The 57671-nt window shown below is 72.2% G+C and carries 45 protein-coding genes (1 of these 45 running past the window's edge); 14 read left to right on the forward strand and 31 right to left on the reverse strand.

Annotation, left to right across the window (positions count from 1 at the left end; translation table 11 throughout):
* Positions 1-96: 96 nt before the first annotated feature.
* The 6 genes from ACGF5T_RS31400 to ACGF5T_RS31425 all read right to left on the reverse strand — a co-directional run bounded on the left by ACGF5T_RS31400 (position 97) and on the right by ACGF5T_RS31425 (position 10643).
* Entirely contained in the window at positions 97-1629 is a 1533-nt protein-coding gene (locus ACGF5T_RS31400; RefSeq protein WP_366769014.1) for an RNA polymerase sigma factor, read from the reverse strand.
* Between the two features lie 425 nt (positions 1630-2054).
* Complete coding sequence (locus tag ACGF5T_RS31405) at positions 2055-2942, reverse strand: FadR/GntR family transcriptional regulator (RefSeq protein WP_356611207.1); 888 nt, start codon at positions 2940-2942, stop codon at positions 2055-2057.
* Positions 2943-3102: 160 nt separating this feature from the next.
* Positions 3103-5418 (reverse strand): ATP-binding cassette domain-containing protein, encoded by a 2316-nt coding sequence (locus ACGF5T_RS31410; protein WP_366769015.1) that lies wholly within the window; start codon positions 5416-5418, stop codon positions 3103-3105.
* A gap of 118 nt (positions 5419-5536) precedes the next feature.
* Complete coding sequence (locus tag ACGF5T_RS31415) at positions 5537-6295, reverse strand: NUDIX hydrolase (RefSeq protein ID WP_356611211.1); 759 nt, start codon at positions 6293-6295, stop codon at positions 5537-5539.
* 141 nt (positions 6296-6436) lie between these two features.
* A complete protein-coding gene (locus tag ACGF5T_RS31420; protein WP_366769016.1) occupies positions 6437-8356 on the reverse strand; it encodes a glycogen debranching N-terminal domain-containing protein in 1920 nt (639 codons plus the stop codon).
* 739 nt (positions 8357-9095) lie between these two features.
* Positions 9096-10643: a DUF4192 domain-containing protein gene (locus tag ACGF5T_RS31425; protein ID WP_366769017.1), complete on the reverse strand. Its 1548-nt coding sequence runs from the start codon at positions 10641-10643 to the stop codon at positions 9096-9098.
* A gap of 142 nt (positions 10644-10785) precedes the next feature.
* Between ACGF5T_RS31425 and ACGF5T_RS31430 the strand changes: the two genes are divergently transcribed.
* Together ACGF5T_RS31430 and ACGF5T_RS31435 are read left to right on the forward strand one after the other, a co-directional pair.
* Entirely contained in the window at positions 10786-12951 is a 2166-nt protein-coding gene (locus tag ACGF5T_RS31430; RefSeq protein ID WP_366769018.1) for a RecQ family ATP-dependent DNA helicase, read from the forward strand.
* Between the two features lie 282 nt (positions 12952-13233).
* Positions 13234-13848 carry a hypothetical protein gene (locus tag ACGF5T_RS31435; RefSeq protein ID WP_356611218.1) on the forward strand — a complete coding sequence of 205 codons (615 nt, stop codon included), beginning with the start codon at positions 13234-13236 and terminating at the stop codon, positions 13846-13848.
* Positions 13849-14039: 191 nt separating this feature from the next.
* Here the strand turns inward: ACGF5T_RS31435 and ACGF5T_RS31440 are convergent, their stop codons facing one another.
* The 3 genes from ACGF5T_RS31440 to ACGF5T_RS31450 form a co-directional block, all read right to left on the reverse strand.
* Positions 14040-14672: a hypothetical protein gene (locus ACGF5T_RS31440; protein WP_361014780.1), complete on the reverse strand. Its 633-nt coding sequence runs from the start codon at positions 14670-14672 to the stop codon at positions 14040-14042.
* 68 nt (positions 14673-14740) lie between these two features.
* Positions 14741-15442, reverse strand: coding sequence for a ribonuclease HII (locus ACGF5T_RS31445; RefSeq protein ID WP_356611222.1), 702 nt, complete (start codon positions 15440-15442; stop codon positions 14741-14743).
* Between the two features lie 80 nt (positions 15443-15522).
* On the reverse strand, positions 15523-16143 hold the full coding sequence (locus tag ACGF5T_RS31450; RefSeq protein ID WP_366769019.1) for a TetR/AcrR family transcriptional regulator: 621 nt from the start codon (positions 16141-16143) through the stop codon (positions 15523-15525).
* A 181-nt stretch (positions 16144-16324) separates the two neighbouring features.
* On the opposite strand from ACGF5T_RS31450, the gene ACGF5T_RS31455 reads away from it, so the two are divergent.
* Entirely contained in the window at positions 16325-17872 is a 1548-nt protein-coding gene (locus ACGF5T_RS31455; protein WP_361014782.1) for an MFS transporter, read from the forward strand.
* A 381-nt stretch (positions 17873-18253) separates the two neighbouring features.
* On the opposite strand, the gene ACGF5T_RS31460 is transcribed toward ACGF5T_RS31455, so the two are convergent.
* From ACGF5T_RS31460 to ACGF5T_RS31470, 3 genes are all read right to left on the reverse strand, one after another.
* On the reverse strand, positions 18254-19159 hold the full coding sequence (locus tag ACGF5T_RS31460) for an ADP-ribosylglycohydrolase family protein (protein WP_356611227.1): 906 nt from the start codon (positions 19157-19159) through the stop codon (positions 18254-18256).
* 12 nt (positions 19160-19171) lie between these two features.
* The gene (locus tag ACGF5T_RS31465; protein ID WP_366769020.1) at positions 19172-19831 is read right to left on the reverse strand and encodes a histidine phosphatase family protein; all 660 of its coding nucleotides are present in this window, start codon (positions 19829-19831) and stop codon (positions 19172-19174) included.
* 117 nt (positions 19832-19948) lie between these two features.
* Complete coding sequence (locus ACGF5T_RS31470; RefSeq protein ID WP_361014786.1) at positions 19949-20554, reverse strand: YdbC family protein; 606 nt, start codon at positions 20552-20554, stop codon at positions 19949-19951.
* A gap of 157 nt (positions 20555-20711) precedes the next feature.
* On the opposite strand from ACGF5T_RS31470, the gene ACGF5T_RS31475 reads away from it, so the two are divergent.
* Entirely contained in the window at positions 20712-21245 is a 534-nt protein-coding gene (locus ACGF5T_RS31475) for a TerD family protein (RefSeq protein WP_356611233.1), read from the forward strand.
* A gap of 133 nt (positions 21246-21378) precedes the next feature.
* Here the strand turns inward: ACGF5T_RS31475 and ACGF5T_RS31480 are convergent, their stop codons facing one another.
* Complete coding sequence (locus ACGF5T_RS31480) at positions 21379-24282, reverse strand: vitamin B12-dependent ribonucleotide reductase (RefSeq protein ID WP_356611235.1); 2904 nt, start codon at positions 24280-24282, stop codon at positions 21379-21381.
* Between the two features lie 160 nt (positions 24283-24442).
* Entirely contained in the window at positions 24443-24994 is a 552-nt protein-coding gene (gene nrdR, locus ACGF5T_RS31485) for a transcriptional regulator NrdR (RefSeq protein ID WP_366769021.1), read from the reverse strand.
* Between the two features lie 595 nt (positions 24995-25589).
* On the opposite strand from nrdR, the gene lexA reads away from it, so the two are divergent.
* Positions 25590-26369, forward strand: coding sequence for a transcriptional repressor LexA (gene lexA / locus ACGF5T_RS31490; RefSeq protein WP_356611239.1), 780 nt, complete (start codon positions 25590-25592; stop codon positions 26367-26369).
* Positions 26370-26682: 313 nt separating this feature from the next.
* Here lexA and ACGF5T_RS31495 read toward each other — a convergent pair whose 3' ends face one another.
* From ACGF5T_RS31495 to ACGF5T_RS31510, 4 genes are all read right to left on the reverse strand, one after another.
* Positions 26683-28659 carry an ATP-dependent DNA helicase gene (locus ACGF5T_RS31495; protein ID WP_356611241.1) on the reverse strand — a complete coding sequence of 659 codons (1977 nt, stop codon included), beginning with the start codon at positions 28657-28659 and terminating at the stop codon, positions 26683-26685.
* Positions 28660-28898: 239 nt separating this feature from the next.
* Positions 28899-29588 carry a GNAT family N-acetyltransferase gene (locus ACGF5T_RS31500; protein WP_366769022.1) on the reverse strand — a complete coding sequence of 230 codons (690 nt, stop codon included), beginning with the start codon at positions 29586-29588 and terminating at the stop codon, positions 28899-28901.
* A gap of 93 nt (positions 29589-29681) precedes the next feature.
* Positions 29682-31670: an IucA/IucC family protein gene (locus ACGF5T_RS31505; protein WP_392890030.1), complete on the reverse strand. Its 1989-nt coding sequence runs from the start codon at positions 31668-31670 to the stop codon at positions 29682-29684.
* 289 nt (positions 31671-31959) lie between these two features.
* Positions 31960-33153: an aminotransferase class III-fold pyridoxal phosphate-dependent enzyme gene (locus ACGF5T_RS31510; RefSeq protein WP_366768521.1), complete on the reverse strand. Its 1194-nt coding sequence runs from the start codon at positions 33151-33153 to the stop codon at positions 31960-31962.
* A 506-nt stretch (positions 33154-33659) separates the two neighbouring features.
* On the opposite strand from ACGF5T_RS31510, the gene ACGF5T_RS31515 reads away from it, so the two are divergent.
* Together ACGF5T_RS31515 and ACGF5T_RS31520 are read left to right on the forward strand one after the other, a co-directional pair.
* Positions 33660-34895 carry a hypothetical protein gene (locus tag ACGF5T_RS31515; RefSeq protein WP_366768520.1) on the forward strand — a complete coding sequence of 412 codons (1236 nt, stop codon included), beginning with the start codon at positions 33660-33662 and terminating at the stop codon, positions 34893-34895.
* Between the two features lie 159 nt (positions 34896-35054).
* On the forward strand, positions 35055-36266 hold the full coding sequence (locus ACGF5T_RS31520) for a hypothetical protein (RefSeq protein ID WP_366768519.1): 1212 nt from the start codon (positions 35055-35057) through the stop codon (positions 36264-36266).
* 65 nt (positions 36267-36331) lie between these two features.
* On the opposite strand, the gene hflX is transcribed toward ACGF5T_RS31520, so the two are convergent.
* From hflX to miaA, 6 genes are all read right to left on the reverse strand, one after another.
* Positions 36332-37825 (reverse strand): GTPase HflX, encoded by a 1494-nt coding sequence (gene hflX, locus ACGF5T_RS31525; protein WP_366768518.1) that lies wholly within the window; start codon positions 37823-37825, stop codon positions 36332-36334.
* Between the two features lie 146 nt (positions 37826-37971).
* On the reverse strand, positions 37972-39516 hold the full coding sequence (locus tag ACGF5T_RS31530) for a M1 family metallopeptidase (protein ID WP_366768517.1): 1545 nt from the start codon (positions 39514-39516) through the stop codon (positions 37972-37974).
* Positions 39517-39929: 413 nt separating this feature from the next.
* Positions 39930-42122, reverse strand: coding sequence for an HD domain-containing protein (locus ACGF5T_RS31535; protein WP_366768516.1), 2193 nt, complete (start codon positions 42120-42122; stop codon positions 39930-39932).
* Positions 42123-42338: 216 nt separating this feature from the next.
* Complete coding sequence (gene dapF, locus ACGF5T_RS31540; protein ID WP_366768515.1) at positions 42339-43208, reverse strand: diaminopimelate epimerase; 870 nt, start codon at positions 43206-43208, stop codon at positions 42339-42341.
* 219 nt (positions 43209-43427) lie between these two features.
* Positions 43428-43928 (reverse strand): hypothetical protein, encoded by a 501-nt coding sequence (locus tag ACGF5T_RS31545; RefSeq protein ID WP_356611338.1) that lies wholly within the window; start codon positions 43926-43928, stop codon positions 43428-43430.
* Between the two features lie 107 nt (positions 43929-44035).
* Positions 44036-44974 carry a tRNA (adenosine(37)-N6)-dimethylallyltransferase MiaA gene (miaA, locus tag ACGF5T_RS31550; RefSeq protein WP_356611258.1) on the reverse strand — a complete coding sequence of 313 codons (939 nt, stop codon included), beginning with the start codon at positions 44972-44974 and terminating at the stop codon, positions 44036-44038.
* Positions 44975-45156: 182 nt separating this feature from the next.
* Between miaA and ACGF5T_RS31555 the strand changes: the two genes are divergently transcribed.
* Positions 45157-45423 (forward strand): hypothetical protein, encoded by a 267-nt coding sequence (locus ACGF5T_RS31555; RefSeq protein WP_366768514.1) that lies wholly within the window; start codon positions 45157-45159, stop codon positions 45421-45423.
* A 25-nt stretch (positions 45424-45448) separates the two neighbouring features.
* Positions 45449-45742 carry an antitoxin gene (locus tag ACGF5T_RS31560; protein ID WP_356611261.1) on the forward strand — a complete coding sequence of 98 codons (294 nt, stop codon included), beginning with the start codon at positions 45449-45451 and terminating at the stop codon, positions 45740-45742.
* 213 nt (positions 45743-45955) lie between these two features.
* Here ACGF5T_RS31560 and ACGF5T_RS31565 read toward each other — a convergent pair whose 3' ends face one another.
* The 4 genes from ACGF5T_RS31565 to ACGF5T_RS31580 all read right to left on the reverse strand — a co-directional run bounded on the left by ACGF5T_RS31565 (position 45956) and on the right by ACGF5T_RS31580 (position 50112).
* Positions 45956-46678 (reverse strand): class III extradiol dioxygenase subunit B-like domain-containing protein, encoded by a 723-nt coding sequence (locus tag ACGF5T_RS31565; protein ID WP_366768513.1) that lies wholly within the window; start codon positions 46676-46678, stop codon positions 45956-45958.
* A 70-nt stretch (positions 46679-46748) separates the two neighbouring features.
* On the reverse strand, positions 46749-48266 hold the full coding sequence (gene miaB / locus ACGF5T_RS31570; protein ID WP_366768512.1) for a tRNA (N6-isopentenyl adenosine(37)-C2)-methylthiotransferase MiaB: 1518 nt from the start codon (positions 48264-48266) through the stop codon (positions 46749-46751).
* Between the two features lie 134 nt (positions 48267-48400).
* Positions 48401-49060 carry a response regulator transcription factor gene (locus tag ACGF5T_RS31575; protein WP_356611266.1) on the reverse strand — a complete coding sequence of 220 codons (660 nt, stop codon included), beginning with the start codon at positions 49058-49060 and terminating at the stop codon, positions 48401-48403.
* Complete coding sequence (locus tag ACGF5T_RS31580; RefSeq protein ID WP_366768511.1) at positions 49060-50112, reverse strand: HAMP domain-containing sensor histidine kinase; 1053 nt, start codon at positions 50110-50112, stop codon at positions 49060-49062. Before ACGF5T_RS31580 ends, ACGF5T_RS31575 begins: the two co-directional genes overlap by 1 nt.
* 198 nt (positions 50113-50310) lie before the next feature.
* Between ACGF5T_RS31580 and ACGF5T_RS31585 the strand changes: the two genes are divergently transcribed.
* Together ACGF5T_RS31585 and ACGF5T_RS31590 are read left to right on the forward strand one after the other, a co-directional pair.
* Positions 50311-50796 (forward strand): TrkA C-terminal domain-containing protein, encoded by a 486-nt coding sequence (locus ACGF5T_RS31585; protein ID WP_356611270.1) that lies wholly within the window; start codon positions 50311-50313, stop codon positions 50794-50796.
* Positions 50797-50800: 4 nt separating this feature from the next.
* Complete coding sequence (locus ACGF5T_RS31590; RefSeq protein ID WP_356611272.1) at positions 50801-52045, forward strand: cation:proton antiporter; 1245 nt, start codon at positions 50801-50803, stop codon at positions 52043-52045.
* Positions 52046-52163: 118 nt separating this feature from the next.
* Here ACGF5T_RS31590 and ACGF5T_RS31595 read toward each other — a convergent pair whose 3' ends face one another.
* Entirely contained in the window at positions 52164-52583 is a 420-nt protein-coding gene (locus ACGF5T_RS31595; RefSeq protein WP_361014807.1) for a MazG nucleotide pyrophosphohydrolase domain-containing protein, read from the reverse strand.
* Between the two features lie 107 nt (positions 52584-52690).
* On the opposite strand from ACGF5T_RS31595, the gene ACGF5T_RS31600 reads away from it, so the two are divergent.
* Entirely contained in the window at positions 52691-53686 is a 996-nt protein-coding gene (locus tag ACGF5T_RS31600) for a TAXI family TRAP transporter solute-binding subunit (protein WP_366768510.1), read from the forward strand.
* On the opposite strand, the gene ACGF5T_RS31605 is transcribed toward ACGF5T_RS31600, so the two are convergent.
* Both ACGF5T_RS31605 and ACGF5T_RS31610 read right to left on the reverse strand, forming a co-directional pair.
* Positions 53665-55107: a HAMP domain-containing sensor histidine kinase gene (locus ACGF5T_RS31605; RefSeq protein WP_366768509.1), complete on the reverse strand. Its 1443-nt coding sequence runs from the start codon at positions 55105-55107 to the stop codon at positions 53665-53667. The two genes, ACGF5T_RS31600 and ACGF5T_RS31605, sit on opposite strands and share 22 nt — an antisense overlap.
* Before the next feature lie 9 nt (positions 55108-55116).
* Positions 55117-55803: a response regulator transcription factor gene (locus ACGF5T_RS31610; RefSeq protein ID WP_356611279.1), complete on the reverse strand. Its 687-nt coding sequence runs from the start codon at positions 55801-55803 to the stop codon at positions 55117-55119.
* 288 nt (positions 55804-56091) lie between these two features.
* Here ACGF5T_RS31610 and ACGF5T_RS31615 point away from each other — a divergent pair, with 288 nt between their 5' ends.
* Both ACGF5T_RS31615 and ACGF5T_RS31620 read left to right on the forward strand, forming a co-directional pair.
* A complete protein-coding gene (locus ACGF5T_RS31615) occupies positions 56092-56868 on the forward strand; it encodes an amino acid ABC transporter ATP-binding protein (RefSeq protein ID WP_356611281.1) in 777 nt (258 codons plus the stop codon).
* A gap of 104 nt (positions 56869-56972) precedes the next feature.
* Positions 56973-57671 carry the 5' portion of a glutamate ABC transporter substrate-binding protein gene (locus ACGF5T_RS31620; protein WP_356611283.1) on the forward strand. The gene runs 135 nt beyond the window's last position, so 699 of the gene's 834 nt are visible here — the first part of the coding sequence; its start codon is at positions 56973-56975; its stop codon lies beyond the right edge, outside the window.

Below are 57671 nucleotides of genomic sequence, written 5' to 3' on the forward strand. Positions count from 1 at the left end.
GCAGTGGCTGCACACCTACAATCACCACCGCGGACACACCGCGCTGAAAGGCCAACCACCCGCCAGCCGCGTCCCCAACCTCACGGGTCAGTACATCTAGTCGAGGTAGTCGCGCAGCACCTGGGAGCGCGAGGGGTGGCGCAGCTTCGACATGGTCTTCGACTCGATCTGGCGAATGCGCTCGCGCGTGACGCCGTACACCTTGCCGATCTCGTCGAGGGTCTTCGGCTGACCGTCGGTGAGACCGAAGCGCATGGAGACGACGCCCGCCTCGCGCTCGGACAGGGTGTCGAGGACGGAGTGCAGCTGCTCCTGCAGGAGCGTGAAGCTGACCGCGTCGGCCGGGACGACCGCCTCGGAGTCCTCGATGAGGTCACCGAACTCGCTGTCACCGTCCTCGCCCAGCGGGGTGTGCAGCGAGATGGGCTCGCGGCCGTACTTCTGGACCTCGATGACCTTCTCCGGGGTCATGTCGAGTTCCTTGGCCAGCTCCTCCGGGGTGGGCTCGCGGCCCAGGTCCTGGAGCATCTGGCGCTGCACACGCGCGAGCTTGTTGATGACCTCGACCATGTGCACCGGGATACGGATCGTGCGGGCCTGGTCGGCCATCGCGCGGGTGATCGCCTGACGGATCCACCAGGTGGCGTACGTGGAGAACTTGTAGCCCTTGGTGTAGTCGAACTTCTCCACCGCGCGGATCAGACCGAGGTTGCCCTCCTGGATCAGGTCCAGGAAGAGCATGCCGCGGCCGGTGTAGCGCTTGGCCAGGGAGACCACCAGGCGGAGGTTGGCCTCCAGCAGGTGGTTCTTGGCGCGGCGGCCGTCCTCGGCGATGATCTCCAGCTCGCGCTTGAGCTTGGGGGCGAGCTTGTCGGCATTGGCCAGCTTGTCCTCGGCGAACAGACCGGCCTCGATGCGCTTGGCGAGTTCGACCTCCTGCTCGGCGTTGAGCAGGGGGACCTTGCCGATCTGCTTCAGGTAGTCCTTGACCGGGTCCGCTGTGGCACCGGCCGCGGCGACCTGCTGGGCCGGGGCGTCGTCCTCGTCCTCGTCGGACAGCACGAAGCCGGCGTTCTCGGTGCCCTCGGGCTCCTCCGTCGCGGCCTTCGGCTCCTCGATCGACTCGTCCTCGAGAAGCTCGCCGTCCTCCTTCGTGGAGGTGGTCTTCTTGGCGGCCGTCTTCTTGGCGGTCGTCTTCTTCGCAGTCGCCTTCTTGGCGGTCGTCTTCTTGGCCGCCGCCTTCTTGGCGGGCGCCTCTTCCTCGACCGACGGGTCGGTGGCGGGCGCCGCCGGGGTGGCGGGGGCGGTGGCCTTCCTGCTGGTCACCGTCTTGGCCGCGACCGTCTTGGTGGCGGTGCGCTTGGCGGGACTCTTCGCTGCGACGCTCTTACGGGTGCGCTTGGGCTCCGCGGCACTGACCATCAGCGTCACACCCTCTTCCTCGAGGATCTGGTTGAGGCTGCGCAGTACGTTCTTCCACTGAGTGGCCGGAATCTGGTCAGCTTCGAAGGCCCGACGCACGTCGTCGCCGGCGATCTGCCCCTCAGCCTTTCCCCGCTCAATGAGAGCCATGACAGAGACGGACTCGGCGATCTCCGGCGGGAGCGTACGGGATGTGCTGGCCGACACGAACAACCTCTCGGAACGTTGGAAAACGGCTTCCGGCCCCGTCCGTGACGGACGGGAGCCGACCACCGGCTTGGAATGGGCCGACGGCGCGGGCGTACCGGGAGAGGCACAGCGCCGTGTACGGCGTCCGTATTCCCTCCGCGGCTGTCACCTCTTAGGTCATCGCGTTGCTCCCACGAGCGTTACGCCCAATCCGCGTGGCCCGAGTCACACCCCGTAAGCATTCAAAACCGGTCAGAAGCGTATTAATGAGGTCACCGGCGAACGCAACCCGCCCACGTCGGGGGTCTCACCCTCTCATCACACCGCCGGACCCCGTGGAATCACCGCGATTCCACGGGGTCCGGCGGGGACGGCGCACCGGCCGGCCACTGCCGTAGGAGGGGTCCGGCGTGCCCGGCCCGCGCCGTTCCGGTGGGACGCGGTCAGTGCTCGCGGGGGGCGGGCACCACTCGCTCCACCTCGGGGTGGACGGTCAGAAGCTGGCGCATGGCCGCCTCGGCCGCCGCTCCGTCCCCCGTGGCGAGGGCGTCGACGATCCTGCCGTGCTGCGCCAGCGTGACATCGTTCGGCCGGTCACAGGACGTGACCGGGCCGCCGGAGACGTGCAGGGCGGCGGAGACGATTCCGGAGAGGTGGTCCAGCATGCGATTGCCGGCGACCTGGATGAGGAGCCCGTGGAACTCGGCATCGGCGCGGGCGAAGGTGAGCGCGTCACCCTGCCCCATGGCGTGGCCCATGATCCCGATCATGTCGGACAGCCGCTGCTGGACCTCCTCGCGCCCGTGCCCGGCGGCGAGGCGCGCGGCGAGCGGCTCGATCGTCCAGCGCAGCTCGCTGAGCTCGCGGCGCTGATCGTCACGCTGCGGCCCGAAGGCACGCCACTCGATGATGTCCGGGTCGAGGAGGTTCCAGTCGCTGACCGGGCGCACCCGGGTGCCGACGTTCGGTCGGGCGCTGACCAGCCCCTTGGCCTCCAGGACCCGCAGGGACTCGCGGACCACGGTGCGGGACACCTCGAAACGCTGCCCGATCTCCTCGGGCACCAGCGGGCGGTCGGCGCCCAGGTCACCGGAAACGATCATCTGGCCCAGCTGCTGGACGAGTTGTCCGTGCAGCCCCCGGCCCCGGCTGCCCCCGGTGCGCCTGCCCACGCGGCCCAGCTCGGGGTCAGCGCCTTCCCAGGCGGGCATCGCGACGCGGTCGACGGCAGGCGTCTCGGCGAAGGGGTAGCGGTCGAGGTCGCCCGGGTTCGTGAGGCCGGAGTCGGCGGAACGGGCGGCGGTCATCATGGAGTGCGCAAGGGTAGTCACGCATCATTTGTCGGCGCCCACACCAACTCCCTTGAGGTCTTTGGTGAAAAGCACACGAAAGGGTGATCGCTCACCCCGTCGCAATTGACGCCTTATCGGAAAGAAATGGGCTTTCAGCGGGGAGTTGCGCACGCGATCGACCGGAAGGGCACGGCGGACGTCACCGGACCCTGCTACGGAGGGTCATGAGCAGATAGGCGCAGAGCAGAGTGGTCAGGGACAACGTCAGGGCGCCGCCCACGGGTTGGACGATCACACGCAGCGCCTCGGCCAGGTACCGCTCTCCACCGAACGGCCACGTCGTCAGGAGGGCCTCGCGGATCCTCATGGGCAGGTCGGCGGCGGTCCGCACGGACGGCCCGTCCCAGAGCTTCTGTACGAGTGGTACGAGCAGGACGGGAACGGCGACCACGGCGGCGAGCCCGGCGGTGGTGGACCGGAAGACCCCCGCGGCCAGCAGGCCGGACCAGGCACATCCGACGACGAGCCCGAGCCAAGCCGCGCTCAACGCGGGCCAGTCGGCGGGGACCCCCGCGACTTCCCGTCCGTAGAGGAGACGGAGCACTTCGGCGTCGCAGGCCACCGCCAGGACAGCCAGCACCGACGCGGTGGCCGCGGAGACCAGGAGTTTGGCGGCCAGCAGTCCCATCCGACGGGGCACGGTGCCGCGGTCCGCCGCCAGGGCGGGGTGGCGGAACTCGTCACCGAAGGCCAGCGCCCCGAGCAGCCCCGCGCCGAGGGCCGCGGGCGGCAGCGGCAGTTCCCGCGGCCAGGCGGCCAGGAGGCGCGGCTGCGGGGTGTGCCCGAGGCGGGCCAGGACCACGGCGGTGACGGCGGACACGACGAGGACGGCGGCGCCGGTGACGAACGCCGTCCCGATGCCGACCACGCGCCGGAGTTCGTACCGGAGGGGGCGGAGGGGGCTGGGGGCGGAACGGACGGAGACGGGAGGCGGCAGCGAGGACGCCGCGTTTCGGGCGACGGCGGGGGTGAGCGTGGCCCAGGGGCGAGGAAGGGGCCAGGAGGCGGCTTGCGCCGGTGGCTCGTGCCGGGCACCCGGGGCGGGAGGGTCGTGCGGCGTGGCGGCACCCCCGTCCACGGCCGGCGTGCGCCCGGCACGGCTGAGGGGCGGCAGCGCGTCGGCGGGGGTACGGGAGGCCTCGGCGAGCGACCGGGGGCCGTCGAAAGCCTGCCGGGGGCCGTCGAAAGCCTGCGGGCCGTCGGAGGCTTGCGGGCGGAGACTGTCGGAGGCCACCGGCTGAGGGCCGGCGACGGTCAGCGGTCGAGGAGCGTCGGCGGTCAGCGGTCGAGGGGCGTCGACGGCCGGCGGTTGGGGGCCGGCGGAGGCCGGGCGGGGGGCGCTGGCCGCCCCGGGGGCCTCCGTCGAGGGCTCGGCGTCGGTGTGGGAGCGTCCCGCGTCACGGGGCGCGGACAGCCGCTCGATGGCCGTCCCGGGTCGCTCCTCGACCGGCCGTGCGGGTGGGGTGGCGGCAGGAAGGAGCGACGGTCTTCCGGCGGCGGCCCCGGCGCCGGAGGCCCGCGCCGGAGCGTGTGCGGCGAGGTGCCCGGCGTTCGTACCGAGCGGCGTCAGGCCCGCACCCGGCCCCATGTCGCCGACCTCGTCCGCCAGTTGGTGTACGAGGATGCCGTGCCGGAAGGCGGTGTCGCCGATGTCGGCACACGTACTGCCGTACACCGCGAGGCGGTTGCCGCCCTCGCGTACGACCTCGACGGAACGACGCGCCGTGCGTGCCTCCTTGATCAGGAGAGCGGCGAGGCGGGCGGCGTGCGGGGTGCGGACGGCGACGCGCGGCCGCAGTCGGGTACGGGAGAAGTCCGCTGCCACCTGGTCGGCGACCACCCGGCCCCGGTCCAGCGTGACGACGTGGTCGGCGGCGCGCGCGGCTTCCTTAGGGTCCGCCGTGCTGAACAGGACGGTGCCACCCTGGGCGGCGTGCGCACGCAGCGTCCCGTGGAGCCACCGGGCGTCGCGGACGGAAAGCGCGCGGGCGGGGTCGTCGAGCACCAGGGTGTGCGGATCGGGCAGCAGCGCGCAGGCCAGTCCGAGGCGCCGGTCCATGCCGCGGGAGAGGATCCCCAGGCGTTCGTCGCGCAGACCCACGAGGCCCACCGCCTCCATGACTTCGTCGGCCCGCCGGACGGGGACCCCGGCCGCCGCGCACAGCATGCGGAGATGGCCCCGGACCGTGCGGGCCGGGTGCCCCGGCACGTCTCCCAGCAGGACGCCGACCTCGCGTGAGGGGTGGGCGATGCGGTGCAGGGGGCGGCCTCTGAAGTACGTGAGACCACGGCCCCGTTGGAGTTCGAGCATGAGTCTGAGCGCCGTCGTCTTGCCGGCGCCCGATGCTCCGAGCAGTGCGGTGACACGCCCCGCGCGTGCCTCGAAGGAGACGTCGTCGACAGCGGGCGGAAGGTCCTTGCGGGGGGTGCTGGTCAGTCCGAAGGCCTGGATCACCGCAGCAAGATAGCCTGTTATGACCGGTTTTTCGGGTACCGCTGGGCTTCCTGGTGCGGGCGAGGGGCTTGTGGGCTCCTTGTTCGTCGTCCGGTCCGGGGCCTCTCCGGCCTCGGCCTCACACCTCGGGACGCAGCATCGGCGGATTGAGCAGAGTGGCGCCGCCCGCCCGGAAGAGCTGGGCGGGACGGCCGCCCTGGCGAGTGGTCGTGCCGCCGGTGGGGACGAGGAAGCCCGGCGTGCCCGTCACCTTGCGGTGGAAGTTGCGCGGGTCGAGGGCCACGCCCCACACCGCCTCGTAGACGCGGCGCAGCTCGCCGACGGTGAACTCGGGCGGGCAGAACGCGGTGGCCAGCGACGAGTACTCGATCTTGGAGCGGGCCCGTTCCACCCCGTCCGCGAGGATCTGGGTGTGGTCGAAGGCGAGCGGCGCCACCGGCTCGCCGCCACGGCCGTATCCCGCTTGCTCCAGCAGTTCCTCGACCGGCGCCCAGCGGGCGTTGCTGGCGTCACCGCCCGCCCGTGGGGCGGGCAGGTCGGGAGCGAGCGCGAGGTGGGCGACGCTGACCACGCGCATCCGAGGGTCCCGCTCCGGATCTCCGTAGGTCGCGAGCTGCTCCAGGTGAGCGCCGTTGTCCTGAGGCGGCGCGGCGGGGTCGTGGACGCACAGGCCCGTCTCCTCGGCCAGCTCACGCGCCGCCGCCTGCGCCAGATTCTCGTCGGCCCGCACGAACCCGCCGGGCAGGGCCCAGCGCCCCTGGAACGGCGGCTCGCCCCTGCGCACCGCCAGCGCGCACAGGGAGTGGCGACGCACGGTCAGCACGACCAGGTCCACAGTGACGGCGAAGGGCGGAAAGGCTGACGGGTCGTAGGGCATGCGGCGATCATAGTCGTCTGCCTGACGATAAACACTCCCTTCGCCGAGCACCACCGACGGCTGGTCCACTTCCGCCGGAGCCGTGTCTCCCGTGCCCTTCCGCTCGCTCCCGAGCGCCGTGCGAGAGCACGTCGGGCCAGGTCAGGTTCGCAGTTGCAGCCCGTCGGCGGCCTCTTCGACCATGGCCATGCCCAGTCGGCTGACCCGCACCGAGAAGGGCTCCCCGGCGACCCGCAGCCCGGTCAGGCCGATCTCGCCCAGAGGGGCGCTGCGCAGGGGACGCAGGGTGACGCTCCCTGCCGGGGCGTCGGGGTGGATGCCCGCCAGTGCGGTCAGCAGCAGCACCCCGGCGGCGGCCGCGGTGGCGGCGGGACGGCAGGCCGCCGGGTGCGGCAGGGGCGTACTCCCGTCGGTGCGCTGCTCCCCGGCGTACATCTCGGGCAGGCGGTGGCCGAAGGCGCCGGCGGCGGCCAGTACGCCGCGCAGCAGCGAGCCCGCCTCGTTCTCGTGACCGGCGGCGGCGAGACCCGCCACCGCGATCGCCGTCTCCTGGACGCGCACGGCTCCGGCGCGATGCCCGAAGGGGGTGTACCCGGCTTCCTTCACGCCCAGGCCGCGCAGTCCCCACCCCGAGTCCATGACCGGGTTGCCCAGCAGCCGGGCGAGCCGGGCGGTCTGCCCCGTGTCGAGCAGCCCCGGGGCGGTTGTGCCTCCGCCGAGCAGTCCGGTGTCCAGGAGGTGGGCGGCGGCCGCGGTGAGCGACGGCACCAGGCGTCCGTCCGCGGTGCGCGCCGCCGCGGGCCTCCCTCCTGCCGGGTCGTGGATCCAGAAGTCACGCCGGAACGCCTCGCGCAGCTCCCGGGCCCACTGGCGCAGTGCGTCGCCGCCCGGTCTGCCGAAGGCGTCGAGCAGCTCGGCGCCGAGCAGGGCGGCGCGGTGCGCGTGGGCCTGCGTCTCGCAGCGGACGGGGCCGCCGGGGTGCGGGTCGGAGACGTACGTGCCGTCCCCCACGGCGGCCCGCAGCCAGCCCAGGCACCCCTCGGCCGCGGGCAGCAGCTCCTGCGTCTCCTGATCCCCGAGACCCCAGCGGCGGGCTTCCGCGAGGAGCGCGGGGAAGAGCAGGGTCGCCTCGGTACCGGTGCAGCCCGGTGGCAGGTGGGGGCCGGTGTCGCGGCTCGGTCCGGGAATCATGCCGTGCCCCGGCCCGGGACCGCGCTGTTGCGAGCGGGCGAGAACGCGCAGGGTGCCGGCGGCGAGCCGGGTGCCGAGGGGCAGCGTCATCCGGGCGGCGGCGAGGGCCTCGGCGGGTGCCGGACCGCAGCGCCAGGGGACGCCGGCCGCCAGATGGACGTCGGTGGGGTGTGCCGGATCGCGCAGCAGAAGGGCACGCAGGTCCTCGATGCTGGTCCGCAGGAGGGCGGGGGCTCCTGGGTCGTCACCGGTGGCGCCGGCGGCTGCCAGCGGGTCCGCCGCCGTGCGGGCCACCGCCCGAACCGGACCCGCTCCGTCGGGCCGCACACGCAGCTCGATGCTCGTGCTGCCGCCCGGCGGCACCACGCACTCCCACCGCAGCAGACCGGCGGAGGCGAGGGCATCGCCCGGCGGTGGTACGGCCGTGACCGACGCGGTGCCCGCGGCGCTGGACCACCGCAGCCCGGAGGCGTGGACGCCGGCCGGCAGGTCGGGGCCTGCGGTGCCCGCGGCGATCGACCCGAGGTCGGCCAGGTCCGTACCGAGAGCCACCTCCACCGGCAGGCGCAGTGGACGGGGCGTTCCGTTGCGCAGAGTAATCCGCTCCGTGCCGTCGGCGTGCCGCATCCGCTCGACCATGACGTCCGGGTCCGGTCCCGGGGCGGACGACGTCCGGAGCACGCCCACGAAGACGGTTCGGTCGGCTCCTGTCATCCGGGCCTGCAAGGGAAGCGGTTCGCACCCGGACACGAGGAGGCGGCACCGGGAGAGCAGGCGCCGGCCCGCTCGGTAGAACCCCTCCAGCCCGATACCGGTCAGCTGCGCTTGCTCCGTCGAGATCACGAGGCCGGGGAGGGCCACTGCGATCATCGTCCCGTGGTTCGGGGGCAGGTCACCGCACCGGCGGGCGGACGCCGCGGGCGGCGCGCTCCGTGGGACGCCCGGCTCTCTCCCGGGTCGCGACGACGCCAGGGCGTAGGCCGGCCCGGATCGGACCGTCGGCGGGCCGAGGCTCCGGCTTTGCCCGGGGCCGCGCCGCTGGACCGGCGCCGTGGGCTCGGCTCGGTACGGCGGAGCGGCCCGCCCGCCGTAGGCAGCGGCACCCGGCACGGTGGTGGACGAAGTCGGTTGGTGCATGGGAGGGCTCCCCCTCTGTACGTGGTGCGCCTCGTGTCTACTCGGTGCGCTTCGGACGGAACGACGCCGTGCGGTGTGTCGGCCGGGCGGAGGTGGTGCGGTGCGAGGTCGCGGCCGGACGCGTGCGGCGCGGAGCGGTGTCCCGGCCGACCCGGGCGTTCCGCCACTCAGGTGAACGGAGCGGATGTCCTGCGGGTCACGCCCGCGGTGTCGGGGGCCGTGACCAGATGCGTGGGGCACGGAACGCGCACTACATCAGAAACCCTGATCACCAGGCCGCCTCGGCCCCTGCCTCGCGCTCGGGCGGCGGCCGCTTCCCAGCCCGGAGCGGCTCGCGTCGGTCGGCCCACGCCCGGTCACGGCACCCGTTCCGTCCCGCGTCTGCGTCTGCGTCTGCGTCTGCGTCCGCACCCGGACCCGCATCCGCCCGGTGTCGCCGGCTCGGGGCCGCCCATGAGCCGCCGGCGCCTCTTCAGACGCCCTCGGCGCCGCCACCCGTCCCGCTCGTCCCCTTGCGCGCCCCGCCCGGGCAGGCCTCCTTCCGGCCCGAACTCTGCTTCGTCGAGGCGCGCGGGGGCGTGGAGCCCGTCCGCGGAGCGCCACCGGCGGCCGGGGTACGGGGACGCGTCTGGTTCCCGGCCGGTGCACGGCCCTGCCACCTCGCACGGCGGCGGACACCGTCGGACGGGACGACGGAGCGGGTGCGACGCCGACGGCCGGATGCGGCCGGCACGGTGGTCGAGGACCCGGGCCGTTCGCGCTGCGCAGCCCCGTCCGCCTCTACGCCCTCGTCCGGAGCGCCGTCTCCCGCGTCCTCGTGGTTCTCTCGTTCCGCGCGCAGGCACCGGCGGACCGACTCGGGGTCGAGACCCTCGTTGCACGCCTGGTGCAGAAGCCGCGCGAAGAGGTAGTCGGGGTCTGCGCCGAGAGCCATGGCCAAGGCCTCGCGGGCCTCCAGCTCGTCGCCGGTGGACCAGGCGACCCACCCCGCCAGCGTGAGGGGCGCGGCCGCGTGCTCGCCGTAGGAACCGACACAGCGACGGGCCAGGGCGCGCCAGAGACGCAGTGCGGGAAGGGCCTCGTCACCCTCCATCCACTGGGCCGCGCGGTCGCGTGTCGTACGGTCCTGGAGGCCGAGGATCAGCGCCGCCGCCTCGTCGTTCGCCAGCAGTTGGTCGTCGCGCAGGTCCTCGGCGGGAAGGCCCGACACGGGCCGGGCGCGCGCGAGGCGTCGCATGATCCGCTGTGCCAGGTCCAGCGTCTCCCCGGCCACCTCCGAACGACCGGTGGCGTCGAGGATCCGGGAGACCAGCGGCACGGCGGCCGCGTCCAGGGCGACCTCCTGTTCACCGGCCACGGCGCCCTCCCGGGGGAGCAGCCGGGCCCGCAGGTCGCTCAGCGAGCCGCGCACCTGGATGCCGGCGTAGGTCGCCGCCGCGGCCAGTACCGACGTACCCGGCAGTCCCATGGGGACGCCCTCGGACGGGCAGCAGGCCTCGTCGTCGCAGCAGTACGACCAGAAACGCCCGGCGGAGATGCACAGCGCCTCGACCACCGGAACATCGAGCCGGCCGCACTCCACCCGCAGCCGCTGCGCCAGAGGCCTCAGTCGCTCCATCACCTGCCGTCCGGTCTCTCCCCGCCCCGGTTCCTGACAGAGATAGGCGACCATCTGCTCGGGTCGCACACCTCGGCGCTCGCTGCCGGTCACCAGGCCTCGCGTCAGCTGGCCGGCCGCACCCGGCCAGTCCTCCGTGTGGGCGGGGATGCCGAGCCGGGCGCGGCCGCCGAAGCGTCCCCGGCCGTCCCTGTCGCGGAGGGCGACCAGGACGATGCTGTCCTCGGGGCGGTACCCGAGGAGGTAGGGCAGGGCATCGGCCAGTTCGGCCGGGGTGCGCAGGGTGACCTGGTGCTCGTCACCAGGGCTGTCGTACGGGGTGCGGGCCGCCCGGCTCCGGGGCACGGGGCCCGGGATGTCGCCGTTCTCGGAGGATCCAGTCGTTTCGCTGTGGTTCGCCATGGCCCGACCATCTCGCGGATCACCAGATTCCGCTTTGCCCTGTGGATAACTTCAATCAGGACCACGTCAATCCCGCGAGGCGACGACCGCGCCGTCCCGCCCCGTCGCCCGGCTGTCAGTCCCGTCCTGTTGTATGGAACGCATGGAGCACACGAGCAACGCGGATCTCCGGACAGCGGCCGACGCGGTCCTCGCCCGACTCGTCGGGGACCCGTCCGGCACCGCCCGACTGCGGGACGACCAGTGGCGGGCGATCGAGGCGCTGGTCGCCGACCGGCGCCGGGCCCTCGTAGTCCAGCGCACGGGATGGGGAAAGTCCGCCGTCTACTTCGTGGCCACCGCGCTGCAACGCGAACGCGGCGCCGGCCCCACGGTGATCGTCTCCCCCCTGCTCGCCCTCATGCGCAACCAGGTGGAGGCCGCGGCGCGGGCAGGCATCCGCGCCCGGACCATCAACTCCTCCAACACCGAGGAGTGGGAGGTGGTCCAGGACGAGATCACCGCCGGCGAGGTCGACGTGCTGCTGGTGAGCCCCGAGCGGCTCAACAACCCGGACTTCCGCGACCAGGTCCTGCCCAGGCTCTCCGCCGCCACCGGGCTGCTCGTGGTGGACGAGGCGCACTGCATCTCCGACTGGGGCCACGACTTCCGCCCGGACTACCGACGGCTGCGCACGATGCTCACCGACCTCCCGCCCGGCGTGCCCGTCCTGGCGACCACCGCCACCGCCAACGCCCGCGTGACCGCCGACGTGGCGGAGCAGCTCGGCACCGGAGGCACATCGGACGCACTGGTGCTGCGGGGACCGCTGGACCGGGAGAGTCTCAGTCTGGGGGTGCTGCGGCTGTCCGACGCGGCGCACCGGATGGCCTGGCTCGCCGACCACCTCGACCGGTTGCCGGGCTCCGGGATCATCTACACACTCACCGTGGCCGCCGCGGAGGAGGTCACCGCTTTCCTGCGACAGCGTGGCCACACGGTCGCCTCCTACACCGGCAAGACCGAGAACGCGGACCGCCAGCAGGCCGAGAACGACCTGCTCGCCAACCGGGTCAAGGCGCTGGTCGCCACTTCGGCGCTGGGCATGGGCTTCGACAAGCCCGACCTGGGCTTCGTGGTGCACCTCGGCTCGCCGTCCTCCCCCATCGCCTACTACCAGCAGGTCGGCCGCGCGGGGCGCGGTGTCGAGCACGCCGAGGTGCTCCTCCTACCGGGGAAGGAGGACGAGGCGATCTGGGAATACTTCGCCTCTCTGGCCTTCCCATCGGAGGAGTTGGTCCGCCGCACGCTCGACATCCTGGCCCACTCGGAGCGGCCCCTCTCCCTGCCCGCTCTGGAGCCGCTGGTGGAGCTGCGCCGCTCCCGCCTGGAGACCATGCTCAAGGTGCTCGACGTGGACGGTGCGGTGAAGCGGGTCAAGGGCGGCTGGATCGCGACGGGGCAGCCGTGGACGTACGACGCGGAGCGCTACGCCTGGGTCGCACGGCAACGCAAGGCCGAGCAGCAGGCGATGCGCGACTACGCCTCGACGACGGACTGCCGGATGGAGTTCCTGCAACGACAGCTGGACGACGAGGGAGCCAAGCCCTGCGGCCACTGCGACAACTGCGCCGGCCCGCGCTTCACCGCGGACACCTCGCCCGACGCCCTCGACGCGGCCCGGGTCGACCTGGGCCGGGCCGGGGTGGAGGTGGAGCCGCGGCGCATGTGGCCGACCGGGCTGCCGGCGATCGGCGTCGACCTGAAGGGACGCATCCCGGCCGGGGACCAGGCAGGACCGGGGCGGGCGTTGGGCCGGCTCTCCGACATCGGCTGGGGCAACCGGCTGCGGCCGATGCTCTCCCCGCAGGCCCCCGACGGCCCGGTGCCCGACGACGTCGCCAAGGCCGTCGTGGGGGTGCTGGCCGACTGGGCGAAGGGGCCCGACGGCTGGGCCTCGGGCGCGACCGACGCCCCACCGCGTCCCGTCGGCGTGGTGACCGTCGCCTCCCACACCCGGCCCCAGCTGGTCCAGTCCCTGGGGGCGCGTATCGCCGAGGTCGGCCGGCTGCCGCTGCTCGGCTCCGTCGAGTACACGGGTGAGGCGCCCAAGGCGTCCCGCAGCAACAGCGCGCAGCGGCTCAAGGCGCTCGACGGCGCCCTGACCGTGCCCCCCGCGCTCGCCGCCGCGCTCGCCGACCTCGCGGGGCCGGTTCTCCTCGTGGACGACTGCACCGAAACCGGTTGGACCCTCGCCGTGGCGGCCCGACTGCTCCGACGCGCCGGCGCTCAGGGAGTGTTCCCACTGGTCCTGGCCGTGCAGGGGTGATGGCCCGCCGCGAGCACGCAGGACCGCGGCCTGCCCTCGCCCGGCTGCGTCCGGTACGCCCGGTGCGTCACCCGGTCGTCCTCTGGGTAGGGATATAGGACGCGCATCATCCGATAACGGTCGTCGGCCCCAATTGCTCGTTGCCGCATCCAAGTTCGACAGGAAGAATCGAAGTCCGCTCCCCGCACGGCTCGTCCGTGATCCGGCAGGGCTTCACTGCGGTGCGCGCTCCCCCGAATCCGACCCCGCCCCCAGTGTGGGCGCGTAGCCGAAGGGAGGAACGTGACCTTCGGATTCGCTCCGTCCTCGGCGGCGTCATTGTCATCGTCCGCCGCTTCCGCCACTCGCATGCTCGAACCGGCGGAGTGGGCCGCCGCCGGAATCCCCCTGCTGCGCAATCCGCGGGAGGTGGTCAGCGGGCTGCACGCGAGGCACCGCCCCAAGCCGGCGACCGCGATCGTGGCCGTACTCGACGCGGACGAACGTCTGCGCGCCAGCGCCTCGTTCACGAGCCGGCCGGCCCCGGCCGACGGGTGGATGTTCCGCAACGCGCTGCTCTCGCAGCTGCGCCGCGTCATCCCCCACGATCTGCGGCGCCGCACTCCGGTGCGTACCGCTGTGCTGGTCTACTGCCGTGAGGGCGACGCGCGTTGGACGGAGGAGGACGGCGCGTGGATGTGGGGGCTGCGGGACGCGTGCACGTTGCACGGGTTGCGCTGCGGCGCCTACATCACGCTGACCAAGGACGGCTGGCAGGTCCTCGGCGAGGGCCGCGGCGGGCGCCGGCCCAACGCGGCGTCGGCGCCCGAGCCGTTCGCCACGTCCGAGGCACCGCTTCCGCCACCGCGCACCGGCGGTGTCGCCTCGGACGTGCTGCGCCGCGCGGCGGCTCGCTGAGCACCGTCGCTCCGGCGCCACACGGACACCACCGTGACGACCGGTGTCGACGTGCGGCTTACGCGAGAGCGTCGACGCCCTGCTAAGCCCCGGAGCGTGCGCCCCGGGGCATGCCGCGCCGACCACCGTGCGGAGCCGGTCCCGCGGCCCCCTGGGTCACAGCGACGACCGCCGCACGCGGCGGTACGGGCTCAGACGCCCGCGCCCAGCACCGAGTTGATGCGCTGCGGGTCACCGCAGACGATCAGCAGGGCGCCGGCCCGGGAGCGGGCCGCGGACAGGGCCGTGTCAGCGGCGGCTTCGGGACCGCCGTTGAGCGCGACCACGACCACGGCCCGCGACACGGCACGGTCGGCGACGGCGGCGTCCGCGTAGAAGACGTCGTCGCCCGCGTCGTGCTGCGCCCAGTAGGCGGCATCGCCGAAGGACAGTTCGTGGGCGGCCCACGGGTGCGGCTCACCAGTGGTGATCACCAACACGTCGCCGGGAGTGCGCCCCGCGTCCAGGAGCAGGTCCACGGCCTCCTCGGCGGCGTCGAGCGCGCCTTCGGGCGAGGCCGGGATCAGCTGGATCTGCGGGGCGGCCGGGGCGGCGGCCGGAGCAGCCGGACGCGACGGGCCGGGGTCGGCCACGGCCGAGTCGCGCGACGCACGCTGCGTCGGCGGCGCCGGCCGCACGGGACCGGGGCGACCGGGGCGCGGTGGAGCCGCGGGACGGGGGCCGGGTACGGGGCGGGGGGTCGGCGCGGTACGGCCGCTGGCCGGAGTGGCGCGGGGACCCTGGGCCTTCTCGTGAATCTGAGGCTCCTCGGGAATGAGAGGCATGAGCTGATATTTATCAAACGTTGGTGCGGCTCGCGTCGGCGGGTGGCACATACCTGCGAGCGGAACTGTCAGAAATCGAAGCCGAGCTGACCCTCGATTTCCGGAGCGCTTCCGTCCACCCCGCTGCGGACCTTCTTGAGGTGCTGCCACTGGGGCAGCGCATCAAGATACGCCCACGACAACCGGTGGTGCGGGGTGGGGCCCCGCTCCGCCAGTGCGGCCCTGTGCACGGGTGATGGATACCCGGCGTTGTCCGCGAAGGCGAAGTCTGCATGGTCGATGCCCAGTTCGGCCATCATTTTGTCGCGTTGGACCTTGGCGAGCACCGAGGCCGCCGCGACAGCCACGCAGGACTGGTCGCCCTTGATCACCGTACGAACCCGCCAGGGCGCCCCGAGATAGTCGTGCTTGCCGTCGAGGATGACGGCGTCGGGACGGACCGGCAGGGACTCGAGGGCACGCACGGCCGCAAGCCGCAGCGCCGCCGTCATACCCAGGGCGTCGATCTCCTCGGGAGACGCGTGGCCCAGGGCGTAGGAGGTCACCCACGTCCGCAGTTCCTCGGCGAGTTCGGTGCGGCGCTTGATGGTGAGCAGCTTCGAGTCGGTGAGGCCGACCGGGGCCCGGCGCAGTCCGGTGATCGCGGCGCAGACGGACACCGGGCCGGCCCACGCACCCCGCCCCACCTCGTCGACACCGGCAATGATCTTCGCTCCGGTCGTGGCGCGGAGAGAGCGCTCGACGGTGTGAGTAGGCGGTTCGTACGGCATGACGCCCTTAGCGTACGCCGCCCCGATCCGTCGGCGACACCCGGTTCCCCCTACCGGATCGGCGTCCGCACGGGCCGCTGTCAGACGGGGTCGGGGCGCAGCAGCGGGACCATCAGCTGGTCGATCAGTTCCTCGACCTCATAATCCGTCCATTCACTCCCGCGAATCTTTGACCGATACATCATCATGGCGGGGACGGCATCGAAGACGCACCAGTGCATCGCGTCAGATCGCACCTCACCTCGCTCTATTCCGCGGTTGATGACCTCGCGAAGCAGGGCAAGGGTCGGCTCGACCACCCCTTTGACGATCACCGAATGGAAGCGTTCCGCCTGCGCGCTGTCGCATTCGTGAATCACCGATCGCACGGCGTGCCCAGATCGGGAGTACATCGCGTCCCGCGCTCTGAGGCACAGCGCCAGGAGGTCGTCGCGCACGTTCCCGAGATTCGGCGCCGCGTCGAAGTTCGGGAGGCCGGACAGCAGGGCGTCCGCGACGAGGTCCTCCTTGGACGGCCAGCGGCGGTACACCGCGGCCTTGCCGGTCTGGGCGCCGGCGGCCACCCCCTCCATCGTCAGGCCGTTCCAGCCGACGGTGCCGAGTTGATCGAGGGCGGCCTCGAGGATCGCGCGTTCCAGGACGACGCCTCGTCGGCGCGAGGGTGTGGGGGCGGAGGCGGCCGCCCAGTGCGAAGCAACCATGTCGGGGATCTCCAGTAAGCGGAATCTCGGGTGTCGGGCAGGGTGCGCCAGGCGGCCACAACGGGGGACGGACCACACGGCGGCACGGGAAGTGAACGCTTGCGTTCACTGTCCGGGTGTCACTAACGTTGAAGCAACAGTGAACGCCAGCGTTCACTAAGTCATGCGTGGGGGACACATAGTGACAACCTCTTCCTTGGTCAAAGATCAGAAGCCGGGAGCCGCCCGCCGGGAGGGGCACCCCGGCATCGCGCTCACCGTCATCGCGGCCTGCCAACTCATGGTGGTCCTCGACGCGACGATTGTGAACATCGCGCTCCCGCACATCCAGGAAGCGCTCAGCTTCAGCACCACCGACCTCACATGGGTCGTCAGCGCCTACACGCTCACCTTCGGCGGTCTGCTCCTGCTCGGCGGCCGAGCCGGAGACATCCTCGGCCGGCGCCGGGTCTTCATGACCGGCATCCTGCTGTTCACCTTCGCCTCGCTGCTCGGCGGCTTCGCCCAGGAACCCTGGCAGCTGCTGGCGGCCCGCGTCCTGCAGGGTGTCGGAGGCGCGATCGCCTCGCCCACCTCGCTGGCGCTGATCACGACGACCTTCCCAGAAGGCCCGGAACGCAACCGGGCCTTCGGCGTCTTCGCCGCGGTGTCCGCCGGTGGTGGCGCCATCGGACTGCTGGCGGGCGGCATGCTCACCGAATGGCTCGACTGGCGCTGGGTGCTCTTCGTCAACGTGCCGATCGGCGTTCTGATCGCCGTGCTCACCCCGCTGTACATCAGCGAGTCGGAACGGCATTCCGGGCGCTTCGACATCGCCGGGGCGGTGACCTCGACGGCGGGCATGGCGTCTCTCGTCTACGGCTTCATACGCGCCGCCGACGAGGGCTGGCGGGACAGTCTGACGATCGGTTCGTTCGCGGCCGCGGTGGTCCTGCTGCTGTCCTTCACCCTCATCGAGTCGCGGGCCAAGGAGCCGATCACCCCACTGAAGATGTTCGCCGACCGGAACCGCTCCGGTACGTATGTGATCATGCTGAGCCTGGCCGCCGCGATGTTCGGCATGTTCTTCTACATCGTGCTGTTCGTCCAGAACGTGCTGGGCTATACGCCCATCCAGGCCGGTCTGGCCTTCCTGCCGGTCACGGTGGTGATCGCGCTCGGTGCGGGGCTCTCGCAGCGGTTCCTGCCCGTCTTCGGCCCGAAGCCGTTCATGGTGGTGGGCTCGGCGCTCGCCGCGCTCGGGCTCGGCTGGCAGGCCCTCATCAGCTCGGAGAGCTCCTACGTCGGCGGCATCCTCGGTCCGATGCTGATCTTCGGCTTCGGCATGGGGCTGAACTTCGTCACGCTGACGCTCACCGCCGTCTCGGGGGTCGCCCAGCACGAGGCGGGCGCGGCGTCCGGCCTGCTCAACGCGATGCAGCAGGTGGGCGGGTCGATCGGGCTCGCCATCCTGACGACGGTGTTCGGCACGGCCAGCAAGGACGAGGCGGAGAAGCAGGTGCAGGACTTCCTCGCCCACGGCTCGGCGGAGCAGAAGGCGGAGTTCGCGCAGACGCACCAGTTGCCGGCGCCCTGGGCGCACGACGTACTGGCACAGGGCATATCGGCGGCCTTCATCCCGGCTGCCGCCATGGCCGTACTCGCCCTGGCCACGGCGTGGCTGGTGATCCGGGTGCGCAAGAGCGACCTGGAGGCCCTGTCCGGCTCGGCCGGGCCGGGGATCGGCTGACCGCTCGCCGGCGCGGGCCGGGCGAGGGGAGCCGGCGGGCGTCACGGAGGCCCGCCGGCCCCCCTCGCGCCGACCCGGGGCCGACAGAGAGCCCGGGATCGGCCCGAGCAGCACCAGGGAAAACACCACGCCGACCAGCACGAACAGCGCGCCCACGCTCCACCCCCTCGTGACAGTCCCGCCGCCGGGCAGGGCCCGGACCCGCGCGGCAACATGTCACGACAACGCGCGGGCCGTCACTCGGAGTTCCCGCCGCACACGGAGAGTTTCGACCGCTACACGCGAAGAGCACCGAAAGCGGAGAGCGCTGAAAGCGAAGAGCACCGAAAGCGGAGAGTGCGAACCCCGGCCCGGCACGTCGGCCGACCGGGGCCGAGTCCGCTAGACGGACGCCGCCATCCACTCGGGCAGGGCCTCCACCCGCGCCGTCCACTCGACCGGCGGCGCTCCCGCCTTCTCGGCGGCGACCACTCCGCCCACGATGGCGCAGGTCGTGTCCACGTCCCCGCCGACCTGAGCGGTCGTCCAGAAAGCGCGCTCGTAGTCCCCGAGAGCGCGGGCGGCGGACCACAGGGCGAAGGGCACGGTGTCGTGGGCGGTCGTCCGCCTGCCACAGCCCAGCACGGCCGCGACCGTGGCCGCGTCGCCGTAGTCCAGCATGTCCCGGGCGCGTCGCAGTCCGGCGCCCACCGCGCTCTTGGGCACCAACGCGATCACCCCGTCGAGGAGCGCGTGCGGGGTCGGCGGACCGCCGGGGTCCGCGGCCAGGGCGGCGGCCGCGGCGACCGCCATGGCGCCCACCACCGCCTCGCGGTGCTGATGCGTGGGGTAGGCCGAGATCTCCGCCTGGTGGGTCGCCTGCTCCGGGTCGTCCGCGTACCAGGCGCCCAGCGGTGCGATGCGCATCGCGGCCCCGTTGCCCCAGGACCCCTGGCCGTTGAAGAGCGCGGCGGCGAGCTCGCGCCAGTCACCGCCCTCCCGGACCAGGCGCAGCAGCCGGTTGACCGCGGGCCCGTATCCGCGGTCGAAGTCGTGGTGGTGGGCGAAGGAGAGCGCCAGGGCGTCCTGGTCCGCACGACCGTGAGAGGCGAGGACGGAGACCACGGAGCAGGCCATCTCCGTGTCGTCCGTCCACTGCCAGGTGCCGGGAGGCAGCTCGCGCCGCTTCAGCAGCGGGTAGTTCTCGGGCACGAAGAACTGTGAGCCCAGCGCGTCCCCCACCGACAGTCCGCGCAGGCTGGACAGCGCCCGGTCCAGGCGCTCGTCAGGAGATGAATGAGCGGTCATCGCCCTGCCACTCTATCCGGTGATCCCGTACGGTTCCGGATCTCGCCAGCGTTCGAAGGGACGGTCGAGGGTGTACTTGCCGTCCGAGCCGAGAACGAGCATCCGGACCTCGCCGTTCCCGGGGTTCTTCAGCGACTCGAATTCCGCGACCGTCCAGTGGAACCACCGCATGCAGAACAGCCGCATCGCCAGACCGTGCGTCACCAGGAGCACGTTCGGCGGGTGGTCGGGGTCCTCGAAGCTGCGGAAAAGGCTTTCCAGGAACCCACCGACCCGGTCGTACACGTCGGCTCCGGACTCGCCCTGGGCGAAGCGGTAGAAGAAGGGGCCGTAGGCGTCCCGGTAGGCCTTCTGCAGACGCACGTCGTCGCGGTCCTGCCAGTTGCCCCAGTCCTGCTCGCGCAGCCGGGGCTCCTCCCGTATCCGTATGAGCTCGGGATCGAGGTGGAAGGCGCGCAGCGTCTCGTGCGTCCGGCGGTACGGGGAGACGTACACGCTGACCCGCTCCGGACCGAACACCTCGCGCAGCCTCTTGCCCGTCTCCTCCGCCTGGGCCCAGCCCTGCTCGGTGAGGGCGAGCGCGTGGTCGGGCTCCCGCTCGTACACGGAGTCGTCGGCATTGCCGATCGACTCTCCGTGCCGGACAAGAACGATGCGCCGTGGTCGTGCCATGTCAGAACCCTAGATCGAGACGGGCGGAACCAAGCACTCGAACGGGCCCCATACGGCGTACCTCACACAGTCCCCACATCACGGGCATCGCCCAGCGGCACCGGGCCGGGCCGGATCTCAGACCGTCCAGGACGGCTCCAGCTGCACGATGTCCCCGGTCAGCGCCGCGATGTCGGCCTCCGTCTGGGCGCGCAGGGCCAGACGCTCCACCCGCTCGGTGCGGTACTTCCCGTGCTCGGCGGCCGACCGCCACATGGACAGGACCAGGTACTCGTGCCCGGGCGCCTCGCCGAACAGCCCGCGGACCATGCCCGGCGAACCGGCCATCGCGGGATTCCACACCTTCTCCTGCATGAGGACGTAGTGCTCGGCCCGCTCCTCGTGCACGCGGCAGAGGGCCACCCGCAGCAGGTCGGCGTCGGTGAAGCGCGGCTCGAACCCCGTCTTCACGTCGAACCGGTAGTCGAAGAGCCTGACCTGCGCGTCCTTGAAGGTGCCCACCTGGGCCGAGGCGAGCCGGTCGTGGGAGCGGGCCATGAAGGAGTCGTAGAAGGCGCGGCTCTCCCAGAAGGCGAAGACGTGCGCCACGTCCTGCCGCCCCCGGCTCCAGCCGCCCCCTTGCCCCCGAAAACCCGGCTCTCCCGGAAGCCCCGCCCACTTCCGCTGCCCCCGCTCGAAACCGCGGCGGTCCACCACGGTGCAGCGAATCCACTTGACCAGCACCGCGCCATGGTAAGGCCAGGAGCGTGGCACCGGTCACTCTCGGGACGACCACTTGCCCGCACTGGCGTCGCTGTGCGTGGCAGGATGGACAACCGGCCGTCACCGCTCGGCAGTTGATGCAGCCGGGTGGGGCGGGGGACGTGGGAAGGGGAAGGCTGTGAACGGCCTCAGCAAGGGCGTGGGCAAGGTCGAGGTCGCGCTGCGGTGGGATCCGAGTCCGGCGGGGCAGCCACCCGCCGATCTGGACCTGGTCGCCGGGACGTACACGGTGGACGATCCGTACGGCGATCCGTCTTACGTGGTGCACTTCGACAGCCGCTCCCCCGACGGCACCATCTATCTCAACCGGGACAGCCAGGACGGCAAGGGCTTCGGCTTCGACGAGGTCATGACGCTGGAGCTGGGGCGGCTGGCCCCCCGGTACGCGCGCGTGGTGGTGGGCGTCGCCATACAGCAGCGCGCCGAGGACCGCTCCTTCGCCGACGTGTCCAGTCCGGGCCTGCGCATCAGGGAGGGGTACACCGACCTGGCCACGGACGACTTCAGCGGCGTTTCGGGCGCCACGGCGGCCACGGTCGCGGAGTTCGTGCGCGACGAGACGGGGGCGTGGGAGTTCCGGGCCGGCGTGCACGGCTTCGAGGGTGATCCCGCGGCTTTCACCGCCACCATGGGCGCGGCACGCCGGCCGTGACGACGCGGACGCGCGCGTGCCGACGCGCGCGGGCCGACGCGCGCGGGCCGACGCGTGGTTGCCGACGCATGAGTAAGGGGCGCCCGCCATTGCGGGCGCCCCTTACTCACGGGCTACTACGGGGAGCTACTCGTCAGCTGCAACCGCTGGTCGAGCCGCAGCCCTCGCAGATGTAGCAGGAACCGGCCCGCTGCATCTTCGTGCCGCAGGAGAAGCACAGCGGGGCGTCCGCCTGGATGCCCAGCTGCATCTCCACCAGCTCGGCGCTGGTGTGCGCCTGCTGCGGAGCGGGCTTGGCCGCCTCGACCTCGGCCTTCGGCGTGGCGACGGCCTTCAGTTCCTGGGCGCGCGGCGCCGACTGGGCCAGGCCCTCGACGTCCAGCTCGTCGTCGGACGGCTCGTACGAACCGGTCTCCAGGTGGCGCTGACGCTCCTCGGCGGAGTGGATGCCGAGCGCGGAGCGCGTCTCGAAGGGCAGGAAGTCCAGCGCCAGGCGGCGGAAGATGTAGTCGACGATCGACTGCGCCATCCGCACGTCCGGGTCGTCCGTCATGCCGGCCGGCTCGAAGCGCATGTTGGTGAACTTCGAGACGTACGTCTCCAGCGGCACGCCGTACTGGAGGCCGACGGAGACCGCGATGGAGAAGGCGTCCATCATGCCCGCGAGGGTCGAACCCTGCTTGGACATCTTGAGGAAGACCTCACCGAGACCGTCGTCCGGGTAGGAGTTGGCCGTCATGTAGCCCTCGGCACCGCCGACCGTGAAGGAGGTGGTGATGCCGGGACGACCCTTCGGGAGGCGCTTGCGGACGGGGCGGTACTCGACGACCTTCTCGACCGTCTCGCGGATGGTCGCCTCGGCCTTCTCGGTGACCGCCGTCTTCTCCGCCTCCTTGACCGACTTGGTCTTCGCGGAGAGGGGCTGGCCCACCTTGCAGTTGTCGCGGTAGATGGCGAGCGCCTTGACGCCCATCTTCCAGGCCTCGAAGTAGACCTCCTCGACGTCCTCCACGGTGGCCGACTCCGGCAGGTTCACCGTCTTGGAGAGGGCACCGGAGATCCACGGCTGGATCGCGGCCATCATGCGGACGTGGCCCATGGCGGAGATGGAGCGCTCGCCCATGGCGCAGTCGAACACCTCGTAGTGCTCGTGCGCGAGGCCGGGAGCGTCGATCACGTTGCCGTTCTCGGCGATGTGGGCGACGATCGCCTCGATCTGCTCCTCCTGGTAGCCCAGGCGGCGCAGGGCCTGCGGAACGGTGCCGTTGACGATCTGCATCGAGCCGCCGCCGACCAGCTTCTTGAACTTGACCAGGGCGAGGTCGGGCTCGAGGCCGGTGGTGTCGCAGGACATCGCCAGACCGATGGTGCCGGTCGGGGCGATGACGGACGCCTGCGCGTTACGGAAACCGTTCTTCTCGCCGAGGCGCAGCACGTCCTGCCAGGCCTCGGTGGCGGCGGCCCAGATCGGCGTGTCCAGGTCGTCCATGCGGACGGCCTTGGCGTTCTCGTCGGAGTGCTGCTTCATGACCCTGAGGTGCGGCTGCGCGTTGCGGGCGTAGCCGTCGTAGGGGCCGACGATCGCGGCGAGCTCCGCGGAGCGGCGGTACGACGTACCGGTCATCAGGGAGGTGATGGCACCGGCCAGGGCGCGGCCGCCGTCGGAGTCGTAGGCGTGGCCGGTCGCCATCAGCAGGGCGCCGAGGTTGGCGTAGCCGATGCCGAGCTGGCGGAAGGCGCGGGTGTTCTCGCCGATCTTCTGGGTCGGGAAGTCCGCGAAGCAGATGGAGATGTCCATCGCGGTGATGACGAGCTCCACGACCTTGGCGAAGCGCTCGGAGTCGAAGGACTGGTTGCCCTTGCCGTCGTCCTTGAGGAACTTCATCAGGTTCAGCGAGGCGAGGTTGCAGGACGTGTTGTCCAGGTGCATGTACTCGCTGCAGGGGTTCGAGCCGTTGATGCGGCCGGACTCCGGGCAGGTGTGCCAGTTGTTGATGGTGTCGTCGTACTGGATGCCCGGGTCGGCGCAGGCCCAGGCGGCCTCGGCCATCTTGCGGAAGAGCGCCTTGGCGTCGACCTCCTCGATGACCTCGCCGGTCATCCGGGACGTCAGGCCGAACTTGCCGCCGTCCTGGACGGCCTTCATGAACGTGTCGTTCACGCGGACCGAGTTGTTGGCGTTCTGGTACTGGACGGACGTGATGTCGTCGCCGCCCAGGTCCATGTCGAAGCCCGCGTCACGCAGGGCGCGGATCTTCTCCTCCTCCTTGACCTTGGTCTCGATGAAGCCCTCGATGTCGGGGTGGTCGACGTCGAGGATGACCATCTTGGCGGCCCGGCGCGTGGCGCCACCGGACTTGATCGTGCCGGCGGAGGCGTCGGCGCCGCGCATGAAGGAGACCGGGCCGGAGGCGTTGCCGCCCGAGGACAGCAGCTCCTTGGAGGAGCGGATCCGGGAGAGGTTCAGGCCGGCGCCCGAGCCCCCCTTGAAGATCATGCCCTCTTCCTTGTACCACTCGAGGATCGACTCCATGGAGTCGTCCACGGACAGGATGAAGCAGGCGGAGACCTGCTGCGGCTGGGGCGTGCCGACGTTGAACCAGACCGGACTGTTGAAGCTGAAGATCTGGTGCAGGAGGGCGTAGGCCAGCTCGTGCTCGAAGATCTCGGCGTCGGCGGGCGAGGCGAAGTACCTGTGGTCCTCACCGGCCTTCCGGTACGTCTTCACGATGCGGTCGATCAGCTGCTTGAGCCCGGTCTCGCGCTGCGGGGTGCCCACGGCGCCCCGGAAGTACTTGCTGGTGACGATGTTGACCGCGTTCACCGACCAGAAGTCGGGGAACTCGACGCCACGCTGCTCGAAGTTGACCGAGCCGTCGCGCCAGTTGGTCATGACGACGTCACGACGCTCCCAGGCCACCTCGTCGTAGGGGTGGACGCCGGGAGTGGTGTGGACGCGCTCGACCCGGAGGCCCTTGCCCGCCTTGGGGCCCTTGGCGCGGGAACTCCGTGCCGGACCGCTCGCCGTCTCTGTCATGCCGCCTCCCTGTACGGGCGAAAACGCCCTGAAGTGCCCCGATTGTTCCCGTGGCACGATGTTCTGTCTGGTGTTGCGGACGTCTCTCGCTCCGCCCGCAACAGGTCTTCGTCACTCGCCGCCGTGCGGCCGGGCCCGGGCACCGGGTCCGGCCCACCGGTCAGTCGGCGGCGCCTGCGGGCTCGGGGACCTGTGCCGCCCCCGTGGACCCGCGGTCGTTCTCCTGGCTCCCCGCGCCGGCCTCGTCGCCGTCCGGGCCGGGGGGCCTCGTCGCCTCCCTGAGCTCCGCGATCGCGGCCTCGAAGTCCTCGAGCGAGTCGAAAGCCCGATAGACGGAGGCGAACCGCAGATAGGCGACGAGGTCGAGTTCCTGCAACGGGCCGAGGATGGCCAGCCCCACGTCGTGGGTGGTCAGCTCGGCACTTCCGGTGGCCCGCACCGCCTCCTCGACCCGCTGGCCGAGCTGGGCGAGCGCGTCCTCGGTGACGGGGCGGCCCTGGCAGGCCTTGCGCACACCGTTGATGATCTTGGTGCGACTGAACGGTTCGGTGACCCCGGACCGCTTCACCACCATGAGCGAGCACGTCTCCACCGTCGTGAAGCGACGGGAGCAGTCAGGGCACTGGCGGCGGCGGCGGATCGACGTGCCGTCGTCCGTCGTACGACTGTCGACGACACGGCTGTCGGGGTGCCTGCAGAAGGGGCAGTGCATGAACTCCGAACCCTCCTCACAGCAGAATCAACAGCCTCGAAAGACCACTCAGGCCCCTCGAAGCAGCCCCCAGCATAGGCGATCGCAGCGGGCCCGAAGACCCGGGGGACCACAACTTGTGGGCCGCTGATGCAATCCAACCACTAGATATGGGGATTGGCTCTTACATTCACACCCTGCACGCGTGTCGCACCCGTGCGTACACGTGACACCTCTCGCGTACGGCCGCACGCGCCCGCGTCGGCACGCGCCGACGCGGGCGGGGACTCACCCGCACGGCCGTATCACCCCGGGGCATGCGGAGATACCGTGGGCGCCGCGAGGAGGGGGCGTGGCACTACCGCAGAGATGACGGGACCCGCCCGGTCGAACGGGATGCCGGATGGCAGACTGGAGCGACATCCCCGAGGTTGTCACCACGGCGGTGAAGAGTACAGCAATGAGCCCTTTTGTCCGTCGGGCACCACGGTAGCCATACACCCATACATGCGTTCCGGACGAGCGATTCGCCTTTTTTCACTCGAACGTGTGTTTGGCGCAACCTTTCGAAAGCTACTACCGTTGTGCAGCAGGGAGACCATCGAGAGGGGCCGACGTGACCACCACCGCCGACAGTGCCATCATCACTGCCCAGGACCGCCCCCAGGGCCGACCTGAGCCGGTGCACGCGATGAGCGACGCCACGAACCCAGAGGGGCACAAGCGCTCCTTGCCGGGCCGACCTCCCGGCATCCGGGCGGACAGCTCGGGGCTCACCGATCGGCAGCGCCGGGTGATCGAGGTCATCCGCGACTCCGTGCAGCGACGGGGGTACCCGCCGTCGATGCGGGAGATCGGTCAGGCCGTCGGCCTTTCCAGCACTTCCTCCGTCGCTCACCAGCTGATGGCGCTGGAGCGCAAGGGCTTCCTGCGCCGCGATCCGCACCGTCCGCGCGCCTACGAGGTGCGCGGCTCCGACCAGGCCTCCTCCGTCCAGCCCACGGACACCGCGGGCAAGCCGGCCGCGTCGTACGTGCCGCTCGTCGGGCGCATCGCCGCCGGTGGGCCGATCCTCGCCGAGGAGTCGGTCGAGGACGTCTTCCCCCTGCCCCGACAGCTGGTCGGTGACGGCGAGCTGTTCGTCCTGAAGGTCGTCGGCGACTCGATGATCGAGGCCGCCATCTGCGACGGCGACTGGGTCACGGTCCGCCGCCAGCCGGTCGCCGAGAACGGCGACATCGTGGCCGCGATGCTCGACGGCGAGGCGACCGTGAAGCGCTTCAAGCGCGAGGACGGCCACGTCTGGCTCCTCCCGCACAACGCGGCCTACGAGCCGATCCCCGGTGACGACGCGACCATCCTCGGCAAGGTGGTGGCCGTACTGCGCCGCGTCTGAGCGCCACGGCGGGCGGGCGCGCCGAGACGGCAGCGCCCCGCCGACCCGACCGGGCCCCGGAACCTCTGCGCCGGTTCCGGGGCCCAGCGCTGTCCGGGCGGGCCGTTGCACGGTATCGGGCGGTCGAGGCCCGTAACCGGCGACCGGCGTGCGGGCTCACGGCCCCGGCTGACGGGCATGGAGCCCCGCGGCCGCACCGAGTGGCGGATGGGGGGCCCAGGGCCCTACGGCCCCGGTGCGGGCCTGCGGTCGCGTCGGCCCTGGTGGCGGTGGCGGGCCGACGGCCCCCGGGGCCGGTGGCAGGCCCCCGCGGTCAGTCGCCTTCCGTCTGGCGGGCCGCCGCGTCGATCGCGGCGAGTGATCTGCGGACCTGATTGCGGTCCGTGGTGAACCAGAAGTCGGGCAGCGACGCCTTCAGATAGCTCCCGTACCGGGCCGTGGCCAGGCGCTGGTCCAGCACGGCGACCACCCCGCGGTCGCCCGACGCCCGTACGAGACGGCCCGCGCCCTGGGCCATCAGCAGCGCGGCGTGCGTGGCGGCGACCGCCATGAAGCCGTTGCCGCCCGCTTCCTCGACGGCCTTCTGGCGGGCGCTCATCAGGGGGTCGTCCGGCCGCGGGAACGGGATCTTGTCCATGACGACCAGCTGGCAGCTCGGTCCCGGGACGTCGACGCCCTGCCAGAGCGACAGCGTGCCGAAGAGGCAGGTCCGCGGATCGGCGGCGAAGTTCTTGATCAGTTCGCCGAGTGTCTCCTCGCCCTGGAGCAGGATCGGGAACTCCGGGATGCGGGAGCGCAGCTCCTCGGCGGCGAGCTGGGCCGCCCGCATCGAGGAGAACAACCCCAGCGTACGGCCGCCCGCCGCCTGGATCAGCTCCGTGAGCTCGTCGAGCATGTCGCCCCGGTCGCCGTCCCGCGCGGGGCGCGCCAGGTGCTTGGCGACGTACAGGATGCCCTGCTTCGGGTAGTCGAAGGGCGAGCCGACGTCGACACCCTTCCACTGCGGGAGGTCGTCGCCCTCGGTGCCCTCCGGGGCGAGGCCCAGCGAGGCTCCCACGCCGTTGAAGTCGCCTCCCAGTTTCAGGGTCGCGGAGGTCAGGACGACCGAGCGGTCCGTGAAGAGCTTCTCGCGCAGCAGACCGGAGACCGACATGGGGGCGACGCGCAGGGAGGCACCGAAGCGGTCGTGGCGCTCGTACCAGACGACGTCCCACTCGGAGCCGTTCGTGATCCGCTCCGCCACGTCGTGCACCGACTCCACGGAGGCCAGTGCCTGCTTGCGGATCGCGTCCTCGTCCTGCACGGACTTGTCGCGGGTCGCGCCGATCGCCGAGATGACCGTGCGGCAGGCGTCGCGCAGCGCCATCAGGGCGTAGCCGAGGTCCTCCGGGATCTCCTCCAAACGGCCCGGCAGCGCCAGCTCCATCAGCCGTTCGAAGCCCTCGGCGGCCGTCTGCAGCTGGTCGGCGGCCTTCTCGTTGACGAGCTTCGCGGCCCGCCGCACCGCGCGGTTGACCTGCCCGGGCGTGAGCTCACCGGTCGCCACCCCGGTGACCCGGGACACCAGCTCGTGCGCCTCGTCCACGATCAGCACCTCGTGCGGCGGCAGCACCGGGGCGCCCTCGATGGCGTCGATCGCCAACAGCGCGTGGTTGGTGACGACGACCTCGGACAGTTTGGCGCGCTCGCGGGCCATCTCGGCGAAGCACTCGGCGCCGTACGCGCACTTCGAGGCGCCCAGACACTCCCGGGAGGACACCGACACCTGGGACCACGCCCGGTCGGAGACACCGGGCGTGAGATCGTCCCGGTCGCCGGTCTCGGTCTCGTCCGCCCAGTCGCGCATGCGCAGCAGGTCCTGGCCCAGCTTGCTGGTGGGGGCGGCGGCCTCGAACTGGTCGAACAGGCCTTCCTCCTCGTCCTGCGGCATCCCCTCGTGGAGCCGGTGCAGGCACAGGTAGTTGGACCTGCCCTTGAGCATCGCGAACTCCGGGCGGCGGCGCAGCTGCGGGTGGAGCGCGTCGACCGTCCGCGGCAGGTCCCGCTCCACCAGCTGGCGCTGGAGGGCCAGGGTCGCGGTCGCCACGACGACCCGCTCCCCGTGCGCCAGCGCGGGCACCAGGTACCCGAGCGACTTGCCGGTGCCGGTGCCGGCCTGGACCAGCAGATGGGAGCCGCCGTCGATGGCTTCCTCGACGGCTTCGGCCATGGCCACCTGGCCGGGACGCTCCGTGCCGCCGACGGCGGTGACGGCGGCGTGCAGGAGTTCGGGGAGTGAGGGCTTCGTCATAGCGCGACCACCCTACGGCCCAGGACTGACAGACGGGTCGGCAAGGCGGACACGTGGGGCCGGCGGGGCCGTGGGTACAGCGGTGACACGGGGGCTCCTGGACGGCGGGGCCGATGGGCGAGACGGGTCGGCGAGGCCGATGGGCGAGGACGGGTCGGCGGGGCCGATGGGCGAGGACGGGTCGGCGGGGCCGATGGGGAAGGGGCGGTGCGGCGGGGCCGGGTTTGAGCGGCGGGGCGCTACGGCCGTGCACCGGAGGACCGTTCACGGATCATGAGGGCGGCACGCTTGGCGGGCAGGTCGACCTCGCTGGAGAACCGGTACCCGGCGCCGAGGAACGCGGCGACCGAGGGCGTGTTGCGGACGTCCGGTTCGGCGAGCACACGCGTGCAGGCGGGCCGCCTGGCGAGGACGAGGTCGGTGACGGCCCTCAGCAGCGTCGTACCGAGGCCCTGCCCGCGGTCGGCGGAGTCGCCGATCAGCAGGTGGAGGCCGGTGTCGTGCGGGCGGACGGGGCAGTACCGGGCCAGCGGGTCGAGGTCGGCCCGGTAGACCTCCCAGTAGCTCATCGGCACGCCCTCCAGGACGCCGACGCAGGGGACGCTGCGGCCGTCGCCCGCGAGCTGGGCCCGTACGTGGGCCTCGGTCACGCCCGGCGGGCCGGTCAGCTCCCAGAACGCGGCGACGGCGGGGTCGTTCATCCAGCGGGCGATCAGCGGGACGTCCTGTTCGACGTGGACGGGCACCAGCTGGAACTCGCCTTCGGGGGTGAGAGCCGGCCCCCAGTCGGCGACGCGGTCGAGCAGGTCCTCGCGGGTCGGCGCGTCCGCTTCCGCCCGGTCGCGGCGCTCCTGCCCGAGCAGGGCGACGAACTCCTCGGGCAGCTGGAGGTCCAGGGTGTCTTCGGTGCTCGCATCGGTGGAGGTCACGGTGTCGCTCCTTCTGCGGAGGAAGATCGGGGCAGGGTCGGCAGGGGGCTCGGTTTCCGAGTCGGAGGCCGAACGGCACGGGCGGCGGCCCGCTCATGCGTGCAGCGGGTTGGGGATGGTGACGTAGACGGACTGGGTGTCCACCGGGCCGGTCAGTTCGTCGAGGCCGTGCAGCCGGGTCAGCAGGTTGGCCTTGCACCGCAGGACGGACGAGTCGAGGAGATGCTCGGCCGGCGGGCAGCGCAGGGGGGCAGGGCCCGAGGCCAGGTCACGGAGGAAGCCCCGGAAGGCCGTCAGCAGAAGCCGTTCGTCGGCCAAGAGCTGGGAGCCGAGGGCTCCGATCAGGCCGAAGACGTTGTTGACGGCGAGGTAGTACGTGAGGCGCTCGTCGGTGACCTCGTCGGACACGAACGTGTCGCTGTGTTCGCCGATTCCGGGCAGGCGTGCGTCGAGTTCCGCGCGGCGGGACTCGCGGAAGTAGTAGCCCTGGTTGTCCCGGTAGCGGCCGCCGACGGGCCAGCCGCAGGAGTCCAGCAGGACGAGCGTGTTCTGCTGGTGCGCCTCCAGGGCGATACCGGCGTGGGAGTCCAGCCACAGGACGGGACGTACGACGTGCCGCAGGTAGCGCAGGAACCACTCGACGGTCACGGCTGCGCGCGGGCGGCCGGTCCGGACGGCGAGCCGGGTGAGGATCCCGGCCAGCCGGGAGCGCGGGACGCGGGCGGTGCGCCGGTCCGTGCCGTCCACCCGCCCGTACGGACGCGGCGCGACGAGGCCGGCGACGCAGGAGACGTCGTCCGAGGGCCGGAACGGGTTGTGCCGGATGACGACGTCGAGCCCGCGCACGGGTCCGCCGTCGGGTCCGTCGACGCCGAGCCAGGCCGGATCGCGGACGATGTCGAAGTCCGGGTGGACGGCCCGCCACTGGCGGGACAGGCCCTTGCGCAGCAGACGGTGGACCTCGACTCCGCGGTGGAGCTCCTTGCGGAGGTTCTCCCGGCGTGAGTTGGTGATGTGCAGGGCCAGCGAGAGTTTGAGCATGGCGGCGGCGCCGGGTCGGTGGACGGTCCGCAGGGAGGAGGTGGGGTGCCAGTCACCGCCCCCGACGCCGAGGTCCCTGAGCAGTCCCGCGTCCAGCAGGGCCGCGGTCTCCGGCCGATGCCGTACCGCGCGGAACTGCCAGGGGTGCAGGGGCAGTAGCGCGTAGCCGTCCGGCGGCACCGGACCGTCGCCGGCGAGGCGGGCGGTGAGCCCGGGCGCCGTGACCGGTCGGCCGCGCTCGGTCCAGGCCGAGTCGGCGGCGAGGACGGAGGGGGCGACGGCCATCCAGTGCAGGGGGAAGGAGCCGCGCAGTTCGGGTGAGTACCGGCGTGCCTCGGCCTCGGTGAGGCCCTCCCTGCTCTTCGGGGTGGGATGCAGCGGATGCCCGAGGAGGAGCGCCTGCTCGGCGGCGAGGAAGAGGTCGGAGCCGTCGGTGCCGGGGCGGTGGTGCTCGCGACTCACCCGGCGGTCGTCACGCTCGTCCCGGTCCTCATCCCGGCCCTCATCCCGGTCATCGCTGTCGCGGACGCCTTCGCACTCACGCTCACACTCAAGCTCGCGTTCGCGGAGGAACACGGCCGTACGGCGTACGGAGTCGGCGACGCGCGCCACGAGATCGGCTCCGTCGGTGCCCGGACCGCCGACCGCCTCCCGGACGAGCAGCGCGGCGAGCGTGACGGCGTCGACGGGGGGCGTGGGGGCGGGAGCGTCCGCCAGGCGGGGGAGGCCGAAGCGGTGGCAGCCTGTCGGCGACCAGTAGCGGACGGGAACGGTCAGGGAGGTTCCGCTGGCCGGCAGAGACACACGGAGGCTGCCGCTCCCGGGTGCGGCAGCGCCGGTCTCGCGTACCCAGCAGCGCAGCAGGTTCTCCACGGCCGCGGCCTGGGCCTCGGCCTGCGCCTCGGCGTAGAGGCCGAGGCCCAGGCCGAGGTCGGGAGCAGGGTCGTCCCGGGCATCGACCGGTGGCGGGGTCTCTGATGCCGCCGCCGGGTCGGCGTGGGACTCGGATGCCGCCGCCGAGGAGGGCACAGGAACAGGCACGCGATGGACGGCGGAGGCCTGACCTGGACGTACGGGGTCAGCGAGGGCCCGGCCGGAGACCACGGGGCCGGCGGACGCCTGCCGGGGAAGCACCGGACCGGCGGCAGGGTGCCCGGGAAGCACCGGACCACCGGTGGAGGCCGGCGCGGACCGGGCGAGGTGCGGGTCCGGAGCCGCAGCGGCAGCGGCGGCCGAGGGCGGTTCGGCGAGGTCGGCGGGCGCCCGTTCGGGCAGGGGGTTGGTGTGCAACGCGAGTCCTCAGGGCGAGCTGGAAGCTGGGCGGCGGAGTTCAGCGTGCGGCGCGCGCCGCGCCCGGTAAGGCGTGGTCGCCGCGACCGCGCTCGACGGCTTCCAGGGCGTCGGCGAGGCGCTCCAGAACCGCCGACGTCTGCTCCTCGGTGATGATCAGCGGCGGCAGCAGGCGTACGACGTTGCCGGCCGGGCCCGCGAGGCCGACGATCAACCCGCGACGCAGACACTCCCGTTGGACGGCGGCGGCGACCGTGGCGGCGGAGCCGAGCGCGTGACCCGCGCCACCCCTCCCGCCGCCCGCGACGTCCCGCGCGTTCCCCGTACCGTCGCCGGGCGTCTCGCGCGCGCCCTCGGCCGACGCCACCAGCTCGATCCCGATCATCAGCCCTCGCCCGCGCACCTCGCCGACGCACCGGAACTCCTGGGCCAGGCACCGCAGTCGGGCCAGCATCCGGGCCCCCAGCGTGGCGGCGTGTTCGGCGAGGCGGTGTTCGCGGACGTGGGCCAGGGTGGCCGCGCCCGCCGCCAGGGCGAGTTGGTTGCCGCGGAAGGTGCCGGCGTCGGACCCTCCGGTGTGCAGGTCGTCGGCGTACACCACCGCCGCCAGCGGCAGGCTGCCGCCGATCGCGTGGGAGAGGACCAGGACGTCGGGGGTGACGGCGCCGTGCTCGACCGCCCAGAAGGCACCGGTCCACCCGACGCCGGACTCGGTCTCGTCGGCGATCAGCGGGACGGACCCTTCGGCCGTGACGCGGCGCAGGTCCCTCATCCAGGCCTCCGGGGCGGGCAGCACACCGGCCGCGCCGCGGACCGGCTCGAAGATCACCCCGGCCGGCCGTCGCCCGGCGCCGGCGAGGCCCAGGAGGTCGGTGGTCTCGCCGTGGTCGGACTCGGTGAGGGTGACGATGCGGGTCCGTCCGGTGGCGGCACGGACCAGGGCCGCGGCGGTGGCGACCGGCTCGGCACCGGCCGGCCCGCAGAACCGCACGCGCGGGGGGTGGCCCGGCCCGGCCGGCAGGGTGCGCAGCAACTCGGTGACGAAGGCGTCCTCCACCGGAGTGGTGAGTCCCCCGGCCTGCAAGGGGGCCTCCGAGTCGAGGACCCCGCGGATCGCCTCCCGCACGACCGGGTGGTTGTGCCCCAGGGGCAGGGTCCCGGCGCCCGACACGCAGTCCAGGTAGCGGCGGCCGTCGGCGCCCTCGATGGTGAGCCCCCGGGCCCGGACCGGCACGAGCGGGAGGGCCCCGCGTACATGCGGGCCGAAGGCTCACGCGTCGGGCCGCTCCTGCGCGGAGAGGGGGCTCGCGCGGGAGCCTCTGCCGCCGGTCTCGCCGTGAGCGGTCCGGCGTTCCGGCCCCCGGACGCGGCTCCCCCGAGCTCGGCTCCCCCGAACGCAGCTCCCCCGTACGCGGATTCCGCCACGGCTCCCGACCTCCCGGCTGTCCGGAGACGCGCCACCGTGTCGGGGGGCCCACGGCACGAGGGACCGCGTCCGGACAGCAGGCCCCACCGCTACCAACCGCCGCCCGTCGGCCGGGTTACGGGTTGCCCGGAGATCCGTCGGGGACGCCGCCGGCCCGTCGGGTGTCTCCGGACGGGGCGCCCACCGCTGGGGGCGACAGGCCAGGTCAGACGGCTTGTATCCGAACCGTTGCCGTTCCGTCGGAACTCCCCCACAGCGAACCAATAGTGTGTGGTGCCGTTCCAGTGCAGTTCACAGCAGGGGGAGTCAACACCATGCGATCCATACGGCCGTCCTTCACCGGGCGCGGGCACAGGCGCGGGCGCGGGCGGCGCACCACCTCCCCCGTGCCGGTCACCGTGGCACTCGTCGCGGCGCTCGCCCTCACCGCCACGGCGTGTGATTCCGGTGACGCCGAGGCGGGCGGCGACGCCTCCGCCTCCGCGACCGCCGCGGACGGCGGCAACGGCGAGATCCGGATCCCGGAGCACATCAAGGACAAGCTCAGGGAACACGGGATCGACGTCGACGAGTGGAAGGACGGCGCCTGGAAGAACTGGAACAAGGACGACTGGCTGCGTGAGGCGCAGGACTTCGTCAACCCGATCATCGAGGACCTGTGGAACCCGGACCGGATGCGGGAGGCCGAGGAGCCGGACCAGCAGGTCGACGACAACGACCTCTCGGGTGACCAGGGCGTGACCGATCCGGAGCCGGTGCCGGTCGAGGCACAGGCCGTGCCGCCCAAGTACCACGACAGCGCCGCGACGGCCGGGAAGCTGCTCTTCGACTCTCCCGGGGGCTCGATGGTCTGCTCGGCGACCGTCGTGAAGGATCCGGCCAACCCCGGCAAGTCCAACCTGGTGTGGACGGCGGGCCACTGCGTGCACGCCGGCAAGAAGGGCGGCTGGTACCGCAACATCGCCTTCGTGCCGTCGTACAACGACGCCGGCAAGTCGAACGAGGAACTCCAGAAGGCCACCAAGGAAGAGGTCGCCCCGTACGGCGTCTGGTGGGGTGACTGGGCGCAGACCTCGGACCAGTGGATCGAGCAGGGCGGAGCGACGGGCGGCGACGGCGCCCCGCACGACTACGCCGTCATCCACGTGACGCCGGAGAAGGGCAGCGACGGCAAGTCCCTGGAGGAGACGGTCGGTTCGGCGCTCCCGGTGGACTTCGACGCGCCCGCCGTGCCGCAGGTCGAGAACATCAAGGCGATCGGCTACCCGGCCGCGCCGCCCTACGACGGCCAGAAGCTGTTCCAGTGCGAGGACAAGCCCGGGCGGCTGTCGATCAACGCCACCGACCCGACGATGTACCGCATCGGCTGCAGCATGACCGGAGGTTCGTCCGGCGGCGGTTGGATCGCGGCCGGTTCCGACGGCAAGCCCGCGCTGGTGTCCAACACCTCGATCGGCCCCGTGACGGCAGGCTGGCTGGCCGGTCCGCGGCTGGGCGAGGAGGCCAAGGGCGTGTTCGACGCGGTGAGCGGCAAGTTCGCCGGCCAGTGAGCACGCGCTGAGGCACGGCGCCGCATGTGGTGAGCGGTGGGGTGCGCAGGGCGAGCGCCCCGCACCGCACCGCACGTGCCCGCACACTCGTACGTCCGCACTCACAGGGCGCACTCGCACGTCCGCACTCACAGGTAAGTCAACGGGGGTCCTCTCACCATGCGTTCCACACCCGCGCCCGCCACGCCACGCCCTCGGCGGCGCACGGCACTCGCCGCCACCGGCCTCGTCGCCGCCCTGGCCCTCACCATGACCGCCTGCGGTGGTTCGGAGGGGGGCGAGGCCGACGCGGAGCCCGGCGGCGGCACCTCCCAGGCCGCCGGTACCGGCGCCGACGGTCAGGTGGAGGTCCCGGCCGGCCTCGCCGACCGGCTCGAGGAGCACGGCATCGACGTCGACCGGTGGAAGGACGGCGGCTGGAAGGACTGGGACAGGGACAAGTGGCTCAGTGAGGCCAAGGACTTCGTCAATCCGGTGATCGAAGGCCTGTGGCAGCCGGACCGGATGAAGTCCGCGAAGGAGGCCGACAAGACCATCGGCACCAAGGACGCCGCCGTCGACCAGGGCGCCACCGACCCGGAGCCGGCCCCCGTCGAGGCCGTGGCCGAGAAGACGCCGTACCACCGCAACGCCGCCCCGGTCGGCAAGGTCTTCTTCGACTCCCCCGAGGGTTCGATGGTCTGTTCCGGCACGGTCGTCAAGGACGTGAACCACCCGGGCAAGTCCAACCTGGTCTGGACGGCGGGCCACTGCGTGCACGCGGGGGGCAGCGGCGGCTGGTACCGCAACCTCGCCTTCGTGCCGTCGTACAACGATCTCGACAAAAGCGAGACGGAGCTGGCGGACGCGACGACCGGCGAGATGGCCCCGTACGGCACCTGGTGGGCCGACTGGGCGTCGACCTCGAACCAGTGGATCCAGGGCGGAGCGCAGGACGGCGGCGACGGAGCCGCGTACGACTACTCCGTGCTGCACGTGAAACCGGAGCAGGGCAGCAAGTCCCTGGAGGAGACGGTGGGCGCGGCGCTGGAGGTGGACTTCTCCGCCCCGTCCGCGACGGAGATCGCCAGCATGGGCGCCTGGGGCTACCCCGCCGCTCCGCCCTACAACGGCCTGACCATGTTCAAGTGCGTCGACCGGCCCGGCCGGCTGTCGCTCAGCCCGTCGCTGCCGACGATGTACCGCATCGGCTGCACCATGACCGGGGGCTCGTCCGGCGGCGGCTGGTTCCGGGTGGTGGACGGTGAGACCGTGCTGGTCTCGAACACCTCGATCGGGCCGCTGGAGAACACCTGGCTGGCGGGCCCGCAGCTGGGCCGGGAGGCGGAGGCGATGTACCAGAACATGAGCAGGACGTACGGCGGTCAGTGATCGGCACGTGCGAGGGCCCGCTCCCCCGGCGTGGGAAGCGGGCCCTCGTCCTTGCCGTGCGTGCCTCAGCCGAGGGGCGCCGGAGCGTACGGCGTCAGCTCCGCCGCCAGCTCCTCGTGCACCCGCACCTTGAGGAGGGTGCCCTCCGGGGTGTGCTCCTCGGACAGCACCTCGCCCTCGTCGTGGGCGCGGGCGACCAGACCACCCCGGGTGTACGGCACGAGCGCCTCGACCTCGACCGACGGACGCGGCAGCTCGTTGTCGACCAGGGCGAGCAGCTCGGCGATGCCCTGGCCGGTGCGGGCCGAGACGGCGATGGAGCGCTTCTCCACCCGCAGCAGCCGCTGGAGGACCACCGGGTCCGCCATGTCGGCCTTGTTGATCACGACGATCTCGGGCACGTCGGTGGCGCCGACGTCCCTGATCACCTCGCGCACGGCGGCCAGCTGCTCCTCCGGAGCCGGATGCGAACCGTCCACCACGTGCAGGATCAGGTCGGAGTCGCCGACCTCCTCCATCGTGGAGCGGAACGCCTCGACCAGGTGGTGCGGCAGGTGCCGGACGAAGCCGACGGTGTCCGCCAGCGTGTACAGCCGGCCGCTCGGCGTCTCGGCCCGGCGCACGGTCGGGTCGAGGGTCGCGAACAGCGCGTTCTCGACCAGCACGCCCGCTCCGGTGAGGCGGTTGAGCAGCGAGGACTTGCCCGCGTTGGTGTAGCCCGCGATGGCGACGGACGGCACCTTGTGGCGCTTGCGCTCCTGGCGCTTGATCTCGCGGCCGGTCTTCATCTCCGCGATCTCCCGGCGCATCTTCGCCATCTTCTCGCGGATGCGGCGCCGGTCCGTCTCGATCTTGGTCTCACCGGGGCCACGGGTGGCGAGGCCGCCGCCCTTGCCGCCGCCCATCTGACGGGACAGCGACTGACCCCAGCCGCGCAGCCTCGGCAGCATGTACTGCATCTGCGCGAGCGCCACCTGCGCCTTGCCCTCTCGGGACTTGGCGTGCTGGGCGAAGATGTCCAGGATCAGGGCCGTGCGGTCGATGACCTTGACCTTGACGACGTCCTCGAGGTGGATCAGCTGGCCCGGGCTCAGCTCACCGTCGCAGATGACGGTGTCCGCGCCCGTGTCGAGCACGACGTCCCGCAGCTCCTCGGCCTTGCCGGAGCCGATGTAGGTGGCGGCGTCGGGCTTGTCGCGGCGCTGGACGACACCGTCCAGCACGAGCGCACCCGCGGTCTCCGCGAGCGCGGCGAGCTCGGCGAGGGAGTTCTCGGCGTCCTGCACCGTGCCCGAGGTCCACACGCCGACGAGGACGACCCGTTCCAGACGGAGCTGGCGGTACTCGACCTCGGTGACGTCCTCGAGCTCTGTGGAGAGGCCCGCCACCCGGCGCAGGGCCGCGCGGTCGGCGCGGTCGAGCTGCTCGCCGTCCCACTCGGACGCGATGTCGTGGCTCCAGGCGACGTCCTCTTCCATCAGGGCATCGGCCCGAAGGCCCTCGGGATAGGTCTGCGCGAGACGCTTGGTGTCCTGGGAGGGGGAAGAAGAGGAGGTCATTGGATCCTTACGTAGCTGGGAAACGTGGCGTGCGGCACTGCTACCGCATCACTCTGCACAACGCACGAGCCATCGGGGAGATTCCCGCGGCCCGCACCGCGTCGCCGCGAAGATGGTCGCACGGCACGGGCCGTCTCGTCACCGGCTTATTCCCCGTGCGCCCCGGCCGCGACCGGTGCCGACGCCGGTGCCGACGCCGGCGCCTGGTCGGCCGCCGTGGGCTTCCAGTCCGGGTGGCCGGGCATCGGCGGGGTCTTCTGGCCGTACAGCCATGCCTGGAGGAAGGTGCCCAGGTCACGGCCGGAGACCTCGGAGGCGAGCCGGACGAAGTCGGCGGTCGTCGCGGTGCCGTCCCGGTGGCGGGCGACCCAGGTCCGTTCGAGGCGCTCGAAGGCGGCGCGGCCGATCTCCTGGCGCAGGGCGTAGAGCACGAGGGCCGCGCCGTCGTAGACGTTGGCCCGGAAGATACCGGTCTTGCTGCCGGAGGTGGGCGGTTTCGGGGCGGCCGGCGGTCCGCCCTTCGCGCGCCAGCGGTCGGAGGCACCGTAGGCGGCCTTCATGCGCGCCTCCATGGGCCTGTCGGCGGTCTCCTCCGCGTAGAGCGCCTCGTACCAGGTGGCGTGGCCCTCGTTGAGCCAGAGGTCGGACCAGGTGGCGGGGCCGACGCTGTTGCCGAACCACTGGTGGGCCAGCTCGTGCACCATGATCGACTCGACGTACCACTCGGGGTAGCCGGGCTCGGTGAACAGCTCCCGTTCGAAGAGGGAGAGCGTCTGGGTCTCCAGCTCGAATCCGGTGGTGGCGTCGGCCATGAGCAGGCCGTACGTCTCGAAGGGGTAGGGCCCGACCTGGTCCTCCATCCAGGTGATCTGGTCGGGGGTCTTCGCCAGCCACGGTTCGAGCGCCGCGCGGTGCCCGGTCGGCACGACGTCCCTCAGGGGCAGTCCGTGCGGGCCGGTGCGGCGCAGCACGGTGGAGCGGCCGATCGAGACCTGGGCCAGCTCGGTGGCCATGGGGTGGTCGTGCCGGTACGTCCAGGTGGTCGCTCCGCCGTCGCGCTCCACACCCGCCGGCAGGCCGTTCGCGACGGCCGTGAGTCCGTCGGGAGCGGTGACGCGGATGGTGAAGCGCGCCTTGTCGGAGGGGTGGTCGTTGCAGGGGAACACCAGGTGGGCGACGTCGGCCTGGTTGGCCATGGCGAGGCCGTCGGCGGTGCGCACCCAGCCGCCCTCGCGGTCCTCGGGGTAGACGGGGTCGCTGGTGTGCCGGACGGTGATGCGCGTCCAGTCGCCCTCGTCGAGCGCGTCCTCGGGCGTGACGACGAGGTCCTCGCCGGCCGTCGCGAACCCGGCGGGCTCACCGTCGACCTCGACGGAGTCGACCGTGCCGTGGGCGAAGTCGAGGTTGACCCGGTCCAGGTCGGCCGTGGTCAGGGCGTCGATGGTGGTGACGGCCTTGAGCGGCTCGCTGTTGCTGCCGGTGTAGGTGAAGGACAGGTCGTACGCCGCCACGTCGTAGCCGGGGTTGCCCAGGTGCGGGAAGAGGCGGTCGCCCACGCCGAGGGGGACCGGCGGGGCGCTCGCGGCGACCATGCAGACGGAGACGGCCGAGGCGAGCAGCGCGGCGAGCCTGAGCCGGCGGCGGGCCCGGCCACGGGGGCGCGGAGTCGAGGTGTGCGGGGTGTGCGGCATCCCTCACGGCTATCAACGCGCACGTGCGTCGCGGCGACGGCGCGCGCCCGGGACACCCGAACGTGTAGGTCCGGGCTGCCGCGACCGACCCGGTGCGGCCCGGCTCTTCCGGCTCGGCCTTTCGCGACCCGGATCGCTGCGGCTCACCTTCCGACGACTCGGCCCGGTGCGGCCCGGCTCTCCACGGCTCGGCGGCCCGGATCGGTGCGGCTCACCTTCCGACGACCGGCCCGGTGCGGCCCGGCTCTCCACGGCTCGGCGGCCCGGATCGGTGCGGCTCACCTTCCGACGACCGGCCCGGTGCGGCCCGACCCGTGTGGCCCGGCCTGTTGACGACTCGGCCCGGTGCGGCCCGTGCGGCTCGGCGCCCCCGCCGCCCGGCCTTCTCACGACTCGGTCCGGCCCGGTGCGGCTCAGACGCCCGTGGTCTGCGGCTGGGCCCGGCTCACGTCGTAGACGCCGGCCACGTCGCGCATGGCGCGCATGAGGGCGGGCAGCCTGGCCGCGTCCGGGAGCAGGACGGTGTAGCTGTGGCGTACCCGCTGCCGGTCGGGCGGCTCGACGGTCGCGGAGACGATCTCGGCGCCTTCGAGGGCCATGGCCTCGGTGAGGTCGGCGAGGAGGTGCGGGCGGCCGAACGATTCGGCGAGCAGGGTGACCCGGCACTGGGTGCTCTCTCCCCAGCGCACGCCCACCTCCGGGCGCCCCGCGCTCGTCATCCGCGTCACCACGGCGCACTCCGCGCGGTGCACGGTCACCACTCCCCCGCGCACGGCGAAGCCGGTGATCTCGTCGGGCGGCACGGGGGTGCAGCAGCCGGCCAGCCGTACGGTCGTCCCCGGCAGGTCCACCAGGACGTCGGCGGACGCGGGGCGGGTGGCCGGACCGTCGGCCGCGGGGCGCGGGGCGGGCGCGTCGCCGGAAAGGGAGCCCTCGGGGTTCTCGGAGCCCTCGGAGCTCTCGGAGGTCCGCTCCACTTCGGCGGCCGGCTCCGGGTGGGAGGCGAGTCGGCGTTGGATGGCGATCCGCGCGGCGGGCGTGTGGGCGTGCTCCAGCCACTCCCTGGAAGGTTGCGAGGCCGGGTCCTGGCCCATCAGGAGCTGCACGGTGTCGCCGTCCCGGAGCACCGTGCTCATCGTCGCCAGACGGCCGTTGACCCGGGCGCCCATGGAGGCGTGCGCGTCCTCTCCGTACTGGGCGTACGCGGCGTCGACGCAGGTCGCGCCCTCGGGGAGGCCCAGGGCCCGGCCGTCGGGGCGGAAGACGGTGATCTCGCGGTCCTGGGCGAGGTCCTCGCGGAGGGTGGACCAGAAGGTGTCGGGGTCGGGGGCGCCCCGCTGCCAGTCGAGCAGCCGCGACAACCAGCCGGGCCGGGTCGGGTCGATCCGCTCGCCGTCGCCGGTGGTCTGCTCCTCCGGCGGCTGGGCGTAGGGGTTGCCGAGGGCGACGACGCCGGCCTCCGCGACCTTGTGCATCTGGTGGGTGCGGATGAGGACTTCGACGACCTGTCCGTCGTGCGCACGGGCCACCGCGGTGTGCAGCGACTGGTACAGGTTGAACTTGGGGACGGCGATGAAGTCCTTGAACTCCGAGACGACGGGCGTCATACAGGTGTGCAGCTCGCCGAGGACCGCGTAGCAGTCGGCGTCCTCCTGCACGAGGACCAGGAGACGGCCGAAGTCGGCGCCGCCCAGCGGACCGCGTTTGCGGGAGACGCGGTGGACGGAGACGAAGTGGCGGGGCCGGATGAGGACTTCGGCGGTGATGTCGGCCTCGCGCAGCACCTTGCGCACCTCGTCGGCGACCGCCGCCAGGGGATCGTCCGCGCGGGCGGCGTTCTCGTCGACCAGTTTCCGCGTGTGCTCGTACTCCTCGGGGTGCATGACCGCGAAGACGAGGTCCTCCAGTTCGGACTTGAGCGCCTGGACGCCGAGCCGCTCGGCGAGCGGGATGAGCACGTCCCGGGTGACCTTGGCGATGCGCTCCTGCTTCTCGCGGCGCATGACGCCGAGGGTGCGCATGTTGTGCAGCCGGTCGGCGAGTTTGATCGACATCACGCGGACGTCGTTGCCGGTGGCGAGGAGCATCTTGCGGAAGGTCTCGGGCTCGGCGGCGGCGCCGTAGTCGACCTTCTCCAGCTTGGTGACGCCGTCGACGAGATAGCGGACCTCGGCGCCGAACTCCTCGCCCACCTGGTCGAGGGTCACCTCGGTGTCCTCGACCGTGTCGTGGAGGAGGGAGGCGGTCAACGTGGTGGTCTCCGCACCCAGTTCCGCGAGGATCAGGGTCACGGCGAGGGGGTGCGTGATGTAGGGCTCGCCGCTCTTGCGCATCTGGCCGCGGTGCGAGGACTCGGCCAGGACGTAGGCGCGACGGAGCGGGTCCAGGTCGGCGTCGGGGTGGTGGGCGCGGTGGGCCTCGACGACGTGGCCGATGGCGTCGGGCAGCCGGCCACGGGCGGTGGAGCCGAGCAGTGCGGCACGACCCAGGCGGCGCAGGTCGATCCGGGGGCGGGACTTCCGGCGGGGCGCGGACGGCGCGACGCCGCCGGCGACCGCGGGCGTCATCGGGCCTGGGCTCGCTGGATTCACGGCCTCCGCATTCATGGGCACCTCCGGCTGCGCGGACCGGCGGACGGGGTATCCCAGGGCGGACACGGCTCAGGGGATGGTGTCGGTCCCCCGTCCGGGCCGGTGCTTGATGCTATCGAGCCCATCACGTGCGGCTGACCGCCTCTCGCCGAGCGTGAAACGGATCACCCATTCGAGCGATGGACCGAGGGTTTACGTTTTCGCACTGAGTGTCTTGGACCGGGCTGTGGTTCAGCCGAGTACCCCTTCCATCCAGTCTGCGTCGAACTCGCCCTCGGCGACGATCACCGCGGGGCCCGTCATCTCGATCTCGCCGTCGGGCCGCTCGGTGATCACCAGGGTGCCCCCGGGGACGTCGACGGTGTACGTCACCGGGGTGCCGGTGACGGCCGGGTCGGCGCCGTCCCTGCGGGCGGTGGCGACGGCGACGGCGCAGGCGCCGGTGCCGCAGGAGCGGGTCTCCCCGGAGCCGCGCTCGTGCACGCGCATCGCGACGTGGCCCGGGCCGCGGTCGACGACGAACTCGATGTTCACCCCGTCCGGGTAGGCGGCCGCGGGCTCGAACGGCGGCGGGGCGAACAGGTCGCCCGCGTGGTCGAGGTCCGTGACGAAGGCCACGGCGTGCGGATTGCCCATGTTCACGTTCCGCGCGGGCCAGCTGCGCTCGCCGACGCTCACCGAGACGTCGCCCTCGGGGAACAGGGCGCGGCCCATGCCCACGGTGATGTCGCCGTTCTTGGCGATGTGCACGGTCTTCACGCCACCGCGCGTGGCGACGGCGAGGTCGCCCTCGGTGGCGAGTCCGGCACGCTGGAGGTAGCGCGCGAAGACCCGGACGCCGTTGCCGCACATCTCCGCTACCGAGCCGTCGCCGTTGCGGTAGTCCATGAACCACTCCGCCTCGGCCGCCATGCTCCTGGCCTCGGGGTGCGCTGCGGAGCGCACCACGTGCAGCAGCCCGTCGGCGCCGATGCCCGCGCGGCGGTCGCACAGGGCCGCGGCCGCGGCGGGGGGCAGGTCGATGGCGTTCTCCGGGTCCGGGACGATCACGAAGTCGTTCTCGGTGCCGTGACCCTTGAGGAAGGCGATCCGCGTGCTCATTCCTCGATCGTACGGGGTGGTGACGACAGGACGACGGGGGCGGGCGCCACGGCGGCACAGGCCGGTCGGCCCGGCCACGGACGGGGAACGGGACGGAGTGCCGCCGGACCCGGCGGTGACGAACAGCGGACACGTCGGCCCGGCCACGGACGGGAGCGGGGGCGTGACGCGGCGCGCGTCAGGTGCGCTCGACCGCCGGACCCGCGGTCGTGCGCCGGGTCAGCCGCGCAGGCGGGCCACCCGCCACACGGCCAGGACGACCACGGCGGCGACCGCCAGCACGTAGACCAGGATCATCCGCCAGTCGGCACGGCGTCCCGAGCCGCGCTGCGGCAGGCCCGGCCAGGTGTAACCGACCCGGCGGGCGGCCATCATGCCCCAGCCCGCCGCGCAGGAGCAGATCAGCAGTCCGAGCATCGCGATCACGGCGCCGCTGTCGCCGAAGTCGAAGGCGAGCGGGAACGCGAACATCAGGGAGCCGACCGCGGCCAGGCACACGATGGGCGCGAGCTGCCAGATCCGCAGTCGCCGCTGCGGGCGCAGCTCGACCTCGACCTCGTCCGGGTACATCTCCTCGGGCTGCGGACCGTCGGCCGCCACACCCACCGGCGTCTCGTCGGGTCCGTCGGGGCTCAGAGCGGCTCCGGCCGGCTCCGGCCCGTCGTGCTCGGCGGGCTCGTGCTCGGTACTCGGTGCGGTGTCGCGAGGGCCGGCCTCCATCGCCACGCGCCCTCCCAACTAGGACTCACTCGGTCGATCGAAGCTCGATGATGGCACGCCGCCGAAGGCCGCGATGACGGCCGGGGCGTCCCGATGCCATCACGTGATCAGGCTGTAACCGGTCGTTCGACCAACGACAGCGCGAGCCGCGGAAGTTCCGTGCGATCCGCCACAGCCCCACTCAACCAATGCACCCGCGGGTCGCGCCTGAACCACGAATCCTGGCGGCGCGCGAAGCGTTTGGTGGCACGGACGGTCTCGGCCCGCGCCTCGTCCATCGTGCACTCGCCGGCGAGGGCCGCGAGCACCTGCTGGTAGCCGAGCGCGCGCGACGCCGTACGCCCCCCGCGCAACCCCTGGGCTTCGAGTGCGCGCACTTCCTCGACCAGCCCCGCCTCCCACATCCGGTCGACCCGCAGGGCGATCCGCTCGTCCAGCTCGGGGCGCGCCACGTCCACACCGATCTGCACGGTGTCGTAGACCGAGTCGTGGCCGGGGAGGTTGGCGGTGAAGGGCCTGCCGGTGATCTCGATCACCTCCAGGGCGCGCACGATCCGGCGCCCGTTGCTCGGCAGGATGGCCCGTCCCGCCTCCGGGTCGGCTGCGGCCAGCCGGGCGTGGAGCGCAGCCGGGCCCCGCAGCGCGAGCTCCTCCTCCAGCCGGGCCCTGACCTCGGGGTCGGTTCCGGGGAACTCGAGGTTGTCGACGGCGCCGCGGACGTAGAGGCCGGAGCCGCCGACGAGGACGGGCCAGCGGCCCTGGGCGAGCAGGGCGTCGATCCGCTCCCGCGCCATCCGCTGGTACTCGGCGACGGAGGCGGTGACCGTGACGTCCCAGATGTCGAGGAGGTGGTGGGGCACGTCGCCGCGTTCCCCGGGCGTCAGCTTGGCGGTGCCGATGTCCATCCCACGGTAGAGCTGCATGGAGTCGGCGTTGACGACCTCGCCGCCGAGCCGCTGGGCCAGGAAAACGCCCAGATCGGACTTTCCGGCCGCGGTGGGTCCGACTACGGCGATGACTCGGGGTGCGGGATGCGCGCTGCTCACCGCACCAGTCTCGCAAACCTCTCTCTCCGCCCTCGAACGAGTTACGTGACGGTGCGGGTCCGGGGTCGTTGCTCGTTCGAGGTTCCCGCTCCCCGGATCACCGGGGCCATGGCCCCGGCCACGCAAACGGACGCACCGGATGCCGCGGGATTTCGCCCGCACGAGTAACGTATGGAGTTGATATGGGCGTTTTTGCACGGTTCTTCCAGAAGTCGAAGACCTCCGAGGAGGCACCGGTCGCCGAGACCGAGGCCGACACCCCGGACACCGAGCGCGCGGCGGAGGAAGGCGCGGCCGAGACCGCGGAGGCGGCCGAAGCCGGCCCCCGGAACACGGCACAGCCCGCGGAGGCCGACGAGGCCGCCGACTCGGACAGCGTCGGCATCCCCAAGCAGCAGTCCGCCGGGGAGGCCGTCGACAACGAGGCCGACAAGGGCGCCCGCACCTGACTGCTTCCGTGAGGGAAGGCGAACCATGGGTCTCCTGGACAATCTGAAAGCCAAGCTGGAACCGGCGAAGGGCAAGGTCACCGACCTCGCGCAGCAGCACGGGGACAAGATCGACCGCGGTCTCGACAAGGTGGCGAGGACCGTGGACGAGAAGACCAAGGGCAAGTACAGCGACCGGATCCAGACCGGCACCGGCAAGGCCAAGGGCGCCATGGACCGCCTCGCCCACAAGGACGCCTACGGCACGGACGGAAGCGGAGGCGCGCCGGGCGGCACCCCGGGCGGCACCCCGCCCGCCGGTCCGCCGCCTGCTTCCTGACCGGGAACGGGCCGAGTACGCCCCAGGCATCGGCCCGCACACGGGTCACCGCCACCGCGGCGGCGGACGGTCACGAGCGGCCAGCTCCGGGCCGTCCGCCGATCGCGCGCGGCCGATGCCCCGTGCCGGGCGCCGCGATGCCCCGCGGTCTCCCGCGCTCCCTCCGGCCGCCCGCCAGGCCTGCCCGGCCTGCCCGGCCCTCCCGGCGCCGCGCTACGACCAGGCGGCCACGACGTAACCCACCCCGTAGGGCGCGTCCTCGTACAGCAGCTCGCCGGCGAGCCCGGCACCCTCCGCCGCGCCCGCCAGCACTTGCCACGGCGCCCGGCCGGACGCCTTCAGCTCGCGGGCCCGCACCACGTCCATCACCGCCAGGGCGGCCAAGTCCGCCGTTCCCAGCGCCCGCCCCACCTCGGCGTCGAAGGGAGCCGCCCGCTCGTCGAGGTAACCCGGAGCCTTGAGCGTGCGGCACGCGCTGGCGTCGCCCAGCACGAGCAGCGCCACTCTGCCGCCCCCCGCCACGACCTCCCGCCCGAGGTCGACGCAGCGCCCGGCGGGAAGGGACTCGCCCACGCCGACGCCCTCGACGGGGACCTCCGCCCAGCCGGTCCGTCCGAGCAGCCAGGCACCGACGGCGAGTCCGTACGGCAGTTCACGCCCCGTGCGCCCGGTCCGCGCACCGGCCTCCGGGCCCAGGCACACGTCCGTGTCCACGCCGAAGCCACGGAACGAGCCCGGCGTGCCCTGGGGGAAGACCTCCGGTCCGGGGCCGTCACCGGGTCCGACGACCACCAGCCGGTCGGGCCGGGCGGCCGCGAGCACCCCCATCGCGTCCGTGCACGCGGCCCGTGCGGCGTCCAGCTCGGGTGCGGCGCCCGCGGCGACCTCCGGCACGAGGAGCGGCGGGCAGGGACAGACAGCGGCGGCGACAAGCATGATCGGCAGCGTAGTCCCGTCCCGCGTCGGCGGCCGCCGCACCCGCGGGCGGCCGCCGTCCTCCGTGCGGTCAGTCGCAGCCGCAGCCGCCGGCCACGACGGGCTGGGGATCGGGAGCGCCGATCTTGGGCAGGCCCAGCATCACGCCCACGGGCTTCGCCTTCTCGGTCGCGTTGCGCTTCTCCCACGCGTCGCCCGCGCGGGTGCGGCGCACGCCCAGCACCTCGCCCTCGGCGAGCAGGTGGTGCGGGGCGGCGTAGGTGATCTCGACCGTCACGACATCGCCCGGGCGGACTTCCTGGTCCGGCTTGGTGAAGTGCACCAGGCGGTTGTCGGGAGCGCGGCCGGAGAGCCGGTGGGTGGCACCGTCCTTGCGGCCTTCGCCCTCGGCGACCATCAGCTCCAGGGTGCGGCCGACCTGCTTCTTGTTCTCCTCCCAGGAGATCTCCTCCTGGAGGGCGACGAGACGCTCGTAACGCTCCTGGACGACCTTCTTGGGGATCTGGCCGTCCATCTCGGCGGCCGGGGTGCCGGGACGCTTGGAGTACTGGAAGGTGTAGGCCTGCGCGAAGCGGGCCTCGCGGATCACGTGCAGCGTCTGCTCGAAGTCCTCCTCGGTCTCGCCGGGGAAGCCCACGATGATGTCGGTGGTGATCGCCGCGTGCGGGATGGCGGCCCGCACCTTCTCGATGATGCCCAGGTAGCGCTCCTGGCGGTAGGAGCGGCGCATCGCCTTCAGTACCGGGTCGGAGCCGGACTGCAGCGGCATGTGCAGCTGCGGCATGACGTTCGGCGTCTCGGCCATGGCGGCGATGACGTCGTCGGTGAAGTCGCGCGGGTGCGGGGAGGTGAAGCGGACCCGCTCCAGGCCCTCGATCGACCCGCAGGCGCGGAGCAGCTTGCTGAACGCCTCCCGGTCGCCGATGTCGGAGCCGTACGCGTTGACGTTCTGCCCGAGCAGGGTGATCTCGGAGACGCCCTCGGCGACCAGGGCCTCGACCTCGGCGAGGATGTCGCCGGGACGCCGGTCCTTCTCCTTGCCGCGCAGCGCCGGGACGATGCAGAAGGTGCACGTGTTGTTGCAGCCGACGGAGATGGAGACCCAGGCCGCGTACGCGCTTTCGCGGCGCGTCGGCAGCGTGGAGGGGAACGCCTCCAGGGACTCGGCGATCTCGACCTGCGCCTCCTCCTGGACGCGGGCGCGCTCCAGCAGCACCGGCAGCTTGCCGATGTTGTGCGTGCCGAAGACGACGTCCACCCAGGGGGCCCGCTTCACGATGGTGTCGCGGTCCTTCTGCGCCAGGCAGCCGCCGACCGCGATCTGCATCCCGGGCCGGCTCGCCTTCTTCGGGGCGAGGTGGCCGAGGTTGCCGTACAGCTTGTTGTCGGCGTTCTCCCGGACGGCGCAGGTGTTGAAGACGACGACGTCCGCCTCGCCGTCGGCACCCTCGGGGGCACGCACGTAGCCCGCGCCCTCCAGCAGACCGGACAATCGCTCGGAGTCGTGGACGTTCATCTGGCACCCGTAGGTGCGTACTTCGTAGGTGCGCGTGCCGCCCACTGACTGGCTCCGGTCGATGCTGCTCATGGCACTAAGGGTAGGCGGTCCGCGGCGATGACCCGGGCCGCCTGTGGACAACCTGGGCGACGGACGGCCGGGGCGGGGGACACGGCTGGTCGGAGGCTGTTCGGAGCGGGCGGCCGGAGGGGGGCGCCTGACGCTCAGGGCTCGATGAGGCCCGCGCGGATCGCGTACCGGGTGAGTTCCAGGCGGTCCCGGACGCCCAGCTTCTGGAGGAGGTTCGCGCGGTGCCGTTCCACGGTCTTGGCGCTGATGAACAGCAGCTCGCCGATCTCCTTCGAGGTGTGGCCCTCGGCGACCAGTTTGAGGATCTCCTCCTCCCGCTCGGTGATGGGGCGCTCGGGCAGGCCGCCGCCGCTGTGCAGGCGGTCCAGGTAGGAGCGGACCAGGGCCCGCTCGGCGCCCGGGTAGATGAACGGCTCGTCGCGCACCGCGGCGCGGCACGCCTCGACGAGGTCGCGGTCGGCGACGGACTTGAGAACGTATCCGCAGGCACCGGCCTTGAGGGCCTCGAAGAAGTACTGCTCGTTGTCGTACATCGTCAGTATGAGGATGCGCAGCTCGGGCAGGCGGCGGGAGAGCTCGCGCGCCGCCTGGAGACCGGTCATGCGGGGCATGGCGACGTCCAGGACGGCCAGGTCGACCTCGGTGGCCCGCGCCGCGGACACCGCCTCCGCGCCGTCACCGGCCTCGGCGACCACGGTCAGGTCCGGTTCGCCGTCCAGGATGAGGCGCACCCCGCGGCGCACGAGGGTGTGGTCGTCGGCCAGCAGGACGCGGATCGGGGGCCGTGGGGGCATCAAGGGCGGTCTCCGGTTCGGTCTGCGGTGCTGTCTGCGGTGCGGTCGCCGACGGGGTGCGCGGGGGCGGGGGCAGGAGTTACGGGTGGGGACTGGTGCCCACCGTGCGGTCCCCGGTCCGGGGCGGGGACGCGCAGGCGTACCTCCGTGCCCCGGCCGGGTGCGGGGGCCACGCGGAGATCGGCCCCCGTCAGCAGGGCCCGCTCGCGCATCCCCCGGATGCCGGCTCCCTCGGGGGCCGCGCCGAGACCGGTGCCGTTGTCGCGGACGAGCAGTTCGACACCGTCGGGCAGCGGCCGGAGGCTGAGTTCCGCGCGGTCGGCGGAGGCGTGGCGGGCGGTGTTGGTCAGGCCCTCCTGGGCGACCCGGTAGATCACGAGTTCCGCCTCCGGGCCGAGCCGGGGCAGGTCGCCGTGGACGTGGTGGTGGACGGTCAGTCCGTGGTGGGTGAACTCGGCGGCGAGCGAACGCAGGGCACTGGCGAGGCCGAGCTCCTCGAGGACCCCGGGCCGCAGGCGGCGGGCGATGCGGCGGATCTCGTCCAGGCCGGCCCGGGTGGCCTCCTGGGCCAGGGACACTTCCTCACGCAGTTCACCGGGGACCCGGTCGGCGACCCGCTTCAGTTGCAGGAGGACGGCGGTGAGGGTCTGGCCGACCTCGTCGTGGAGCTCGCGGGCGATGCGGTGGCGTTCGCGTTCCTGGGCCTGCAGCGCGCGGCCCGCGCCGGCGGCCCGTTCGGCCTGGAGCCGGTCCAGCATCGTGTTGTACGTGGCGATCAGCTCCGCCGCCTCGGCCGGTCCGGCGACCGTGGGACGGGCCCCGGACACCAGCAGGTCGGCGGTGGCCATGGCCCGGCCGAGCCGGTGCAGCGGAGTGAGCCCGATGCGCAGGACGACCGCGTTGCCCGCCAGCAGCGCGGTGAGGCCCGCCAGCAGGATCAGCGCCTCTCCCGGGAGGACGGGCGTGGACACGGTGACCGGTCCCAGCAGCAGTGCGGTGGCCACGACCAGGCCGGCGGCGTTGAGCGAGAAGATCCGCCAGAACAGCGACACGTTCCTCTTTCCGCTCCTCCCGGCCTTCGCGCACGACACCGCCGCGACCACCTTCGCCGCCCACGGCCGGCTTCGTATATCCGTCGCGACACCCATATCGCCACGGTACGTGCGGATGACAGCATGGCGAGGCCGCGAGCACGTCACACACGTGCGGCAAGCGCGGTCAGGAAAGCAAGACGAATGAGGGGAAAGCTCGTGTCAGCTCCACGCCTGAGGGCGACGCCGCTGCCGGGTATCGGGGTCCAGTACGACCTGGTGACCCGCGAACACCGCCACCTGTCGGTGGTGGCGCACCGCGACGGCGCCCGCACGGTGAACGTGTACCGGACCGACGACCCCGATTCCTGTGCCCACTCTTTGCGGCTGGCCGCGGCGGAGGCGGGCGCGCTGATCGACGCGCTGATGCCCTCCCACCACAGCCCGAGCCTGCTCTACACCACCGACCTCGGGCTGGTCGCCGAGCGGATCGAGGTCTCCGCGACCTCCCGGTGGAACGGCCGTCTGCTCGGCGAGACGTGCCTGCGGACCGAGACCGGCGCGTCGATCGTCGCGGTGCTGCGCCGGGCCGAGGCCATTCCGTCGCCGGCACCCGACTTCCGGCTGGTGGGCGGTGACACCTTGATCGTCATCGGCACCCGCGAGGGCGTCGACGCGGCCGCGGCGATACTCGGGCAGGAGTGAGCCGGTGCACTCCGCGGTTCTGCTGATCGAGTTCGGTTCCATCATCCTGGGGCTCGGGCTGCTCGGCCGGTTCGCCGGCCGGTACCGTCTCTCCCCCATCCCGCTGTACCTGCTGGCCGGGCTGGCGTTCGGCGAGGGCGGACTGCTGCCGCTGGGCGCGAGCGAGGAGTTCGTCGCGGCCGGCGCCGAGATCGGCGTCATCCTCCTGCTGCTGATGCTGGGCCTGGAATACACGGCCAGCGACCTGGTGACCAACCTCAAGTCCCACTACCCGGCGGGCCTCGTCGACTGCGCGCTCAACGCCGTGCCGGGCGCGGTGGCCGCGCTGCTGCTGGGCTGGGGCCCGGTGGCCGCCGTGGTCCTCGCCGGGGTGACGTGGATCTCGTCGTCCGGTGTCATCGCGAAGGTACTCGGTGATCTCGGACGCGTCGGCAACCGGGAGACCCCGGTGATCCTGAGCGTGCTGGTCCTGGAGGACCTGGCGATGGCGGTGTACCTGCCCATCGTGACGGCTCTGGTCGCCGGTGCCGGGCTGATGACGGGCAGCATCACGCTGGCGATCGCGCTGGCCGCGGCGGGGTTGGTGCTCTTCCTGGCACTGCGCTACGGCCGTGTCATCTCGCGTTTCGTCTCCAGCGACGACCCGGAGAAGCTGCTGCTGGTGGTGCTGGGCCTGACCATCCTGGTCGCGGGTGTCGCACAGCAGCTGCAGGTGTCGGCGGCGGTGGGCGCGTTCCTGGTGGGCATCGCGCTGTCCGGCGAGGTCGCCGAAGGGGCGCACACCCTGCTCAGTCCGCTGCGGGACCTGTTCGCCGCGGTCTTCTTCGTCTTCTTCGGCCTGCACACGGACCCGGCCAGCATTCCGCCGGTCCTGCTGCCCGCTCTCGCGTTGGCTCTGCTCACTGCCGTGACCAAGATCGCCACCGGGTACTGGGCCGCGCGGCGGGCCGGGATCTCCGTCAAGGGCCGTTGGCGCGCGGGCGGCGCGCTGGTGGCACGCGGCGAGTTCTCGATCGTCATCGCGGGTCTGGCGGTCTCGGCCGGCATCGAGCCCTCCCTGGGCCCGCTGGCCACGGCCTACGTCCTCATCCTGGTCGTTCTCGGTCCGCTCACGGCGCGCTTCACGGAACCGCTGGCGTCGCGCCTGTTCCGCGACCGCGGCGACCCCGACGGCCCCGGCCGCCCGGGCGGCGTTCCCGACCGGGCCGACGGAGCGCCTCGCACGGCCGAGGCGTCGGTGGGCGACTGACCCCCGTTCCCTGGCCCGGGACACCGTCCCGCAGGCCACCGCACGACCCCGGTACGCAGGTGCCGGGGTCGTCGTGCTTCGGCGTCGGCGGAGGCCGCGCCGGGCCCCCCGCCCCGGGTCAGGCGCCCTGCGTCCGCGCCCCCGTCGGCGTCCAGCCCTGTCTGCGCAGGACGCCCGAGACGTCCGGCGCCTCGTAGTGCTCGCCCTTGAGGACCTTGCCGTCGGCCCTGCGGCTCACCTGGCCGTCCGGGCCCACCTTCGTCATGTTGGAGCGGTGGACCTCGGCGATCACCTCGTCGAGGTCGATGCCGTGGACGAGGGCCGTGCCGTAGGCGACGTAGACCACGTCGGCCAGCTCGTGCGCGAGCCGGTCGAGCGGGCCCCGCACCGACACCTCGGCGACCTCGGCCGCCTCCTCGGCCAGCAGCTCCCCTCTGTGGGCGGCCAGGTCCGGGGCGACCTCGGCCGGGGTGGAGCGGGCGTCCAGCCCGAAGGCGCGGTGGAAGGCACGGACCAGGTCGGCGGGCGAAGAGCTCATGCCGACGACTGTAGCGAGCACCACTGACAGTGGACGCCCGCCTCCGTGCGGTCGCCGTGTGAGCTCGGCCCTGGTCAGCACCGTTGCGGACTGGCAGGATCGCGCCCATGTCCACGCTGTTCTCCCGCATCGGCGGGCGCCGGGCCGTCCAGGGCGCGGTCGCCGGTGCCGTCGCCCTCGGGCCGCTGCTGTGGTGGCTGCTGCCGCTGGGCGAGGAGCCGCCGAGCGGGACGATCACCTTCAGCACCGGCACGCGCGCGGGGGTCTACCAGAAGTACGGCGAGCTGCTCCGCGCCGAGCTGCGCAAGGACATGCCGGGACTGAAGGTGCGGCTGATGACCAGCGCGGGCTCGCAGGAGAACGTGGAGCGGGTCGCCTCCGGGAAGGCCGACTTCACGATCGCGGCGGCCGACGCGGTGGAGACGTACAAGATCGCCGGCAGGCCCGGCGCCGAGGGGCTGCGTGGCGTCACCCGCCTCTACGACGACTACGTGCAGCTGGTGGTGCCGAGCGACTCGGACATCCAGTCCGTCGCCGACCTGCGCGGCAAGCGGGTGGCCATCGGGTTGCCGAACTCGGGCGTCCGGCTGATCGCCACCCGGCTGCTGAAGGCCGAGGGCATCGACCCGGAGAAGGACATCACGCCCCGCGCGGACGGTATCGACACCGGCCCCGGGCGGCTGGGCGGCGAGCTGGACGCGTTCTTCTGGTCGGGCGGGGTGCCGACGGACGGCCTGCGGCAGATCGCCGAGAAGTCCGCGTTCCGGTTCGTGCCGATCGGCGAGGACCTCGTCACTAGGCTGCACGCGTCCGGCGGGGCGACCCGCTACTACCGGACCACCAACATGCCCGAGTCGGCGTACCCCACGGTGCAGAACGGCGCCGTGGTGCCCACGATGGCCGTCTCGAACCTGCTGATGACCCGCGCGGACATGGATCCGCGGCTCACCGAGTGGCTGACCAGGACGGTGCTCGACAGCCGCGACGGCATCGGGGCCCACGTCCACTCCGCGCAGCTCGTGGATCTGCGGACGGCGATCTACACCGACCCGCTGGAGCTGCACGAGGGCGCCCGGCGCTACTACCGGTCCGTCAAGCCGTAGGGAAGCTCCGGCTCGGTGCGCGGGGCCGACCTCGGCACGGTGACCGTCACCTCCAGGCCGTGCGGCGTGTGGTGGCCGAAGGAGATCGAGCCGTCGCCCGCCGCGAGCAGTGCCCGGCAGATGGACAGGCCGAGCCCGGACCCCTTGACGTTCTGGTGCCTGCCGCTGCGCCAGAAACGGTCGCCCACGCGCGTCAGCTCGTCCTCGGTCAGTCCGGGGCCGTTGTCCGTGACGACGACCGTGGCGGCGTCCCCGTTGGAGGCGACCACGACCCGGACGGTCTCGTCGCTCGGCGTGAACTTCACCGCGTTGTCGATGACCGCGTCCAGGGCGCTGGACAGCGTCACCGGGTCGGCCCAGCCCGTGGTCGGCGGGCAGTCCCCCACCAGCCGTACGCCCTTGGCCTCGGCCGTCGGTGACCAGGCCGCCACGCGCTCGGCGGCCAGTGCGCCGATGTCGGTGACCTGGAGGTCCGCCTCGCTGTGCTCGGCGAGGGCCAGGTCGAGCAGGTCGTCCAGGACCCGGGCCAGACGCTTGCCCTCGGCCTGGACGGAGGCGATCTCCTGGTTGCCCTCGGGCAGTTCCAGGGCGAGCAGCTCGATGCGCAGCAGGAGTGCCGAGAGGGGGTTGCGCAGCTGGTGGGAGGCGTCGGCGACGAAGGCGCGCTGCTGCTCCAGCACGTCCTCGACGTGGTCGGCCATCTCGTTGAAGGAACCGGCCAGACGTCTGAGTTCCGGTGGTCCTCCGGCCGGTGCCACCCGGGACTTGAGCCGGCCGGTGGCGATGTCGTGGGTGGTGGCGTCGAGCACCCGTACCGGCTTGAGCACCCACCCGGTCAGCCGGAGCGCGGCGCCCACCGCGAGCAGCATGGCGGCGATCTCCCCGGCGCCGATGACCAGCCAGCCGCGCAGGGTGCGCGAGCGCATGGAGTCGGTGGGTGACTCGGTGACCACGACCGCGACCACGTCCCCGTCCCGGATCACCGGTGAGGCGACCACGAGCGTGCCGTCCTCCCAGGGCCACACCTGCTGGGGATCGTGGCTGCGCCGGCTGAGCAGCGCCTCGTCGAAGGAGTCGCGGACCTCGCCGGTCTGCGGGAGGAACCAGGTCGTCGGGGCGTTGGCCATGGGGATGTGGTTGCGGTAGAAGACGCCCGCCTTGATGCCGTAGACCTCGTGGTAGCTGATCAGCTCGGTCTGCAGGGTCTCCAGGCGCTCGTCGGTGGTCGTCCGGCGCGAACCGCCCGGGACGTCCTCGGTGACGAACTGGGCGAGGGCGGCGAAGCGCGCCGTGTCGTCGATGCGGTCGATGACGACCTTCTGCTGCTCCGCGCGGGCGACGCTCACGCCCAGGGGCACCCCCAGGGCGAGCAGGACGGCCGCCATCAGGACGATGAGCAGCGGAAGCAGGCGTGTACTCACCCGGCCCCGCTACGCGGTGGGGGCGACGAGGCGGTAGCCGACGCCGCGGACGGTCTCGATGAGGGCCGGCATGCGCAGCTTGGCCCGCAGTGACGCGACGTGGACCTCCAGCGTGCGCCCGGTCCCCTCCCAGCTGGTGCGCCACACCTCGCTGATGATCTGCTCGCGCCGGAAGACCACGCCGGGGCGCTGGGCGAGCAGGGCGAGGAGGTCGAACTCCTTGCGGGTGAGCTGGACGGCCGCGCCGTCCACGGTGACCTGGCGGGTCGGCAGCTCGATGCGCACGGCACCGAGGCGGACCACGGTCTCGGTGCTCCCGGTGGCGTCCTCGTGGGCGGTGCGCCGGCTGACGGCGTGGATGCGGGCGAGCAGCTCGCCGGTGTCGTACGGCTTCACCACGTAGTCGTCGGCGCCCAGGTTCAGCCCGTGGATGCGGGAGCGGACGTCGGAGCGGGCGGTGACCATGATGACCGGGGTGGCGGTGCGCTTGCGGATCTTGCCGCAGACCTCGTAGCCGTCCTGGTCGGGCAGGCCGAGGTCGAGGAGGACGACGCCGAAGCAGTCGCTCTCGGGGACGAGCGCCTGGAGCGCCTCCTCGCCGTTGCGCGCGTGGGTGACGTCGAAGCCGTGCCGTGCCAGGATCGCGGACAGAGCGGCGGCTACGTGGTTGTCGTCCTCGACGAGCAGCAGTCTCATCCGGGCCCCCTTCGGTTCATCGGCCGTACGTTCGGGATGGGTACAAAGACGCGGGCACACGCGCGTGCGCCCTGTGCAGTGACGCCGATGGAGAGGGACGGCGTCAAGAGGGTTCCGGTTGCGGCCGCTCGAAGTTATCCGGCCGATATGCGCCCTGCTCACAAGTGCTACGACTCGTGTCCGATTGCTATCGGATCGTGATGCTCAGATTCCCCTCAGATGTAGAGACGCAGGTCGTTCCCCGTTATTACTGTCCTCCGAAACCGAGGAGGACGGAGCCCGAGAGCGATGACCGAAGTATCGGTGGCCAAGGAAGATGTGGCCGCGACCGGCGAACTGGTCGTCCTGAAGAGTGTCAACAAGCACTTCGGCGCGTTGCACGTGCTCCAGGACATCGACCTGACGATCACCCGCGGCGAGGTCGTCGTGGTCATCGGGCCCTCCGGGTCCGGCAAGTCCACTCTGTGCCGCACCATCAACCGCCTGGAGACCATCGACTCAGGGTCGATCACGATCGACGGCAAGCCCCTCCCCGCGGAGGGCAAGGAGCTCGCGAGGCTGCGGGCGGACGTCGGCATGGTGTTCCAGTCCTTCAACCTCTTCGCGCACAAGACCGTGCTCGAGAACGTGACCCTGGGACAGATCAAGGTCCGCAAGGTCGACTCCAAGAAGGCCGAGGAGAAGGCGCGCGCCCTGCTCGACCGGGTCGGCGTGGCCGCCCAGGCGGACAAGTACCCCGCGCAGCTCTCCGGTGGTCAGCAGCAGCGCGTCGCCATCGCGCGGGCGCTGGCCATGGACCCGAAGGTCATGCTCTTCGACGAGCCGACGTCGGCTCTCGACCCGGAGATGATCAACGAGGTCCTGGAGGTCATGAAGCAGCTCGCCGAGGACGGCATGACCATGATCGTGGTGACGCACGAGATGGGCTTCGCCCGCTCCGCGGCCAACCGCGTGGTGTTCATGGCGGACGGCCGCATCGTCGAAGAGGCCACGCCGGACCAGTTCTTCAGCAATCCGCGCAGCGACCGTGCCAAGGACTTCCTGTCGAAGATCCTGCACCACTGACACCGTCCGGCTCCGGCGCGCGGCGCCTTGCGCGCCCGGCCGGCCCGGTACGCCTCTCGCATCTGATCGTCTGATCGACCGATCACAGTCAAAGGATGTTCACCATGAAGCTCCGCAAGGTCTCCGCCGCCTCGGCCACCGTGCTCGCGCTCGCCCTCACCGCCACCGCGTGCGGCGGCGACGACAAGGACGGCGGCTCCGGTGGTGACGACAAGAAGATCACCATCGGCATCAAGTTCGACCAGCCGGGCCTCGGCCAGAAGACCCCCGACGGCTACGCGGGCTTCGACGTGGACGTCGCCACGTACGTCGCCAAGAAGCTCGGCTACGCCGAGGACCAGATCGAGTGGAAGGAGTCGAAGAGCGCCGACCGCGAGACCATGCTCCAGCGCGGTGACGTCGACTTCATCGCCGCCACGTACTCGATCACCCCGGAGCGCCAGGAGAAGGTCGACTTCGCCGGCCCGTACCTCCTCGCCCACCAGGACGTGCTGATCCGCGCCGACGACGACAAGATCAAGACGCCGGAGGACCTGAACTCCGCGAAGCTCTGCTCGGTCACCGGCTCGACCTCCGCGCAGAACGTCAAGGACAAGCTGGCGCCCAAGGCCCAGCTCCAGCCGTACCCGACGTACTCCGCCTGCCTGCCCGGCCTGCAGAACGGCGCCATCGACGCGCTGACCACCGACGACTCGATCCTCGCCGGTTACGCCGCCCAGTCGCAGTTCAAGGGCAAGTTCAAGCTCGGCGGCTTCAAGCTGACGAACGAGAACTACGGCATCGGCGTCAAGAAGGGCAGCGAC

It is taken from the genome of Streptomyces sp. NPDC047853, from assembly GCF_043204535.1.
Taxonomy (GTDB): domain Bacteria; phylum Actinomycetota; class Actinomycetes; order Streptomycetales; family Streptomycetaceae; genus Streptomyces.

What these genes read in the sequence shown, in the direction of transcription:
- ACGF5T_RS31420 (WP_366769016.1), bottom strand. Translation starts at nt 8,356, where the DNA reads ATGATCGCAGTGGCCCTCCCCGGCCTCGTGATCTCGACGGAGCAAGCG.
- ACGF5T_RS31610 (WP_356611279.1), bottom strand. Translation starts at nt 55,803, where the DNA reads ATGAGACTGCTGCTCGTCGAGGACGACAACCACGTAGCCGCCGCTCTG.
- ACGF5T_RS31545 (WP_356611338.1), bottom strand. Translation starts at nt 43,928, where the DNA reads ATGGAGGCCGGCCCTCGCGACACCGCACCGAGTACCGAGCACGAGCCC.
- ACGF5T_RS31530 (WP_366768517.1), bottom strand. Translation starts at nt 39,516, where the DNA reads ATGCCGCACACCCCGCACACCTCGACTCCGCGCCCCCGTGGCCGGGCC.
- ACGF5T_RS31515 (WP_366768520.1), top strand. Translation starts at nt 33,660, where the DNA reads ATGCGATCCATACGGCCGTCCTTCACCGGGCGCGGGCACAGGCGCGGG.
- ACGF5T_RS31445 (WP_356611222.1), bottom strand. Translation starts at nt 15,442, where the DNA reads ATGCCGTACGAACCGCCTACTCACACCGTCGAGCGCTCTCTCCGCGCC.
- ACGF5T_RS31415 (WP_356611211.1), bottom strand. Translation starts at nt 6,295, where the DNA reads ATGCCCTACGACCCGTCAGCCTTTCCGCCCTTCGCCGTCACTGTGGAC.
- ACGF5T_RS31495 (WP_356611241.1), bottom strand. Translation starts at nt 28,659, where the DNA reads ATGACGAAGCCCTCACTCCCCGAACTCCTGCACGCCGCCGTCACCGCC.
- dapF (WP_366768515.1), bottom strand. Translation starts at nt 43,208, where the DNA reads ATGAGCACGCGGATCGCCTTCCTCAAGGGTCACGGCACCGAGAACGAC.
- ACGF5T_RS31425 (WP_366769017.1), bottom strand. Translation starts at nt 10,643, where the DNA reads ATGGCGAACCACAGCGAAACGACTGGATCCTCCGAGAACGGCGACATC.
- ACGF5T_RS31575 (WP_356611266.1), bottom strand. Translation starts at nt 49,060, where the DNA reads ATGCCCCCACGGCCCCCGATCCGCGTCCTGCTGGCCGACGACCACACC.
- ACGF5T_RS31465 (WP_366769020.1), bottom strand. Translation starts at nt 19,831, where the DNA reads ATGGCACGACCACGGCGCATCGTTCTTGTCCGGCACGGAGAGTCGATC.
- ACGF5T_RS31535 (WP_366768516.1), bottom strand. Translation starts at nt 42,122, where the DNA reads ATGAATGCGGAGGCCGTGAATCCAGCGAGCCCAGGCCCGATGACGCCC.
- nrdR (WP_366769021.1), bottom strand. Translation starts at nt 24,994, where the DNA reads ATGCACTGCCCCTTCTGCAGGCACCCCGACAGCCGTGTCGTCGACAGT.
- ACGF5T_RS31460 (WP_356611227.1), bottom strand. Translation starts at nt 19,159, where the DNA reads ATGACCGCTCATTCATCTCCTGACGAGCGCCTGGACCGGGCGCTGTCC.
- ACGF5T_RS31520 (WP_366768519.1), top strand. Translation starts at nt 35,055, where the DNA reads ATGCGTTCCACACCCGCGCCCGCCACGCCACGCCCTCGGCGGCGCACG.
- ACGF5T_RS31560 (WP_356611261.1), top strand. Translation starts at nt 45,449, where the DNA reads ATGGGTCTCCTGGACAATCTGAAAGCCAAGCTGGAACCGGCGAAGGGC.
- ACGF5T_RS31480 (WP_356611235.1), bottom strand. Translation starts at nt 24,282, where the DNA reads ATGACAGAGACGGCGAGCGGTCCGGCACGGAGTTCCCGCGCCAAGGGC.
- ACGF5T_RS31440 (WP_361014780.1), bottom strand. Translation starts at nt 14,672, where the DNA reads ATGCCTCTCATTCCCGAGGAGCCTCAGATTCACGAGAAGGCCCAGGGT.
- ACGF5T_RS31555 (WP_366768514.1), top strand. Translation starts at nt 45,157, where the DNA reads ATGGGCGTTTTTGCACGGTTCTTCCAGAAGTCGAAGACCTCCGAGGAG.
- ACGF5T_RS31600 (WP_366768510.1), top strand. Translation starts at nt 52,691, where the DNA reads ATGTCCACGCTGTTCTCCCGCATCGGCGGGCGCCGGGCCGTCCAGGGC.
- ACGF5T_RS31595 (WP_361014807.1), bottom strand. Translation starts at nt 52,583, where the DNA reads ATGAGCTCTTCGCCCGCCGACCTGGTCCGTGCCTTCCACCGCGCCTTC.
- ACGF5T_RS31430 (WP_366769018.1), top strand. Translation starts at nt 10,786, where the DNA reads ATGGAGCACACGAGCAACGCGGATCTCCGGACAGCGGCCGACGCGGTC.
- miaB (WP_366768512.1), bottom strand. Translation starts at nt 48,266, where the DNA reads ATGAGCAGCATCGACCGGAGCCAGTCAGTGGGCGGCACGCGCACCTAC.
- ACGF5T_RS31450 (WP_366769019.1), bottom strand. Translation starts at nt 16,143, where the DNA reads ATGGTTGCTTCGCACTGGGCGGCCGCCTCCGCCCCCACACCCTCGCGC.
- ACGF5T_RS31565 (WP_366768513.1), bottom strand. Translation starts at nt 46,678, where the DNA reads ATGCTTGTCGCCGCCGCTGTCTGTCCCTGCCCGCCGCTCCTCGTGCCG.
- hflX (WP_366768518.1), bottom strand. Translation starts at nt 37,825, where the DNA reads ATGACCTCCTCTTCTTCCCCCTCCCAGGACACCAAGCGTCTCGCGCAG.
- ACGF5T_RS31615 (WP_356611281.1), top strand. Translation starts at nt 56,092, where the DNA reads ATGACCGAAGTATCGGTGGCCAAGGAAGATGTGGCCGCGACCGGCGAA.